This window comes from Mesorhizobium sp. M8A.F.Ca.ET.208.01.1.1, assembly GCF_004791315.1.
Classification (GTDB): Bacteria; Pseudomonadota; Alphaproteobacteria; order Rhizobiales; family Rhizobiaceae; genus Mesorhizobium.
Genome location: NZ_SRUT01000010.1, coordinates 1 through 57,671 on the forward strand (window position 1 = coordinate 1; position 57,671 = coordinate 57,671).

Sequence of the window (57,671 nt, forward strand, 5' to 3'; positions counted from 1 at the left end):
AGACGTATGAAGCTCGTCCGCCGCAGCGCCGCGCCAACCAAACCGCTTGGCGCTGCGGCGGATGCATAGGGGGAGAACTGTTACCTATGTATCCGGTTCAATCTGTTACCCATCTATCGGCTGGACACCGGCAGCGGGATGAGGGGCAGCGCCGGCTTCGGCGATTGAACGCCCTCGGCGCAAGCCCAACCGCGCATCTTATCAATTCAGCATTGGCGCCGCCCCTCACCTGCCTGCCGGCATCCTCTCCCCGTATAGGGACGGGGAGAGGGAAGCTGTCATCGACGGTTTCGCCAATCGCCAACGTTGCAAGATGAAGGACCGCACTTCAGCCCAGGCCTGGCACCACCAGCACCTTGACCTCGCCCGGCGCGGGCGGATTGGCGATCACACCAGGCGCCTCTTCCAGCGACACCTGCCTGGAGATCAGCCGGTCGATCTCGATCGCGCCCGACGCGATGAGCTCGGCGGCGCGGCGATGGGTATAGGGATTGAGGAACGAGCCCAGTACCTTCAGTTCCCGGAACAGGAGGTCGAAGGGCTCGAATTCCGCCTTCATGCCTTGCGGCGTCACGCCGACGATGACGACGGTGCCGCCGGCCCTTGCCAGCCGCATCGACTGCTCGACGGTGTCGCGCACGCCGGCGCATTCGAACACCACGTCGGCGCCGCCGGGCATCAGTCCCGCCCGTCCGGCGATGGCATCGATCACATCGGCGGCTGTGGGATCGACCGTCGCCGTCGCGCCGAGTTCCCTCGCAAGCGCGCGGCGCGAGGCTTGCCTTGTCGACAGGATGATGGTGGTGGCCCCGGCGAGCCGAGCCAGCTGCACCGTTAGCAGGCCGATCACGCCGCCGCCGAGCACGACAACCGAACTGCCAGGCTTGATCTCGGCAAGGTCGGCACCGTGCAGGCAGCAGCCAAGCGGCTCGCAGAACGCGCCATGTGTCGGCGGCAGATCGGCGGGCAGGATGAAAGCCTGTTTTTGCGGCATCACCACATAGTCGGCAAAGCCGCCGTCGCGATGGATGCCGATGGCGTTGAGATTGCGGCACAGATTGACCCGGCCGGCATGGCAATGCGGGCACCGTCCGCAGGCGATGTTGGGATCGCCAGTGACCCGGTCGCCGACGGCAAAGCCGGAGACCGCATTACCGACGGCCTCGATGATGCCGGCGAACTCGTGCCCGGGCGTCACAGGCGGCCTGCAAGGGAATTCGCCGTGGAAAAGATGCCGGTCGGTGCCGCAGACACCGCAGGCCTCGATCCGCACCAGAAGCTCGTCCGGACCGGGAACCGGCTTGGCGACCTCGCGCAGCGCGATGCCGCCCACTCTCTCCAACCGCACGGCTTTCATGGCGTCTTCCCCTCCGAGCTCAGTTGAAATTCGGCGGCTGCGACAGGTCCGGCGTCGGTGTCGTCGGCTTGGCCGGCGGTGCATCGCCAAAGCTCGGCGGCTGCGACAGGTCGGGCGTGCCGGGCGCGGCCGGTGCGCCGCCGCCATTGGCAGGAGCGCCGCCACCTTCCGGCGCGCCGAGCGGCGACAGGCCGGGCGCTGCTGGCACCTGGTAGTCGATCGTGCCGGAATCGACGGCCGTGCCCTTGTAGCGCATCACCATTTGCGGGAAGGCGATGGTCAGGCCGATCATGATGACCTGGATGCAGACGAACGGCACCGCGCCCCAATAGATCTGCCCCGTCGTTACCGGCGCGATCTGCTTACCGGTCAGGCGGTCGAGATAAGGCACGCGGGCGGCGACTGAGCGCAGGTAGAACAGCGCGAAGCCGAAGGGCGGGTGCATGAAACTGGTCTGCATGTTGACGCCCAGGAGCACGCCGAACCAGATCAGGTCGATGCCGAGCTTGTCGGCGGCCGGCGCCAGCAGCGGCACGATGATGAAGGCCAGTTCGAAGAAATCGAGGAAGAAGGCGAGGAAGAAGACGAGGATGTTGACGCCGATCAGGAAGCCGACTTCGCCGCCCGGCAGTGAGGTCAAGAGATGCTCGACCCAGATCTGGCCGTTGACCCCATAGAAGGTCAGCGAGAACACCCGCGCGCCGATCAGGATGAACAGCACGAAGGACGACAGCCGCGTCGTCGAGGCCAGCGCCTGCTTGATCACGTCCATCGACAGCCGGCCCTTCATCGCCGCCATCGCCAGCGCGCCGACCGCGCCCATGGCACCGCCCTCGGTTGGGGTGGCGATGCCGAGGAAGATGGTGCCGAGCACCAGGAAGATCAGCGCCAGTGGCGGGATCAGCACGATCACGACCTGCTGCGCCAGCCGCGACATCATGTTGATGTTCAGGCTGCGGTCGAGAATCGCGACGACGTAGATGAAGATGACGCCGACGGCCGCGCCGAGAATGTCGGCATTGTCGCCATGAGCGGGCACCAGGTAATGGTAGGCGGCATAAGCGATCGCCACGGCCACTACCAACGCGATCAGCAGGGACACCACGCCATGGCCGAGAGTCCGCGCCTCGAGCGGCAGGGCCGGCATCGACTTTGGCCGCACGATCGACATGATCACGATGTAGAGCGTGTAAAGGCCGGTCAGCACCAGGCCGGGGATCAGGGCGCCGGCATACATGTCACCCACCGAGCGGCCGAGCTGGTCGGCGAGGACGATCAGCACCAGCGACGGCGGAATGATCTGCGCGAGCGTACCCGACGCCGCGATGACACCGGACGCCACCCGGCGGTCATAACCATAACGCAGCATGATCGGCAGCGAGATCAGCCCCATGGCGATGACTGACGCCGCCACCACGCCGGTCGTTGCAGCGAGCAGCGCGCCGACGAAGATCACGGCATAGGCGAGGCCGCCGCGGATCGGTCCGAACAGCTGGCCGATCGTGTCGAGCAGGTCCTCGGCCATGCCGGATCGCTCGAGCACGATGCCCATGAAGGTGAAGAACGGGATGGCCAGCAGCGTGTCGTTCGACATCACCCGGCTGCCGTAGAAATTGTCCGGCAGCGCATAGAGCAGGGGCCAGGCGAGATTGATCGCGCCGCCCGAATAGGGCGTCAAAAGCACGCCAATGAAGAAGAACATCAGGCCGTTGGCGGCAAGCGAAAAGGCGACGGGATAGCCGATCAGCATGAACAGGATCAGCGAGGCGAACATGATCGGCGCCATGTTCTGGGCGATGAACTCCATCACGAGCGCACCTCTTCGGCGAGCGCCTTGGCTTCGAGTTCGGCCTGTTCGTGCACGGAAATGAACGGGTTGGGATCATCCATGACGCCGCGCATGATGGCGATCTTCTTGATGATCTCGGAAATGCCCTGCAGCGCGAGCAGGAAAAAGCCGACCAGCAGGATGGCCTTGGCCGGCCACACGATCAGGCCGCCGGCGTTGGTCGACATCTCGCCGCTATGAAACGACAGCCGTACGTAGGGCACGAAATAGAACACCATCAGCGTCACGAACGGCATCAGGAACAGGATGTGGCCGAGAAGATCGATCCAGTGCTGCACGCGGCGCGAAAACAGGCCGTAGACGATGTCGATGCGGATATGCTCGTTCTGCTTCAGCGTATAGGCGGCAGCCAGCATGAACGCCGCGCCGAACAGGTACCATTGCAGCTCCAGCCATGCGTTCGACGAAATGTCGAAGACCTTGCGGATGACGGCGTTGGCGGCGCTCACCAGGATCGCCAGCAGGATCAGCCAGGATACCGATTTGCCGATGAATTCGTTGGCGCGGTCAATGACCCTGGATAGAGCAAGCAGCCCTGCCATGCATTCCTCCCTGATGCGGTGACGCGATCCCCCTTTTTCGTCGCGTCGCGTGGCCCAACGGTATGCAGTGCGTGGTCCGGTTGGTCAACACGAGGAGGACGGATGCAGGCAATCAGCCCTTGCGGCACGGTGGAAAACCGCAGCCTGACGAAACGTCATGCAACCAAAGTCTGATGGGCTCAGACGACCTTGCCGGTGTCGCGGCCGGCGCCGATCAGGATCAGCATGGCCACCAGGAACAGATACATCCACGCATCGCGCCATTCGACCGGGAAATAGCCGGCCCACAGTGATTCGGCCATGCCGAAAGCGGCCGCGCCCAGCGCGGCCCGTGGCGGCGAGAGATAGCCGCCGACAGCGGTCACGAACAGGATCTTCAGGCCATAGACAAGGCCGGAACCGAAGCTGACATTGCCGTAATAGAGGCTGGCCATGACCCCGGCCAGCGCGGCGCAGAAGCCGCCGAACAGCACGGCACGCCGGAACACGCCGCGCACGTCGACGCCGCACAGGGCGGCGGCCCTGGGGTCGTCGGAGACGGCACGCCAGCACCGGCCGAAGTTTGAGCGGGCAAACGCCCATGTAGCGAGTGCGACCGCCGCCAGGACCACGGCGCAGTCGAGCACCTGGATCAGCGTCAGCGTCGCCATGAAGCCGGAGCTTTCGGCGAAAACGATGGGCTCGGCCAACATTGGCGGCAGCCACAGATCGTGCGTGTCGGCGGCGATGCGGCTCGCTTCCGAAAGCACGAGCAGGATGCCGAGCGTCGTCACCACGATGGCGTTGGGCGAGCGGTCGGCCAACGGTTCAAAGACGCTCCGCGACAGGACATGGCTGATGAGCGCGGCATAGAGGAACGCCGCGACGACGCCGAACAGCACCGAGGCCAACAGCGTCAGCCACAGCACCTGGTAGGCGAAGGCGACGCTCAGGATCATTGCCTGGCCGCAGAAGGCAAACAGCGCGCCATAGGCAAGGTTGGTGCGGTGCAGGATGCCGTTGGTCAGCACATAGCCGAAGGCGAGCAGGGCATAGAGCGCGCCCGAATGCAGCCCGTTCAGCACCTGCTGGAAGAAATAGAGCATGCTCGACAACACCAGAAGCATCTCGCCCGGAGCATCTCGCCAAGAGCGGATCGGGCAAAGGCGACGATACCGTGCGCATGTGAGGTTTGCATCGGCGAATCTAACTTGTCAAACGCGATTTATCGGTTAGATTTCCAGGAATGACAGTTGCCTGGACCCCACATCGGTTTACCGGCGGCCTGCTCGCGCTCGACACCGCGAATACCGTCGTGCTGCGCGGCGATCCGGAGCGCACCTTCGACCGCTTCGACGATCCGGGGGAAATCGCCCGCTTCGCCGACGCTGCCAGCGGCTTTCGCGCCGCCGAGCTTGGCGACAGGCGGTTGGCGGTGTCCTCGCCGGTGGCAATCGCGCCCATCGTGCTGTCGATCCGCGAGACGACCGACCGGCTGTTTCGAGGCGCGGTGTCGAAGGGCGCGGTTTCCACCGCCGACCTGCCCGAGTTCCTGCGGGCCTGTGCAGACGGCCTGGCTGCCGGCCGGACCGAGATTGGGGCGCCGGGACGGCCGTTCGGCGATCCGGCGACGCCGATCGCCTTCGAGGCGGCGCTGGCGGTTTCAGCCCTTTCTCTGTTGCGCGATGACACGGTCGCAAGGCTCAGGATCTGCCCCAACTGCACCTGGCTGTTTGTCGACAGAAGCCGCAATTCCAGCCGCCTTTGGTGCGACATGGCGGTGTGCGGCAACAGGCAGAAGGCGAGCCGTCACTATCGCCGCCACATGGCGGCCAATGAGGTCAGGAATGCCTAGAGGATTTTCACGTTCGCTCGCTGCCGGCGCCATGCTGATTGCCGCCGCGGCCCTCGGCGCCTGTCGCGATACCGGCGGCGAAGGCAAGCTGTTCGAGGTTTCCGGCAAGATATTCGTCTTCAACTACCGCCTCGCCCGGGCGACCTATGTCGTGACGCTGCGGCCCCTGCAGCCGATGGGCGAGGGCCAGGTGGCGGTTGCCAGCTTCCAGAACCCCGCCGGAGGTGATCCATTCGTGGTCGAGCAGAAGGTCTGGCCGAAGCTCGACAAGGTGAGCCTGGAGAGCCCGGCGCTGACCTGCGTCGTCAAGAACAAACCCTATGCCATCGCCATCAGCATCAAGGGCGCCGATGGTGCGGTCCTGCAGACCATCGACACCACGCTGATGTCGACGGAAGATCAGTCGATCCTGCCCGACCGGCCGCTGGTCATCGACCAGCTCTATACGGCCAATCCCGATCTCGTCGGCCATCCCGACGGCAAGCTGCCCGGCGAGCCGAAGCCGGACTGCTCGAAAGCCGGCTGACACCTTCCGACGGCATCGATTTCGTCTGGAATTTTCGTGCGCCGTCGCGCTGTCGGCGCACGCTTTCATGCGCGGTCCACCATCCCGCCGGACTGTTTGTTGCGCGTTGGCTGGTCCTTTCGATTTTGTTTGACCTGCCTTGCAAGGGAAGAAAGGATACGTCATCCGATCCCGACGTTGGCCGCTGCCCCGCGCGGCCTTCGCAGAGGAAATGCCTGATGACGCTGCATGATGTCGCGCTCGACGACAAGTTCGATCTCGGGAAGGAGCGCATCTTCCTGTCCGGCGCGCAGGCGGTCATCCGCATGCTCCTGATGCAGCGCGAGCGCGACCGCCGCGCTGGCTTGAACACGGGAGGGTTCGTCTCCGGCTATCGCGGCTCGCCGCTCGGCGGCCTCGACATGCAGCTGTGGAAGGCGAAAAAGCAGCTCGCCGGGGCCGACATCGTCTTCCAGCCCGGCCTCAACGAAGAGCTGGCCGCCACCGCCTGCTGGGGCTCGCAGCAGACGGAGCTGCTGGGCGAGGGCACCCATGATGGGGTCTTTTCGGTCTGGTACGGCAAGGGGCCGGGCGTCGACCGTTCGGGCGACGTGTTCCGCCACGCCAATCTCGCCGGCTCGTCGAAACATGGCGGCGTCCTTGCGCTCATGGGCGATGACCACATGGCCGAATCCTCGACCAATGCGCACGCCACCGAATTCCTCTTCGTCGATACCATGGTGCCGATCCTCAACCCGGCCGGTGTCCAGGAGATCATCGACTACGGCCTCTATGGCTTTGCCATGTCGCGCTTTGCCGGCACCTGGGCGGCGATAAAATGCGTCAAGGACAACATCGAATCGACGGCTTCGGTCGATGCCTCGCTCGAACGGTTGAAGATCGTCGTCCCGGATTTCGACATGCCGCCGGGCGGCCTCAACATCCGCCACGAGATCGACATGCTCGGCCAGGAGGAGCGGCTGCATGAGCATAAGCGTGCCGCGGCTTCCGCCTTCATCCATGCCAATGGGCTGAACAGGATCGTCTATTCGGGCGGCCGCAATCCGAAGCTAGGCATCATCACGCTGGGCAAGAGCTATCTCGACGTCCGCCAGGCGCTGGAGGATATCGGCATCGACGAGGCGGGAGCCAACCGCATCGGCGTGCGGCTGTTCAAGGTCGGCTGCCCCTGGCCGCTAGACCTGCAGCACATTTCCGAGTTCGCCCGCGGTCTCGACACCATCGTCGTCGTCGAGGAGAAGCGCTCGCTGATCGAGGTGCAGCTGCGCGAGAGCCTTTATGGCACGGCCTCGCCGCCGGTCATTGTCGGCAAGAAGGACGAGCGCGGCGACTGGCTGTTCCCGGCCAAGGGCGCGCTGGACCCCAACGAGATCGCCATAGCGCTCGGCGAGAGGATCGTGAAGACCATCGGCCCGTCCGAGGAGATTTCGGCAAGGGTCGCCAAGCTGCGCCAATTCCAGGCGATGCTGGCGGACGCCACCGACATCGGCTCGCGCACGCCCTTCTTCTGTTCGGGTTGTCCGCACAATTCCTCGACCAAGGTACCTGATGGCTCGATCGCCGCCGCCGGTATCGGCTGCCACTTCATGGCGCTGTGGATGGACCGCAACACGCTCGGCTTCACCGCCATGGGCGGCGAGGGCGCGCAATGGGTCGGCCAGGCGCCGTTCTCCAGGCGCGACCACATCTTCCAGAATCTCGGCGACGGCACCTACAACCATTCCGGCACGCTGGCGATCCGCTTCGCCCTGTCGAGCGAAGCCAACATCACCTACAAGATTCTCTACAACGACGCCGTCGCCATGACCGGCGGCCAGCCGCATGAGGGCGGGCTGACCGTGGACATGATCGCCAGGCAGGTGCGGGCAGAGGGCGTCGACCGCATCGCTGTCGTCACCGACGAACCCGACAAATATGCGGGCAAGGCCGAGTTTCCGGCCGGCGCCACCATTCATCATCGCGACGACCTCGACCTCGTCCAGCGCGAGTTGCGCGACGTCAAGGGTGTGTCGATCCTGCTCTACGACCAGACCTGCGCCGCCGAAAAGCGCCGCCGCCGCAAGCGCGGCACCTTTCCCGACCCCGACAAGCGCGTTTTCATCAACGAACTGGTCTGCGAAGGCTGCGGCGATTGCGGCGTGCAGTCGAACTGCGTCTCGATCCAGCCGGTGGAGACCGAATTCGGCCGCAAGCGCAAGATCGACCAGTCGAGCTGCAACAAGGACTTCTCCTGCGTCAACGGCTTCTGCCCGTCCTTCGTCACCGTGCACGGTGCCAAGATCCGCAAGGCCGAAGGCCTGGCCGGCGGGACCGACCCGCTTGAAGGCGTGCCGACACCAGCCGAATTCCCGCTGGGCGTCGAGGGCTGGGCGGCGATCATCGATGGCGTCGGCGGCACCGGCGTCGTCACCATCGGCGCCGTCCTTGGCATGGCGGCGCATCTGGAGGACAAGGGCTGCGGCATGATCGACATGGCCGGCCTCGCCCAGAAGGGCGGCTCGGTCTTCACCCATGTCCGCATCGCCCGCACACCGGAAGACATCAATGCCATCCGCGTTTCGGCGGGGAAGGCCGACCTCGTGCTTGGCTGCGATCTCGTCGTGTCGGGCGCCAAGAAGGTGCTGACCGCGGTGCGCGAGGGTCATACGATCTTCCTTGCCAACACCGCCGAGATCATGCCGGGCGAATTTGCCCGATCGGCCGATTTCTCGCTGCCGGTCGAGCGCCTGAAGAAGGCGATCCGGTCCGCCGCCGGTGACGACAAGGCGCATTTCTTCGACGCCACCCGCACCGCCACCGCACTGTTCGGCAATTCGCTCGGCGCCAATATGTTCATGCTCGGCTTTGCCTTCCAGCACGGCGGTCTGCCCCTCTCGGCCGAAGCTGTTGAAAAGGCTATCGAATTGAACGGCGAAGCGGTGGCGATGAATATCGCCGCCTTCCGCTGGGGCCGCCGCGCGGCGCATCAGCCGGATTTCGTGCGCGGCCTCGTCGCCCAGCCGGGCTTCGCCGACAAGGCCGGACAGGCCGCTTCGGTCGCTGAGACGCTCGACGAGATCATCGCCCGCCGTGTCGCCTTCCTCGCCGCCTATCAGAGTGCTGCTTACGGCAAGCGCTACGCCGACAGGATTTCGACGCTGCGAGCGGCGGAAACGAAGGCCATGCCGGGTTCGACCGATGTGACCGAGGCCGCGGCCAAAAGCCTGTTCAAGCTGATGGCGATCAAGGACGAATACGAGGTGGCGCGGCTTTACACCGACGGCTCCTTCGCCGCCGAGCTTGGCAAGCAGTTCCAGAGCTACGAGAAGCTCGAATTTCATCTCGCGCCGCCGATCATGGGGCGTCGCGGCAATGACGGCAAACCGAGGAAATCGAGCTTCGGCCCCTGGATGATGAAGGGTTTACGCGTGCTGGCGGCGATGAAGGGTCTGCGCGGCACTGCTTTCGATCTGTTCGGCTACACCGCCGAACGGCGCATGGAGCGGCAGTTGCTTGCACAGTACGAAGCCGATCTGCAGCTCGTGGCCAACTCGCTGGCGCCGGGCAAGATCGAGGCCGCGACAGCCCTGGTCTCGGTCCCGGCGCTGATCCGCGGCTACGGCCATGTCCGGCGGGCAAGCGCCGAAAAGGCGGCGGGCGAGCGCCGCAGGTTGCTCCAGCGGCTGACCCAAACGATGCCGATATCGGTTCTCAGTGCCGCTGAGTGATTCCTCCACCAATGTTCAAAGCCTTTTTCGGGCTGTAAGCCCCTCTCGCCTTGGCAGGCGGACCGAAGCCGTTGCTTAACCCCCTGTTCTAAGCCTTTCTTAAGGCGGTTGTGGCATGACAAGGCCTAGCGTTGGGCCGACCATATGGGCAAAACAAAGACCGAAAGCATCCCCGCGGATGTTTATATCCAATTTGTGCGGTCGTTGTTCGACAACGCGCACATGTTGGTGATCGGTGGCGCGTGCTACTGGATCCTCGGATTCATGATTTATCAGCGCACGCAAAATCTGTTGTTTCTGGCCTTTTCTTTTATTCTACTGCCGATCAGCCTTCTCCGTTATTTCGGTATTCGCAGCTTCCTGAAGACCGGCGGCATGATTGCCGATGTCGAACACGCACACCGATTGGAGCGCAGCTACATCTTCAAAGGCTGCTTGCAGGGCCTCGGTTTGGGTGCGCTGTGCTTCGTGTCGATCTATGTGTATCCCGACCCATTCGCCGAACTGGCGGCGATGTCGCTGACGTTGGCAACCCTGGTCACGGTTGTCGCCCGCAACTACGGTTCTCCGCGCATGGTGCGGATTTTTTCCGTAACCTTCATCGGTCCGATGGCAGTTGCGCTCCTGCTGCGTCAGGATGCCCCGTCTGTCGTCCTCGGTCTGATGATCTTCCCGATGACGTTCATTACCATCAACAGCGCCGACCATGTTCGCAATGTGCTTTTTTCCGCGGTCATCGGCCACCAGCAGGCGAAAAGCATAACGCGCAGGTTCGACCGCGCGCTCAACACCATGTCGCACGGCCTAGTCATGCTCGGCCCTGACGGGCGTGTCGCGGTCGCCAATGCCGAGGCCGCTCATCTGATGTCGCTGAAATCGGCCGACGCGCTGCTCGGGCGTTCCATCCACGGCCTTCTGATGCGCGGCGTCGCCGGCGGTATGCTGGCGCCGAAGGACTGCCGCTATGTCGAGGCGCAGCTGACTCGCGCCCTGCGCGAGGGCAGGGACCGCAAGGTGCTTGTTTCGCTCGCCAACGGCCAGCATTACGAATTCTCCGCGCGCGAAGGCAGCCAGGAACTCGGCGTGATCACCTTCGAGGATGTTACGGCGCGCGTCGAAGCGGAGGAAAAGATCCGGTTCATGGCGCGCTACGACAATCTCACCGGCCTTCCCAACCGTGCCTATTTCCACGAACTGGTCGGCGAACTGATGGCCTCCGGCGACCGCGACCGCCTGTGCGGCCTCGCCGTGATCGACCTCGACGATTTCAAGAGCGTCAACGACACGCTCGGACATCCTGTCGGCGACGGGCTGATTTACGCCGTCGCCGATCGCCTGGCGGCCATCGCCGGGCAAGGCCTTACCGTCAGCCGCTTCGGTGGCGATGAGTTCATGCTGTTCTTCGACCGCATCGATGATGAGAGCCACCTGGAGAGCCTGCTCGACCGGATTTTCGCCGAGCTGCAGGGAGAGGTCGACGTCGCGGGCCACGGGTTGCGGATCCAGGCCAGCGCCGGCGCGGTGCTGTCCAAGGTCGGCGGGACCGATGTCGACGCCATGATCGTCAAGGCGGACCTGGCGCTCTACAAGGCCAAGGAGCTCGGCAAGAACGGTTGGCGGCTGTTCGAGGCGGCGATGGACGCCGCGTTCCGCAACCGCCAGCTGATGAAGGCGGATCTGCGCAGTGCCGTGGAAAGCAGGGACCTGCGGGTCGTCTACCAGCCGATCGTGGCGATGAACACCATGCGCATCGCCAGCTGCGAGGCGCTCTGCCGCTGGGACCATCCCGATCTCGGACCGATTTCGCCCAGCATATTCATTCCGCTGGCCGAGGAGATGGGCATCATTTCCGAAATCAGCACCTTCGTGCTGCATGCGGCTTGCACCGAATGCGCCAAATGGCCTGACCAGACCAGCGTCTCGGTCAATCTCTCGGCCAGGGATTTCCGCAGCCGCGACGTCATCCAGAAGGTGCGCGATGCGTTGGCGAACTCCGGCCTCGCCGCCGGCCGCCTAGAAATCGAAGTCACGGAAACCGCGCTGCTCGACGACAAGTCCTTGACCCGCCAATATATCGAGGAACTGAAGCAGCTCGGCGTCCGCATCGCCCTCGACGATTTCGGCACCGGCTATTCAAGCCTGAGCTATCTCCATAAGCTTCCACTCGACAAGATCAAGATCGACCGGTCGTTCGTGATGGACATCACCCACAATCCGCGCTCACTCGAGCTGTTGAAGGGCGTCGTCGATCTGACCCGTATCCTGGGGCTTACCGTCACCATCGAAGGCGTGGAGACATTCGAGCAGCTTAAGGTCTTGATGCATTCGGTGAAGCCGGATCTTGTCCAGGGCTTCCTGTTCGGCGCAGCGCTCAGCGCGTCGGGTATCGAGACGATGTCGAACGTCACCTGGCCATTTGCCGCGGATCTGCGTCTCGCCGCCAAGCGCACAGCCGGCTAGCTTTCGCCGCAAATTCCCGCCCATCGAAGTCAATAATGTGCGTTGCTTGGATCGTGTGGCGGGCTCGTACGAACCAGCATATTTGGCAGTGACTTGGAACAATTCCAAGCAAAGCGCTCAGTAGTTTTCACGCGAACTTGGATCTGGACGCCAAAACTGCTCCTTTAGCCAACACCACTCTGCCGCCAGAATCTCGGGTCGTTAAGGTTAACAAGTGGTAAATTGGTAGGGTCGAATTTTCGGCTTGTGTCTCATTTCAACTCGAATAGCCTGTTCAGAGGCGGATACGAGGACTTGAGAATGGATGCTGCAAGAAACGATGCGCGGGCTGGCGCCGGCGCAAATGCTGGGTCGGCGCTAAACCATTCGATCATGCAATTGCTGGAGCATGTCGACTATCGTCTCATCACTGGAGGCGAGGATCTGGAGGCGATCTACCGCCTTCGCTATCATTCCTACCTGCAATCGGGCATGTGCGGCCCGATCGCCAGCGGGATGTTCGAGGATCGCTGGGACAATCTGCCGAATTCCTATCGGTTCGGCGTCTACTTCGATGGACACCTGGTCAGCACACTACGGCTCCACTACATTTCCCGAGAGCACCCTCATTCGCCGTCCGTCGACGCCTATCCGGAAATATTAACCGAGCGGCTTGCCCGCGGAGAGACATTCATCGACGGGACTCGCTTCGCAACCGATGCCGACAGTGCGCCCGCGCCCGGAGTCCTGCCTTTTCTGACGCTCAGGCTTGGCATGGTGGCCGCCAGTTACTTCAACCTTACGGCAGTGCTTACGCCGATCAAGATCGAGCATTCCGCTTACTATGCTCGCATCTTCCATGCCATTCAGAGGACAGAGGGCAAGGTGTTCCCGGGTGTTCTTGCGCCGATCGCTCTGTTCGAAATCCCCTGCGGCGAGAACTTGCGCCAGACACTCGAACGGTTCCCGTTCTTTAAGTCGACGGCGGTGGAGCAGCGGATGATGTTCGCTAATCCGGCCATCAACCGGCTGACGCCGCTGTCCATCGTACCGACGGCGAAATACTATCGCGACGCTGCCTGAACGGGCGCCTTCCTGGCATCATGAACCTTTCCCGCGGATCTGCCGTTATGAGTAGCGGCATCGCCATCGAGTATCGCCGCAATTCTGCCCAACGGGCGTTCGCCCCGGGCGTGACGCATTGTTCGTGGGAAGGAATACGGTCATGACCATCCACTCGCTGGCCCTCACGCCGCTCATGTCGCTGATTGCCGGCGTGCTGATCCTCATCATGCCACGGCTGCTGAACTACATCGTCGCGCTCTATCTGATTGTCGTTGGACTGCTGGGCCTGTTTCCGCATCTGGCCGGCTGAGACAGCAGGTCAAGCGTGCCGCAAAGCCGCCGATTGCCCGGCATCGGCAGCCAGTTTCAATTTTCCCTTGAGGCAGTTGTCGGCTGCGATGCGGCAATAGCGCCATTGCTCTGCGCCCAGCTTTTCGGTATGTGCCTGAAAGATGTCTTCGAAGGGGTATTCCTATGGCTGAGCACACGCCGACCGGTCCTGTAGAACTGGGCGCGAAGATGGACTATGCCGAGCATGACCGTACCTATGCGGGCTTTCTGGCGCTGGCCAAATATGGCTCGCTCTTCTGCGGCGCTCTGCTTCTGGCGATGGCTTTCGGCTTCTTCGCGGGCGGCTTTTTTTCGGCGACCATCCTGTTCGTGCTGATCATGGCCGTCGGCGCCTTCATTCTGCGATAGACCTTCCAAAACCCTCTTGCGGTTGACGTAGCCGGACATCCCGGTCGACACGTCGCGCAGACAGGTTCCAGCCGAAAGGATCATGCGGTGGGACAGACGGTTTTCATCCCTCGTGAGCTCGATGCGAACGAGCCGCGCGTCGCGGCATCGCCCGATACGGTGAAGCGGCTGGCGGGCCTGGGTTTCGACGTCATCGTCGAAGCCGGCGCCGGCACGAGATCGCGCATCCCCGACGAAGAATTCGCCAAGACAGGTGCCGTTATCGGCAAGGCCTCGGATGTCGCCAAGGCCGATGTCGTGCTGAAGGTTCGCCGGCCAACGGACGCCGAGCTGAAGAGTTACAAAGCTGGCGCCGCGGTGATCGCCATCATGGATCCCTACGGCAACGATGCCGCTGTCGCGGCCTTGGCCAGGGCCGGCGTCACCGCCTTCTCGATGGAGTTCATGCCGCGCATCACCCGCGCGCAATCGATGGACGTGTTGTCGTCGCAGGCCAATCTTGCCGGCTACCAGGCGGTGATCGACGGTGCGTCGGAATATGACCGGGCGCTGCCGATGATGATGACGGCGGCGGGCACCGTGCCTGCAGCAAAAGTGTTCATCATGGGCGTCGGCGTCGCCGGGCTGCAGGCGATCGCCACCGCGCGCCGTCTCGGTGCCGTCGTCACCGCCACCGATGTGCGCCCCGCCGCCAAGGAACAGGTCGCCTCGCTCGGCGCAAAATTCCTGGCGGTCGAGGACGAGGAGTTCAAGGCCGCCGAGACCGCCGGCGGCTACGCCAAGGAAATGTCCAGGGAATACCAGGCCAAGCAGGCGGCACTCACCGCCGAGCACATCGCCAAGCAGGACATCGTCATCACCACGGCGCTGATCCCGGGACGGCCGGCGCCGAAGCTCGTCTCCGCCGCCATGGTCGCCTCGATGAAGCCGGGCTCGGTGCTGGTCGATCTCGCTGTCGAGCGCGGCGGCAATGTCGAGGGTGCCGAGCCAGGCAAGATCGTCACCACCGCCAACAATGTGAAGATCGTCGGCCACCTCAATGTGCCCGGCCGTGTCGCCGCATCCGCCTCGCTGCTCTACGCGAAGAACCTGTTCGCCTTCCTCGAGACGCTGGTCGACAAGACGACCAAGACGCTTGCCATCAACCGCGACGACGACCTGGTCAAGGCGACGATGCTGACCGATGGCGGCAAGGTCGTTCACCCGGCCTTCGCCAAGGCGGACCAGCAGCCCTATGTCGAGCCGGCGGCGATCCGGGCCACGACCTTGGTCGCCGATGCGTCCACGCCTGCGCCGAAAAAGGCGGCGGCGAAGAAACCTGCCGCACCCAAATCGCCCGCGTCTAAGCCGAAAGGGACCGCGTGATGGATCAGACCTTGCAGAAAGCCCTGGATCAACTCGACCAGGCAAGTGCTGCCGTCAGGCTCGCGGTGCAGAACCTGGCCAATGCCCCGGGCGGCACCGAGGCCGCCGGTAATGCCGCGCACGCGCTGTCGGGCGGCGCCATCGATCCCTTCGTCTTCCGCTTCGCCATTTTCGTGCTGGCGATCTTCGTCGGCTACTATGTCGTCTGGTCGGTGACGCCCGCCTTGCACACGCCGCTGATGGCCGTCACCAACGCCATCTCGTCCGTCATCGTCGTCGGTGCGTTGCTCGCCGTCGGTATCGCGGCTTCGGGCGTTGCCGCAGGCTTCGGCTTCGTCGCGCTGATGCTGGTCTCGGTCAACATCTTCGGCGGCTTCCTCGTCACCCAGCGCATGCTGGCCATGTACAAGAAGAAGGACAAGTAGAGCGCCATGAACGCCAACTTCGCGTCCTTCCTCTACCTGGTTTCCGGCGTCCTGTTCATCATGGCGCTGCGCGGCCTGTCGCATCCGACAACCAGCCGCCAGGGCAATCTCTACGGCATGATCGGCATGGGCATCGCCATTGCCACCACGCTGGCGCTGGCAACCCCGTCCGCTGGCCGCTTCGGCCTGATCGTGCTTGGCCTCGCCATTGGCGGCGGCGTGGGCGCCGTCACCGCGCGCCGCATCGCCATGACCTCGATGCCGCAGCTGGTCGCAGCCTTTCACTCGCTGGTCGGCCTCGCCGCCGTCATGGTGGCGGCCGCCGCCATCTACGCACCGGAGAGCTTCGGCATCGGCACCGCTGGCGACATCCATGCCCAGGCCTTGATCGAGATGAGCATCGGCGTCGCCATAGGCGCCATCACCTTCACCGGCTCGGTCATTGCCTTCCTCAAGCTCGATGGCCGCATGTCCGGCAAGCCGATTATGATCGGCGGCCGTCACTTCATCAACGCCGCACTTGGCATCGCCCTGGTCGTGCTGATCGTGCTCCTGGTCGGTACGGAATCGAAGCTGGTGTTCTGGCTGATCGTCGCCGCCTCGCTGGTGCTCGGCATCCTCCTGATCATCCCGATCGGCGGCGCCGACATGCCGGTCGTTGTCTCGATGCTGAATTCGTATTCGGGCTGGGCAGCGGCGGCTCTAGGCTTTACGCTCGGCAATCTGGCGCTGATCATCACCGGCGCACTGGTCGGCTCGTCGGGCGCCATCCTGTCCTACATCATGTGCAAGGGCATGAACCGAAGCTTCATCTCGGTCATTCTCGGCGGCTTCGGCGGCGAGGCGGCCGCCGCGGCTGACGACGGCATCGAGCGCACCGTCAAGCAAGGTTCGGCCGACGATGCCGCTTACCTGATGATGAACGCGCAGAAGGTCATCATCGTGCCGGGTTACGGCATGGCGGTTGCGCAGGCGCAGCACGCGCTGCGCGAAATGGCCGACAAGCTCAAGGCCAATGGCGTCGATGTCAAATACGCCATTCACCCGGTCGCAGGCCGCATGCCTGGCCACATGAACGTGCTGCTGGCGGAGGCCAACGTGCCTTACGACGAAGTGTTCGAGCTCGAGGACATCAACTCCGAATTCGCGCAGGCCGACGTCGCCTATGTCATTGGCGCCAACGACGTCACCAACCCGTCCGCGCGTGATGACAAGAGCAGCCCGATCTACGGCATGCCGATCCTCGACGTCGACAAGGCCCGCACCTGCCTGTTCGTCAAGCGCTCGCTCGGTTCCGGCTATGCCGGCATCGACAACACGCTGTTCTACAAGGACGGCACCATGATGCTGCTCGGCGACGCCAAGAAGATGACCGAAGAGATCGTCAAGGCGATGGATCACTGATCCGGCCGATCTTGACTGTCGAATAGAGAAAGAGCCCGGTCGATGCCGGGCTCTTTGGTGCTGTCCTGATGCTTTGCTTTCATCCGTTGGTCAGGAAAACGGCTTCCTCTTCATCGCGCTGCCTGCCGCCGAGAGCCGCGGCCGCACTGGCGATGAAGGCGCCGATGATCAGCGACAGGGCACCGAGAAGCGCAAAGGTGGCGCTTGCCTTTCTTGCCGTGTCGGCCGCCTGCTTCGCCTTGACCTTCGCGTCCTGCGCCTTCGCCAGCACCGCGTCGACACGTGTCTTGGCGTCAGCCTCGGAAAGGCCGGTGCGCGCGGCGACCAATTGCGCAAGATAGGTCTTGTCTTCCGCGGAGACCTCGCCCGCGACGGTACCGGCGATCAGGATACGTGAGGCCTGCCCGGCTGCCGCGGCTTCATCGCCTGAATTGGCGGCCGCGAGCTTGGCCGGATCGGCCGGCCGGAACAGCGAATCCACCAGATAGGAGGTCGCATTGTCGGCCGATGCGCCGTTGGCATTGGCCGAGGCGCCGGCCGACGCACCCATGGCGGCTCCCGAAGCCACGGTGGACGCGGCCTGTACACCTGATCCAATCGCGGCGGAAAGCGCCGAGCCAAGTACGCCTACAACGAGAAGCGTGGCCAACGCCCAGGCGAGAAAGCCGTGGGCGGTGTCCCGGAAATAGACCTCGTCGGTGTGGATGCCGACCCATTTGGTACGCAACCGTCCTGCCAAATAGCCCCCGACAGCGGAGGAAAGCCATTGCACGATGACCAGCCAGACGGCGGTGGACACCGCGAAGGTGGTGATCGATGCGCTGGAGCCCGACCATGGCGAAACCATAGTGAGCCCGAGGCCCGAGCCGAGCAGCATGAGGATGAATGTCAGCGTCGAGGCCGCGAAGGCGCCGGCAATGATCGGTCCCCAGCTGACCGCGGTGGAGGACGATTCCGTCGAAGCGGATACGTTGACAGCCGATAGGGCGGACTGCATTTCAGGCCCCCTACCGTACGAACAGCATGATGAGGATGATGATCGGAATCGGAATGCCGAGCAACCAGAGCAAGATGCCGCGTCCCATGGATGTCTCCTTGTGAGAAATTGTGATCGATACTGTCACAATGTCTCTCGGGAGCTTCCGTTCCGATGGGCTATGAAATGATTTTGTTTGCCGGCGATGGAACAAACTGGCGCGGCGTAGAACGGTTCATTGTCTCACGAAAACGCGGAACCGCTCTATTCGTTGTCTTGACGAAGTCCCCCAGGGGAAAGCGCTATCGCTTTTCCCCGGAAAACCGTTCCGCACTTTCTGGAATTGCCTGGCGCGCCGATGGGCGGTCGGTCAAATATCCAGGTTGGCGACCGACAGGGCGTTGTCCTGGATGAATTCGCGCCGTGGTTCCACCTCGTCGCCCATCAGCCGCGAGAACAGGCTGTCGGCGTCGGTCGCGTCGTTGACCTTGACCTGCAGCAGCGAGCGCACATTCGGGTCGAGCGTGGTCTCCCACAACTGCTCGGCATTCATCTCGCCGAGCCCCTTGTAGCGTTGCATGGTCAGTCCTTTGCGGCCGGTCGCGAAGACCGCGTTGAGCAGCGCCAGCGGCCCCGAGACAGTTTCGGACACATCCTTGCGGCGCAGCACCGGCGGCATCTCGTAGATCTCGCTGAGGCGCTGGGCGTAGCGGTCGAGCTGGCGTGCATCGGCGGAATTGATCAGCGCCATGTCGAGATGGGCGTATTCCTTCACGCTGCGCACGGTGCGTTCGAAGACATAGCCGCCGATACCCTCGTTCGACGTCGACATGCGGCCGGTCCAGCCGCGCTCGGTGTCCTCGGCAATGATGTCGAGGCGTTGCGCGATCCGCTCCGCCATCGCGTTGGCACGGCCAAGATCGGCGAAGACATCGGGATTGAGCCCGCCGGCGATCGCCGCCTGCTCGACGACGTTGCGGTTGTAGCGCGTGTGCAAGCCGTTGATGAGCTGGCGCACGGCCAGCGCGTCGGCAACGGCGCCGTGCAGATCCTGTCCGGTCCGCACTTCCCCCGAGCCAAGTGTAAGCGAAGCCTCCTCCAACCCTGAATCGATCAGGAATTCCTCGAAGGCGCTCTCATTCTTGATGTATTGCGAGCTCTTGCCGCGCGTCACTTTGTAGAGCGGCGGCTGGGCGATGTAGAGATGGCCGCGCTCGATCAGCTCCGGCATCTGCCGGAAGAAGAAGGTGAGCAGCAGGGTCCTGATATGGGCGCCGTCGACGTCGGCGTCGGTCATCAGGATGATCTTGTGGTAACGCAGCTTGTCGGCGTTGAATTCGTCCTTGCCGATCGAGGTGCCGAGCGCGGTGATCAGTGTGCCGATCATGTCGGACGAGAGCATGCGGTCGAAGCGAGCCCGCTCGACATTGAGGATCTTGCCGCGCAAGGGAAGGATCGCCTGGTTCTGCCGCGAACGGCCGCCCTTGGCGGAGCCGCCTGCCGAGTCACCCTCGACGATGAAAATTTCGGACTTCGCCGGGTCGCGTTCCTGGCAGTCGGCCAGCTTGCCGGGCAGCGAGGTGACCCCAAGCGAGGTCTTGCGGGTGATGTCGCGCGCCTTGCGCGCGGCTTCGCGCGCCGCCGCGGCCTGGATCACCTTGTCGACGACCACCTTGCCCTCGGTCGGATGCTCTTCAAGCCACGTGCCGAGTGCTTCATTGACCAGCCCTTCGACCACGGGACGGACTTCCGACGAGACCAGCTTGTCCTTGGTCTGCGACGAGAATTTCGGATCGGGAACCTTGACCGACAGCACCGCCGTCAGGCCTTCGCGGCAATCGTCGCCGATCAGCGAGACCTTTTCCTTCTTGGTCAGGCCCGAGGATTCGCCATAGCCGGTGATCTGGCGGGTCAGCGCACCGCGAAAACCGGCCAGATGCGTGCCGCCGTCGCGCTGCGGAATGTTGTTGGTGAAGGCCAGCACATTCTCGTGGTAGCTGTCGTTCCACCACATCGCCACTTCGACGGTGATGCCGTCGCGCTCGGCCCTGATGGCGATTGGCTTCTCGATCAGCGGTTTCTTGACGCGGTCGAGATATTTGACGAACTCTTCGAGGCCCCCGTCATAGTGCAGTTCATGCCTCACGACGTCCGCATGACGGGCGTCTGTCAGCACGATGCGCACACCGGAGTTCAGGAAGGCGAGTTCGCGCAGCCGGTGCTCCAGCGTGCCGAAGTCGAACTCGACCATGGTGAAGGTCTCGGCGGACGGAAAGAAGGTGATCTCGCTGCCGCTGCGGCCCTCATTGGTGCCCGGGCGCTTGTCCTGCTCGTAGCTGCCGGTCGCCTTCAGCGGCGCGTCGGCATCGCCATGGGTGAAACTCATTTCGAAGATCTGGCCGTTGCGGCGGATCTTGAGCTTCAGCCAGGCCGACAGCGCGTTGACGACCGAGACGCCGACGCCATGCAGGCCGCCAGAAACCTTGTAGGAGTTCTGGTCGAACTTTCCGCCGGCATGCAGCTGCGTCATGATCACTTCGGCCGCCGAAATGCCCTCGCTGGGGTGAATGTCGGTCGGAATGCCACGGCCATTGTCGATAACCGTCACCGAGCCATCGGGATTAAGCGTCACCGAAACCAGGTCGGCATGGCCGGCCAGCGCCTCGTCGATGGCGTTGTCGACCACCTCGTAGACCATGTGATGCAGGCCCGAGCCGTCATCGGTGTCGCCGATATACATGCCCGGCCGCTTGCGGACAGCATCCAACCCTTTCAAAACCTTGATGGAATCGGCGCCGTATTCGGCTTCAGCGCCGTTGGTGTTCTCGGTCTGGTCGCTCATGAAAACCTGTTGTCTAGATGCCGCTTGTACAGCGCGAAAAATCGGCCCCGAATCGCGCTTCTGATATCGACTAGATATAGGCGCTAAAGGCGGTTTTTCCAAGGTTTGCAGGCATTTCCGGCTCAAATGCCGGGCCGCCAGCCGGCTATTTTTTTCGGGCGTTGAATTTAGCGAGAAGGCCGCGCAAATATTTGATCGTGGATTTGTCCCTCGGCGCCAGCCGGCCCGAGCGGTCTAGCTCCAGCGTCAGGTTCAGCGCCTTGGTCAGCACCGCCTTCGGATCCTTGGCCACATACGCATAGTTGATGTAGGCCTGAACCAGATCAAATTGCCAAAGCGCATTGTTCGGATCGGATTGAGCCAGTTTCTGGCGGATGCCGAGGCTGGCTTCGAAGGCCTTCCTGGAACCCTCGAAATGCCGCTGCTTGGTCTCCAGCATGCCGATTTCCGAGAATGTGATCGACAGGTCGCGTTGCCAGTCGGAATTGCCCGGGTCGAGCTTGGCCAGCCGGTCGGCAATGGCAAGACTGTCCTGGTAGTTTCGCAGTGCGTCGCTGACATTGCCCTGGGCATCAAGCACACCGGCAACCTTTTCCAGACAGACCGAAAGGTCGCGCTGCCAGTCGGTGTTGCCTGGGTCGCTCGCGGCAAGTTCACGCGCTACAGCCAGCGCTTGTTGATAGGAAGCCAGCGCTGCCGGCCAGCTCTCCTGGTCGTTGAGCGCGTTGCCGATCTTGGCGTAGCTGATCGACAGGTCGCGCTTCAAGTCGGTATCGTTAGGGTCGCGGCGCACCAGGTCTTCGGCGATCGCCTGGCTCTTGTTGTAGGCCACGAGCGCATCGGCGGCGGCGCCACGCTCGCGCAGCACGTCACCGATCCTCTCGTGGCTTACGGAGACCGCGCGCTGGCGCTCAAGGTCGTCGGGTTTGTTCTCGGCCAGCGCCTGCCGGATTCTCAGGCTCTCCTCGAACGCCGTCTGGGCGCTGTCCAACTGGCCGGCGGTACGGGCAAGGTCGCCGATTTCGTCATAGGTTATGGTCAGGTCGCGCAGCAGATAGGCGCTGTTCGGCTCGGCGTCGGCCAATTTCTGCTTGATCGACAGGCTTTGTTGATAGGCCTGGGCCGCCGCGGCCACATGGCCTTGTGTCGCCAGGACGTTGCCGATCTTGTCATTGGCCATGGCAAGATCACCGAGCCAGTCTTTCTTGTCCGGCACGCTTGCGGTCAACTCCTGCAGCATGCCCCTGGCCGCCTCATAGTTTTCGAGCGAGCTCGGCAGGTTGCCTTGCGCCACCTCAGTGTTGGCGAGCTTAATATGGCTGATGGCGAGATCGCGCTTGACGCTGGGATCGGTTTCCTGACGCGACCGCTGCTCGAGATCGGCCAACAGCGCGGCGAAGGCCCGGCCGGCCGCGTCGACATTGCCCACCGTCGTATAAAGAATACCGAGTTCCTCCAGCGTGCGGCTCTGACGGTCGGCCTGTTCCAGGCTGAGCGAGGTCTGCCCGGCCTCGCCATACAGCGACAGCACGGTTTCATAGCCCTTGATGGCCGCCGCATAGTTGAGGTCGGCGCGCGCCGCTCCCGCCGACAGGAACAGCGTCGCGGCCTGCGACAGCGTCCGGTCGGCGAAATTCACCTTCAGCGCCTTGCGCGACACCTCGTCGATATCGACCGCCTCGGCCAGCTTCGCCTGTGCCGCGCCGAAGGCGCCCAGGGCCAACTGCTCCTCGGCCTGACGGCGCAGTTCCGTCACACGCGGATCGTCGGCGGCCAGCGTCTTCATCTCGGCGCGTACCTTGACGAAGGCGTCGGCCGCCTCGCGCAGCCGGGCATTCAGGCTCTCGGCCGACAAATGGCTGGTGTCGGCGCTGATCAACGCCCCATAGAGCGGCGCCAACGGCATGTCGGCGTCGCTGGCGATCCGCTCGACCTCGCCGCGCATGTCCGGCGTCACGTCGGCCATGGCCAGCAGCAGCCGTTCGCGCTCCGGCAACTGCCCCTTGGCCGCGGCGGCGAAAAACAGCTTCGGCAGGCCGCTCTCGACATAGGGCAGTTGCCTGCCGCGCGACAGGTCGTAGACCTCCTGTTGCACCAGCGTCAGCACCGATCGGATTTCGAGCCCGTCCGTGCCGAGATATTTGGCCAGCGCCGTGGTGAAGGGCGAGTTCTGGCCGGTGCCATCGGCGGCCGTCTCGCCGGGTGCGGCCGAAAAAGCGAACAGGATGTTTTCCGCCCGCCCGATGCGGCCAAGACCCGGCGTGACCTTGTCGGCGACATCCTTGGCCAGCGAGGTCGCGCCGCGCCCGTCGCCGCCGCTCCCCGAGAACGGATCGCTGCGGCAGGCGTCGAGCACGATCAGCCCGACTTTCGCGGTGGCCGCGACCGCGTCGCGCACCTCTTCCAGCGGCAGGCTGGTCTTGTCCAGCGCATCGAGCGAGGACGCATCGGCATCGACCGGCAGCAGCCGGTTGTCGCCCGATATTTCGACGCCATGGCCTGAGAAATACACCAGCGCAACGTCTGCGCCCTTGGCGTCTTGGCGGAAATCGTCGAGCGCGCGGCGCATGCGCCTGAGATCGCGGTTGGTTTCGAGCACCACGTCGAAACCAAGTTTCTTCAGCGCCGCTTCCATCGCTTCGCCGTCATGGATGGGGTTGGCCAGCGGCCGGACCAGCCGGTAGTCGTCATCGGCCATGACCAATGCCACGCGCCGCTCCGCCACCGCGATAGCGGTGGTCGCAAGCACCAGCAGCAAGGCAAACAGCAACCGCAAGTCGAACCGCCCCCCGGCTCAGTCATTTGGCGACCATTCCATCTCTTTATGGCACGAGCAAGCCGGGTTGAGAGCGGCTCTTTCAGGCTGCGCGCATTGGTTTCAACGCCTCGCTCCAGCGCGACAGTTCGTCCAGCATGGTCTTGCTCCCGCCCCGCACCTGCTCGCTGGCATCGAAGGCGCCGTTCTCGTCGAGCAGTTTCTGGTACAGCGGCAGCGCGACGCCTTCCGGGATCGGCATGATCCCGACAGCGGTCAGCAGCGGCTTCAGCGCCTGCGCCGCGCGCAGGCCGCCGGAGACGCCGCCATAGCTGAAGATGGCGGCGGGCTTGTATTTCCATTCGCGGGCGAGATAGTCGATCGCGTTGACGATCGCGGGTGCCGCGAAATAGTTGTATTCCGGCGCCACGAAGACAAAGGCGTCGGCGGCGTGGATCGCCTTCGACCAGGCCTTGGTGTGGTCGTTCTGATAGTTGCCGAGCCTTGGATGATGCGGTTCGTCCAGCACCGGCAGGTTGAAGGCGGCGATGTCGGTCAGCACTGGCTCGAATTTTCCGTGCTCGCGCGCGAACGTCTCCAGCCACTCGGCAAAAACCGGACCGGCGCGGCCGGGCCGCGTGCTGCCGATGATGATATTCAACTGGTGCTTCAAGGCAGGCTCCTTTGTCGGGCGGTATCCGTTGGTGACCGTCACTACGGCAGAGCGTTCCAGCGGACAAGATGGAACCCTGGCGGAACGGTCACGATCGGATGAACAGACCGTCCGCCCTGGTGTTCCTTCCGCCACGGTCCGGTCTGCCGTTCGGTCACATGGACGCCTGGTGTGCCAGCCACTACATTGATGGGAGCAGCGGAGCACTTCATGGATACTCAGCCCGCCCCCTTCGTTCCTCCCGCCCCGAAGCCGCGCACATCGCCGCCTTCGACGCTGGAGATGATCCGCATCGTCTATCGCAATCCGCTCGAACTCTGGGGCGAGCCGACCTACAACGAACCCTGGATTTCGGCCAAGGGCGCCGGTGGGCCGCTGGTCATCGCCAATGATCCCGGACTGATCCGCCATGTGCTGGTCGACAACGCCAAGAACTACAAGATGGCGACGGTGCGCCAGAAGATCCTGAGGCCAATCCTGCGCGACGGCTTGCTGACCGCCGAGGGCGAGGTGTGGAAGCGGTCGCGCAAGGCAATGGCGCCGGTGTTCACGCCGCGCCACATTTTCGGCTTCGCACAGCCGATGCTGAAACGCACGCTGGAGTTTGTCACCCGTTACGAGGCGGGCGGCACGTCCGATATCGCCCAAGACATGACGCTGCTCACCTACGACATCCTGGCCGAGACGCTGTTTTCCGGTGAGATCGCGGGCGAGCCGGGCAGTTTCGAAAACGAGATCGATCGCCTGTTCGAAACCATGGGCCGCGTCGATCCGCTCGACCTGTTGCGCGCCCCCGACTGGCTGCCGCGGCTGACCCGCATCCGCGGCCGCAAGACGATGGCCTATTTCCGCAAGATCGTGACCGACACGGTCAGGATGCGCGAAGAAAAGTTCAGGCGCGATCCCGATGCCGTGCCCCAGGATTTCCTGACGCTGCTGCTCAAGGCCGAAGGCCCCGACGGACTGACGCGCTCGGAAGTCGAGGACAACATCATCACCTTCATCGGCGCCGGCCACGAGACGACGGCGCGCGCGCTCGGCTGGACGCTGTATTGCCTGGCCGAATCGCCCTGGGAGCGTGACCGGATCGAACGGGAGATCGACCAGGTGCTGGCGCGCGAGCCCGATCCGACGAAGTGGCTCGACGCCATGCCGCTGACCCGCGCCGCCTTCGACGAGGCGCTGCGGCTCTATCCGCCGGCGCCGTCGATCAATCGCGAGCCAATCGAGCCCGAAATGTGGAAGGATCTCTACATCCCCAAGTACGCCGCCGTGCTGGTGATGCCGTGGGTCGTCCACCGCCACAGGAAGCTGTGGGACAGGCCTGACGCCTTCCTGCCCGAACGCTTCCACCCGGGGAACCGTGAAAAGATCGATCGTTTCCAGTATCTGCCCTTCGGCGCGGGTCCGCGCGTCTGCATCGGCGCCAGCTTCGCCATGCAGGAGGCGATCATCGCGCTCGCCGTACTTTTGTCCCGCTTCCGCTTCGACACGACGGCCGACACAAAACCCTGGCCGGTGCAGAAATTGACCACGCAGCCGCAAGGCGGTCTGCCGATGCAGGTCACGCCTCGCTAGGTGTGCCGATATTCAGGTGATGCCCGCCTGCGTTCTCGACTCGGCCTGACCTGAATCCCAACACGCCTTTGGCCTACTGCACTCACTTATACGGCTGGTTTGCGCTGCTGGAACTGGCCGGCGGCGCGGAAGCGCCAGAGGTAGCTGGGCAGGATCGTCGCGATCGATTGCGGCTGGATGCCGAGCCCCGCCAGTGTCCGGTTCGCCTTGGCGGCTTCGTCCGAAACGATGTTGTGCTCGCGCAACTGCATCACCTGGTCCTTGGTCAGCAGCGGATTGGGCAGGAGCCCGAGGATCGAGGCCTGGATGTTTGCCACCCACCACGGCACCGGCACCAGCATGCGCTTGCGCTCGATCACGGTGAGCAGTTCCTGCATGCACTCCTTGAAAGTGAGCACGTTGGGGCCGCCAAGCTCGTAGACTTGGCCGCCATCGATCTTGCCGTCGACCGAGCGCGCCACCGCCTCGGCGACGTCGCCGACATAGACCGGCTGGAACTTGGTGTGGCCGCCGCCGATCAGCGGCAGCACCGGAGAATAACGCGCCATATTGGCGAAACGGTTGAAGAAGCTGTCTTCCGGCCCGAAATTGATCGACGGCCGGAAAATCACGGCATCGGCGATCGTCTCCAGCACCGCCTTCTCGCCCAGCGCCTTGGTGCGCGCATAATCCGATTCGGAGTCCAGATCGGCGCCGAGCGCCGAAATATGGGTAAGCCCGGCGCCGACGGAGCGGGCGGCTTCGGCGATCGCGCGAGCACCGAATTCATGTACGGCGGAGAATTTCTGCCGGCCGCTCTCATGCAGGATGGCGACGAGATTGACGACGTGGTCGGCACCTTGCACGGCGCGGTCGACCGACCAGCGCACGCGCACATTGGCCTGCACCGGCTGGATCTGGCCGACATTGCCGAGCGGCTGCAGATGGCCGGCAAGATCGGGCCTCCGGCAGGCGACCCGGATGCGATAGCCGCGCTTGGCCAGCGCCCGCACGACATGGCGGCCGACAAAGCCTGACCCGCCAAAGACGACGACAAGCTTTGGGGTCTGCAGGATTTCGGTCATGACGGGCTCCGGCGCGCGTTCCAGATGGCTTGGCTGAGCCGTTTCATAGTCCGTTTTGCGCCAAAGGCAAAGGGTGACGCGTCGTCGCTGCCGCCCTTCTTTCGGGCGTGTCAGAACGCCTTGCCGAGGCGCAGGATCGAACGACAAACGCAGAAAACCCCGCCGAAGCGGGGTTTTCCGGGTGAGTTTCGTGTCGAAACCAGGGCCAACGAGGCGGCCTGACCTGAGACGGTATCAGCATGGGCGTGAAGCAAGTACGCCCGCCTCGGCCCTGGACGCATCCGACAGAAGACACCGACCGGGCAAACCCGACCCGGATAGCTATTCGTCGTCGGGACGCGCGGGAAGGTTCACCGAGGCGCGGGAAAAAATTCGCCGATTTCTTCAGGCCGAATAGCGCTCGGCGAATTCGGAGATGCGCTGGATCACTGCCTTGGGCGCGGTGATGCCGCGCGCCTGCGCCTTCTCCGCCGCTTCGGCCCGGGCACGGCCGGGCACATGCACGCCATAGCGCCGGCGCAGCCGGTCGAGCTGGCCTTTCATGCGCTGCTCGAAATCCGGATCGAGCAGCTTGGGCTCGACCGCGAGCACGAACAGGCCGGTTCCCGGACTGTCGGAGCCGCCGCTGAACCACGGCGCGTCGAGCGACCAGTTGGCGCCCGACAGGCCCGCCGCCAGCACCTCGACCATCAGGGCGATGTTGGCGCCGCGCTGGCCGCCAAAGGCAAGCATGGCACCCTTCATGGCGGCGGCTGGATCGGTCGTCGAATTGCCGCTGGCGTCCAGCGCCCAGCCTTCGGGGATCTTCTTGCCGTCTTCCGCGGCCTTGCGGATGTTGACGAAAGCGGTCGCGCTCGACGACTGGTCGATGACCAGCGGCGCGCCGTCGGCGGCGGGCGCGGCGAACGACATCGGATTGGTGCAGTAGACCGGCTTGACCGAGCCCGAGCCGGCCAGGACGGCCGGTCCATTGGTGGCGGCAAAGGACACCAGCCCCTGCGCCGCCAGCCGGCCGGTAAAGTAGCCGAGCGCCCCACACGTATAGGCGTTCTTCTGCGAGAAGATGGCGACGCCGAACAGTCTTGCCGCCTTGGCGAGGTCGTCGATGGTGCGGTCGAAGCCGGTATGCGCCAGCCCGCCGCGTGCGTCCGAGAGATAGACGGCCAGTGCCGGCCGGGTGATCACCGGATCGGCATTGCCGTCGATGCGCCCGGCCTCGAGCGCTTCGAGGTAATCGATGAAATGCGACAGCCCGACGGCTGCAAGTCCTTCCGCTTCGGCGGCGATGATCGAGGCGGCGAGCGATTGCGCCGCTTCCTCATTGGCGCCGGCGCCAAGTGCCGCCATCCGGCACAGTCCTTTTGCCTGGTCGAGACTGAGTTGCATCGTGACGGTCCTAAAGGAGTAAGTGAGTAGGGAATTGTGCGCCGTGAATAGCGAACGGGGGTGGAAATGTGAATGCGGAAGTGGCTGGCTACTCCCCTACTCCCCTACTCCCCTACTCCCCTACTCCCCTAACCTATCTTGACCGGGATCCGCGCCTCGATCCGGCTGAAGGCGAAGACCAGAATGCCGGTGATCGCCATATAGATCAACGCCAAGAGCAGCAGGGGCTCGTAGGTGAGGTAGGTGTCCTGCCGCACCTTGGACGAGACCGCGAAGATGTCGATCACGCTGATCGTCGCCACCAGCGGCGTCGATTTCAGCTGCAGCACGGTCTCGCCGGTCAGCGTCGGCAGCGCCCGGTAGAAGGCTTGTGGCAGCCAGATTCGGCGGAAAATCTTCCAGCGGCTCATGCCGAAGGCGCGGGCCGCTTCCAGCTGCCCCTTGGGCACGCCGGCAAAGGCGCCGCGCATCACCTCGCCCTCGTAACCGGCGAAGGACAAGGTCAGCGCCAGCACGCCGTATGGCCATGCCTGCCTGAGATAGGGCCACATCCAGGATTCGCGGATCCATGGATATTGCGGGAACAGCGAGCCCAGCCCGTAATAAAGCAACCATAGCTGCAGAAGCAGCGGCGTGCCGCGAATGATGGTGCAGAAGACTTTCGCCGGTGCCGCGACCCAGATCGAGCCGGCCGCCTGCGCCAGCCCGACCGGCACGGCGATCATGAAGCCGAGCGCGCAGGTGACGGCCAGGATCCACAGGGCACGCCAGATGCCCATCAGGCCCATTTCCCAATATTGCGGCAGCCAGTCCCAGCGCATGAAGAAGGCAGCCGACGCCACCAGCCCCACCGCGATGAGAATCAGCACGATGCGATGCGGCTGCAGCCAGAGCGAAGCGCGCGCCGCCGTATCGATGATGACTGTTTCACCGGTCATCAACGGGCCTCCTTGATCGAAGGCATGCCGCGCCGCGCCCATTTCTCGGCGCGGCCAAGCAGGAAGTTCGAAACCAGCGTCACGCAGAGATAGAGTACGCCGGCGGCGAGGAAGAAAATCAGATAGGCCTTGGTGACGCCCGCCGCCTGTCGTGTCGCCAGCGTCAGTTCGAAGAAGCCGACGACGGCCAGCAGAGCAGTGTCCTTGGTGGCGATCAGCCACAGATTGGCGAGGCCCGGAATGGCGAAAGGCAACATCGCCGGCAGCGTGATGCGCCGCAACAGAAGGCCGGGAGACATGCCGAAGGCGCGGGCGGCTTCGATCTGGCCCTGCGGAATGGCGAGGATCGCGCCGCGGATGACTTCCGTCGAATAGGCGCCTTGGACGAAGCCGAGCACGGCGATGCCAGCCACCAGCCCGCTTATGTCGACACGCTGGTAGCCCATGGCGGCCAGCACCTGGTTTATCAGGTCGGTGCCGGCATAGTAGAGCAGCAGGATCAGCACCAGTTCCGGCACGGCGCGCACCACGGTCGTGTAGACCGCGAACAGGTCGCGCACCACCGGTCCGCCGTAGAGCTTGCCATAGGCGCCCCAGGTTCCAATCAGCAGGCCGACGATGGTGGCGCCGACGGCGATCTCCAGCGAATGCAGGAGCCCGACCAGGAGCGTCCCGCCCCAGCCGACGGGCGCGGGCGAGAGAAGTTCGACGATGCCGGCCGCGGAGGCCGGAAGAAAGGATTCGATCAGCGTCGCCCCCGGATTGCTGGCTCGATCCGCCGGCACCTGCGGCCGGCGGCGAGCATGCGTGGACAGGCCGGCTGGAGGACGGGAGCGTCAGCGCCCTGTCCTCCAGCCATGCGAGGGTCGTCAGTTCGACTGCGTGGCGCCGCCGTAAATGTCGAAATCGAAGTATTTCTTCGAGATTTCGTCATATTTGCCGTTGGCGCGGATCGCCTTGATGCCGGCGTTGATCTTCTCTTTCAGATCGGTGTCTTCCTTGCGCACGCCGGCGCCGACGCCCGGTCCGAGCACCTCGTCGTCAGGGGCCACCATGCCCTTGAGATCGCAGCAGGCCTTGCCCTGATCGGTCTTGAGGAACTCCTTGAGCGCGATGGAATCGGCCTGCACCGCGTCGAGGCGGCCGGCGGCAAGGTCATTGTTGGCTTCGTCCTGCGTCTGGTATTCCTTGATCTCGGATGCGGTCGGGCCGAAGTGCTTCTTGGCGTAGACGGCATGCACCGTCGACACCTGGACGCCGAGGACCTTGCCCTTGAGATCGTCGGGCGTGGCGCCGAATTTCTGGTCCTTGGGGCCGATGATCGCGGTCGGCGTGTTGTAGTACTTGTCGGAGAAGTCGATGGTCTTCTTGCGTTCGTCGGTGATCGACATCGACGAGACGATAAGGTCGATCTTCTTGGTGGTCAGCGCAGGGATGATGCCGTCCCAGGCGACAGGGGTGATGACGCAGTCGAGCTTTTCCTCGGCGCACACGGCGTCGATGAAGTCGATTTCCCAGCCGACCCATTTGCCCGAAGCATCGGGCGAGGTGAAGGGCGCGTAGGGTTCGGCGGCGACGCCGATCTTGACCGGATCGGCCTTGGCCACGCCCATGGCGGCGACGCCGAGCAGCAGTGCCGCGGCCAATGTATTCAGAACAGTCTTCATTTCAGAACTCCCAGTTTGTTGTTGGTTCCCGGTTTTTCTTCCGTCCCGGCCTGTCCCTAGCCGATGTTGCGGATGAACTGCTTCAGCCTTTCGGATTTTGGCGCCCCGAAGATCTGCTCCGGCGGGCCCTCTTCCTCGACCAGCCCGTTGTAGAGATAGACGACGTGCGTCGCGACCTCGCGGGCGAATTTCATTTCATGGGTGACCAGCACCATGGTGCGGCCTTCGCGCGCCAGATCGCCGATCACCTTCAGCACTTCGCCGACCAGTTCGGGGTCGAGGGCCGAGGTCGGTTCGTCGAACAGCATGACGCGCGGATTGATGGCCAAGGCGCGAGCGATCGCGGCGCGCTGCTGCTGGCCACCGGAGAGATATGCCGGATAGACATCGCGTTTCTCGGCGAGCCCGACGCGCGCCAACAGCTTTTCGGCCTGGGCGATTGCCTGGTCGCGCTTGACGCCCAGCACGTGCACGGGAACCTCGATGACATTTTCGATCAGCGTCATATGGCTCCACAGGTTGAAGTTCTGGAACACCATGCCGAGCTTGGAGCGGATGCGTTCGATCTGCCTGCGGTCGGCCGGAATGGTGTGGCCGTGGCTGTCCGCCTTGAGCTTGATCTCCTCGCCATTGACCCGGATGATGCCGCTGGTCGGATTTTCCAGGCAGTTGATGCAGCGCAGCAGCGTCGATTTACCCGAGCCCGAGCCGCCGATGATGGCGATGACCTCGCCGTCGCGCGCCGACAGCGATACGCCCTTCAGCACATGCAGTTGACCGAATTTCTTGTGCAGGTTCTCGACATGGATGGCTTCTGCGGCGCTGTCCTGCACCTCGCCTGATGGGACTTTGGCAGCTGCCACAGCGCTCACCAAAAGACCTCCATATGGCCGCAGGCGGTTCGTCGAACGTCTATCCGGCTAATCAACATACGCTGTACTGCCCCGCTCCAGACTTCAAGCATGGACCCAACAGAGCGAGCCCGTCAATCCCGCTCATTACGGCACTTGCGGCCTTGTTGTGCAAGTGTATAAATAACCTCTCATGAAATTTTCCCGATTTTTTTCAGCTTAAAAAGGGCATCGATGAGCGCTTTCGGATCACAGTCCATGGCGGCGCCGCTGCGGCGCGTGCTGATGCGGTCGGCGGCCAACGCCATGCGTGACGCCGACAGGGCCGCCTGGCACTATGGCCCGGGATTCAACCCGGCGAAAGCAGCCTCGCAGCACGCGGTCCTTGCTGAACTGGTGGCGGCCTCCGGCGCCGAGATCGAATGGATCGAGGACAGGGCCGACGGACTTTCGGATTCGGTGTTCACGCACGACCCCTCGCTGATGACCGACCGCGGCGCGCTGATCCTGTCCATGGGCAAGCCGTTGCGCGCCAGCGAGCCCTCGCTGCATGAGGAAACCTATAGAAGACTGGGCATTCCGATCCTTGGCCGCGTCGAGGCTCCCGGCCAGGTCGAAGGTGGCGACTGTGTATGGGTGGATGCCCGCACGCTGGCGATCGGGCGCGGTGTCCGCTCCAACCAGGAAGGCATCCAGCAGGTTTCCAACCTGCTGACGCCGTTGGGCATTTCCGTCTACGGCTTTGATCTGCCGCTGTGGCAGGGCGAAGAAGCGTGCCTGCATCTGATGTCGGTGATCAGCCCGCTGGCCGACGACCTCGCCTTGGTCTATTCGCCGCTTTTGCCGGCCCCGTTCTACCAGACGCTGAAGGCGCGCGGCATCCGGCTGGTCGAAGGCGACGCCGAAGAATTCGCCGCTTCCAACGGCCTCAGCCTGAACGTACTGCCGACCAGCCCGCTCAAGGTCATCGCGGTCGCGGGCTTTCCCAGGACCAAGGCCGCGATGGAAGCCGCCGGCTGCACGGTTGAAATCTTCGAGGCGGATGCGCTCTGCATCGCCTGCGAAGGCGGGCCGACATGCCTGACGCGACCGATTCTGCGCCAATGAATGCGCGCCGTAAGTTCCGTCGCGAGGGCGAGGGGCGGCGGCGGCAGGATCTGATTGAAGCGACTTTGGACAGCGTGGCCGAATATGGCCTGCAGGGCGCCACCTTGCGCACCATCGCATTGCGTGCCGGCGTCACCGCCGGGCTGATCCGGCATTATTTCCCGGGCAAGGAAGAATTGCTGCAGGAAGCCTATACGGCGCTGGTCGGCCGCATGACCGAGCAGGCGAAAGCGGCACTGGTCATGGATGATGCCTCGCCGCGCCAACGCCTCGCGGCCTTCGTCACCGCCAACCTCAATGCGCCGATCATCGACGCGCGGGTGTTTTCGCTCTGGGCAACCTTCCTCGGCCGCGCCGGTGCCGATCCTGCCTTGGCCCGCGCCCACCGCGACGGCTACCTTGGCTTTCGCAACGAGGTGGAAGCGGTCGTGGCCGAAGTGCTCGCCGCCGAACAGCACAAGCCGGACGCAGGCGAGCTGCGCCACCATGCCATCGCGATCAATGCGATCATCGACGGGCTCTGGATCGAAGGCTGCCTGGCCGGCGAGATGTTCTCGCCCGGCGAATTGGCGGCGATTGGCATCAAGGCTGTCGAGGCCGAGCTCGGCCTCGCGCCGCTCAAGCAATTCCAGGAAAAATGAGAAGCGGTTTTCCCGGGAAAAGCGCGTAGCGCTTTCGCTTGGGAATTGCGTAAGAAACAAATAGACAGGGGAGTTAAGCAATGACCACCATCGGCGAAGCGCTCATTTCGCTACTCGAGGCTCATGGCGTCGACACCGTCTTCGGCATCCCCGGCGTCCATACGGTCGAGCTCTATCGCGGCCTGGCGAGGTCTAGGATCCGCCATGTCACGCCGCGCCACGAACAGGGCGCCGGCTTCATGGCCGACGGCTACGCCCGCGCCAGCGGCAGGCCGGGCGTCGCCTTCGTCATCACCGGGCCGGGGTTGACCAACACCATCACCGCCATGGGCCAGGCGCGCGCCGATTCGGTGCCGATGCTGGTGATCTCTGGCGTCAACGCCACCGACACGCTCGGCAAGGGGCTCGGCTTCCTGCATGAATTGCCCGACCAGCGCGGCATGATGGAGAAGGTGGCGCTGTTCTCGGAGCGCATCACCGAGGCCGCCGAACTGCCGGGTGCGCTCGCCCGTGCCTTCGCCTTGTTTTCGTCCGCGCGTCCAGGACCGGTGCACATCGAAATTCCGACCGACGTCATGGTGAAGCCCGCCGACGGTCTTGCGGCTGCGTTGAGCAATGCCGCCCCGCCCGCTCCGGACGCCAGGGCAATTGCCGAGGCGGCGAAGCTAATCAAGGTAGCGCGCCGTCCGATGATCCTTGCCGGCGGCGGCGCCAGGAAGGCGGAAGCTCCACTGCGGCGGCTTGCCGAAAGACTGGGCGCGCCGGTTGTCGAGACCACCAACGCACGCGGCCTGATGCATGGTCATCCGCTTTGCGTGCCGGCAAGCCCGAGCCTGAAGGCGGTTCGCGCGCTGATGGCCGAGGCCGATCTGGTGATCGGCGCCGGCACCGAATTCGGCCCGACCGACTATGACGGCTATGGCGACGGCGGCTTTGTGTTGCCTTCGAACCTGATCCGTATCGACATCGGCGCCGACCAGCTTGCGCGGCGCCCGGTGACGGTCGCCATCCAGGCCGATTGCGCCGTGGCGATCGAGGCCCTGCTTGCGGCGATCGATCCCGCCCACAGCGCCGGCGAAGACGGCCATGGCCGCGCCGCGGCGGGGCGAAAGGCCGCCTTTGCCGAGTTGAGTCCGGCCTATGCGGCGCAGGTACGTGCCGTGGAAATGATCCGCGATGCCTTGCCTGGTGCCATCATCGTCGGCGACTCCACCCAGCCGATTTACGCCGCCAACCTCTATTACGACCACGACCGGCCCGGCGGCTGGTTCAACGCCGCGACCGGCTTCGGCGCGCTGGGCTATGGCCCTCCGGCGGCGATCGGCGCGGCACTCGCCGTGCCCGATGCCCCGGTTGTCTGTCTGACCGGCGACGGCGGCTTCCAGTTCACCTTGCCGGAGATAGCCGTAGCGCTGGATTCCGAAGCGCCCGTCATCTTCGTCGTCTGGAACAACAGGGGCTATCGCGAGATCGAGACCTCGATGCTCGATGTCGGCGTGGAACCTGTCGGCGTGTCGCCGGCGCCGCCGGATTTCTGCAAGCTTGCCGAAGCCTATGGCATATCAGCCGAAAGGCTGGCCGACATCGACGCCTTGCCACAGGCGTTGAGGCACGCCCGGGCAACGGGACTGCCACGTGTCATCGAAATCACGGTCGTTTGAACCATCCAGGCCGGCCTTGGTCCCCGACCGGAAGCGGACCATTTGCCGGCTTGGTCTTGGAAGGCATGAGGCGCTTCCGGGCGGCTTCGCTATTCGACGGTGCGCTGACGCATGCAAAGACGTGACGGCTGCCATGTCGAGATATCGGTTGAGTGATCGACTGAAAGGCGCGACGCTTCGCGTCGGCGCGGCTAACCAACGACAAAAGTCATAAAAATGACAGGAGCGGTCCAGGATGACGGAAACACTTGAAGGCAGGCATATCGTTGTGACCGGTGGAACCGGCGCGCTCGGTGGGGCGGTGGTCGGCAGGCTGCTGGAGCAGGGCGCGATCTGTCATGTGCCGAACGCGCACGCTGCGGCACCTCAGCACTTCCCCTTCACCGCGCACGACAATGTGAAGCTGGCGCACAATGTCGACCTGTCGGACTCCGCCAAGGTCGAAGCCTTCTATTCTCAGGTCCCTGCCTTGTGGGGATCGATCCATCTGGCGGGCGGCTTTGCCATGGCACCGGTGGAAAAGATCGAATCGGCATCCTTCGCCGAGATGATGGACACCAACGCCCGCACCACCTTCCTGTGCAGCCGTGCGGCTATCCGCTCGATGCTGGCGTCGGGCTCTGCCGGCCGCATCGTCAATGTCACCGCGCGCGCCGGGCTCGACCCCCGGCGCGGCGCCGGGATGGTCGCCTACACCGCCAGCAAGGCGGCGGTCGCTGCCATGACCGTGGCCATGGCGGAAGAGCTCAAAGCCAATGGCATCCTGGTCAATGCCGTGGCCCCCTCGACGCTCGACACGCCGGCGAACCGCGCCGACATGCCGGATGCCGATTTCACCAAATGGGTCAGCCTCGAAGCTGCGGCCGAATCAATCGCCTATCTCGTCTCGCCCACCAACCGGGCAATGAGCGGAACGCTGGTGCCGCTCTACGGCAGGGCCTGAACTTCAAGAGCATTTCGCCGAGAGCAATTCCAGGAAAAGTGCGTAACGGTTTTCCCGGGAAGAACGCGTAGCGGTTTCCCTTGGGAATTGCGTGAAAACAAAGAGTTGGAGCGGGTCGGCGAATCTATCAAGCGCTGAACCGCTCCAAAGAAAAACCCCGCCGGAGCGATCCGGCGGGGTTTTGTTTTTGGGCTCTGGAAGAGCTTCGCGTTGCGAAGGACTTAGTTGCCCTGCTTCTTCAGCGCGGCGCCCAGGATGTCGCCCAGCGAAGCGCCGGAGTCGGTCGAGCCGTACTGTGCGACCGCTTCCTTCTCTTCGGCGATTTCCAGCGCCTTGATCGAGACCTGCAGCTTGCGGGTCTTCTTGTCGAAGGCGATGACGCGGGCGTCGACCTTCTGGCCGACGGTGAAGCGCTCGGGGCGCTGCTCGTCGCGATCACGGCTGAGGTCGGAGCGCTTGATGAATGTCTCGATGCCGCTGTCGACCAGCCGCACTTCCAGACCGCCATCCTTGACGCCGATGACTTCGCAGGTGACGACCGCGTTCTTGCGCAGTTCGCCTGAGGTCGCTGCTTCGCCGACCGTGTCCTTGGCCAGCTGCTTGATGCCGAGCGAGATGCGCTCCTTGTCGATGTCGACGTCGAGCACCTGCGCCTTGACCATGTCGCCGCGATTGTACTCTTCGATGACCTGCTCGCCCGGACGGGTCCAGTCGAGGTCGGAGAGGTGGACCATGCCGTCCACGTCGCCTTCGAGGCCGATGAACAGGCCGAACTCGGTCTTGTTCTTGACCTCGCCCTCGACCTGGCTGCCGACCGGATGGCTCGAGGCGAAAGCCTGCCACGGATTCTCCAGCGTCTGCTTGAGGCCGAGCGAGATGCGGCGCTTGGCCGGATCGACCTCGAGCACCACCACGTCGACTTCCTGCGTCGTCGACAGGATCTTGCCGGGGTGCACGTTCTTCTTGGTCCACGACATTTCCGAAACGTGGATGAGACCCTCGATGCCCGGCTCCAGCTCGACGAATGCGCCGTAGTCGGTGATGTTGGTGACGGTACCCTTGATCTTCTTGCCGATCGGGAACTTGGTGCCGATCTCGGACCACGGATCGCTCTCGAGCTGCTTCATGCCGAGCGAGATGCGGTGGGTTTCCTGGTTGATGCGGATGATCTGCACCTTGACCGTCTGACCGATGTTGAGGATTTCGGTCGGATGGTTGACGCGACGCCATGCCATGTCGGTGACGTGCAGCAGGCCGTCGATGCCGCCGAGGTCGACGAACGCACCGTAGTCGGTGATGTTCTTGACGACGCCTTCGACCACCTGGCCTTCTTCAAGGTTCTGCACGATTTCCGAACGCTGTTCGGCGCGGCTCTCCTCGAGCACGGTGCGGCGCGAAACCACGATGTTGCCGCGGCGACGATCCATCTTGAGGATCTCGAAGGGCTGCGGGTTGTGCATCAGCGGGGAAACGTCGCGGATCGGGCGGATATCGACCTGGCTGCGCGGCAGGAAGGCCACGGCGCCGTCGAGGTCGACGGTGAAGCCGCCCTTGACCTGGTTGAAGATGACGCCTTCGACGCGCTCACCCTTGGTGAACTTCTCTTCGAGGCGGACCCAGCTCTCTTCGCGGCGGGCCTTCTCACGGGAAAGCATCGCTTCGCCAAGCGCGTTCTCGATGCGCTCGACATAGACTTCGACGGTGTCACCGACCTTGAGGGTGGTGTCCTTGCCCTTGACGCCGAATTCCTTCAGCGGCACGCGGCCTTCGACCTTCAGGCCGACGTCGATGATGGCCATGTCCTTTTCGATCGCCGTGATCGTACCCTTGACGACCTGACCTTCGCCGGAATGGCCGGTAGTGAATGATTCTTCGAGCAGGCTCGCGAAATCATCGCGAGTGGGATTTGCAGCTGACATTGTTTCTCCTGGAGTGCCCCGCATCTCGAGCGGGACGGGCGCCGTGGGTTAGCGTTGCGTTGGCCTGCCGGCGTTCCGGGCTAAAAAGCCCTGGGCCGCTTTTCGAGCGGCAATTCCGGCGCATGAAGAATGCTGGCAGGCTGGTTCGTGCCCGATATGGGTATTTTCTTCGCCTCCGGCAACGGAAACGCGGGAGAAAACCCGGATCAGGCCTTGTTTCTCTTGGCCAGCACGTCGTCGATAACAGACATGGCCGCGAGAAACGCGGCTTCTATAGCCATTTCGCTGGTATCAAGCAAGTGCGCGTCGGCGGCCGGCTTCAGCGGCGAGTCGGCCCGGCCCATGTCGCGCTCGTCGCGGCGTTGGATATCGGCAAGGATTTCGGCGAAATTGGCGGTGCCGCCGATGCTTTCGATCTCGGCCAGCCGGCGGCGTGCCCGCACCTCGGCACTCGCCGTCACATAGAGTTTGATGTCGGCGTCGGGGCAGACGACGGTGCCGATGTCGCGCCCGTCGAGCACCGCGCCTGGCGGCGTCCTGGCGAAGTCTCGCTGCTTTTCGACCAGGATGCGGCGCACGGTCGGGAAAACCGCGACCTTCGAAGCCGCTTCGCCAACCGCATGCGCCGACAGCACCGCGCGGTCGAGCTTTGCCAGGTCGACCTGGCGCGCCGCGGTCTCTGCCGCTGAGACATTGTCGAGCGGCAGGCCAAGCCGCAGCAGCGCATGGGCGACGGCGCGATAGGTAAGCCCGGTGTCGAGCAGATTCAGGCGATAGTGATCGGCGAGCCGGCGGGCGAGCGTGCCCTTGCCGGCGCCGGCCGGTCCGTCGATGGCGATGGTGAAGGGGTGGGTCATTGGCAGGCCGTCGATCCCAACGCGTTCGTCATCCTAGGGCGGAGCAGGAGCGAAGCTCCGTCGCGGAGACCCTGGGATCCATGCCGTGTCCTCAACCGAAGGATGCCGCGGACCAGAATATTGCACCGTTGCGGAGCGTTGAAGTCACGGCATGGATCCTGGGGTCTGCGCGGCGTCGCTCCGCTCCTTGCTTCGCCCCAGGATGACGAAGGGAGGGATGTCGGCATCCAATCTCCGAGGTTTGCAATTGCCATCGACAATCACCCGATCTCCGCGCCCAGCCCCGCCATCAGCCCCATGAACTCCGGAAAGCTCGTCGCGATCATCGCCTGGTCGTCGATGGTGACCGGCTTTTCCGTCGCCAACCCCATGACCAGGAAGCTCATGGCGATGCGGTGGTCGAGATGCGTCTGCACGGTCGTATCCAGGCCGTTGGGATGGCCTCCCAGGCCCTTGCCGCCGGGTTTGCCGCGCACGGCGAGCGAAGCCTCGCCCTCGGTGCAGTCGACGCCGTTGAGCTTGAGCCCGTTGGCCACCGCCGACAGCCGGTCGGATTCCTTCACCCGCAGTTCCTCCAGCCCCTGCATCAGCGTTTCGCCTTCGGCGAAGGTGGCCGCGACAGCCAGCACCGGGTACTCGTCGATCATCGACGGCGCCCGCTCCGGCGGCACGGTGACTCCCTTGAGCTCGGAATAGCGCACGCGCAGATCGGCGACATCCTCGCCGCCGGCACTGCGTGGGTTCAAAATGTCGATCTGGCCGCCCATTTCCTGCAGCGTCAGCAGCAGGCCGGTGCGGGTCGGGTTCATCAGCACGTTCTCGATCGTGATGTCCGAGCCCGGCACGATCAGCGCCGCCACCAGCGGGAAACCGGCCGAGGAAGGGTCGCCCGGCACCGCGATGGTCTGGCCGGTGAGCTTGCCCTGGCCTTCGATGAAGATGTGGCGCACGCCGCGCTCGTCGGTCTCGACCGACAGATTGGCGCCAAAGCCTTTCAGCATCTTTTCGGTGTGGTCGCGCGTCATCACCGGCTCGATCACGGTGGTGATGCCCGGCGTGTTGAGGCCGGCCAGCAGCACCGCCGACTTCACCTGCGCCGAGGCCATCGGCACGCGGTAGGTGATCGGGGCTGCGTGCTTTGGGCCATGCAGCGTGATCGGCATGCGGTCGCCGGGCGTCGCCTTCAGCACCTGCACGCCCATCTGGCGCAGGGGTTCCAGCACGCGGCCCATCGGCCGGCCGGACAGCGAGGCATCGCCGATGAAGGTCGTTTCCATGTCGTAGGTGCCGACAAGCCCCATGGTCAGCCGCGAACCGGTGCCGGCATTGCCGAAATCGAGCGGGCCTTCCGGCTGCAGCAGCGCGCCATTGCCGGTGCCGCGGATCACCCATTCGGCGCCGTGCTTCTCTATATGCGCGCCCATCGCCTTCATGGCCGCGCCCGTGCGCATCACGTCCTCGCCCTCGAGCAGGCCGGTGATGCGCGTTTCGCCGGAGGCAAGCCCCCCGAACATGAAGGAGCGGTGCGAGATCGATTTGTCGCCCGGCACACGGGCCGTGCCGGAAAGGGCGGATGATTTGCGGGCGGTGGCCGGCTTGGCAGCGGCGGCGTGTGACATGGAATTTCCCTGGACGGAATGCCGGCGGTCCGGCGCTTTTCATTTGTTGCGGCGGTCTCCTATCACGGCGAGGCGAAATGGTCATCCCCATGGTCGTCACTTGGCGCGAGGCCTTTGAATGCTTGGTTTTGTGACGCCGGCTTTTCGCTTTGACAGCGCTGCAAACTGTGGTTAAGGGGACCACTCTTTTATTGACGAGGCTTGCCGTGGCAAAAACCGAACTTGGCACAAAACGCATCGACCCTGAAACGGGCCGGAAATTCTACGACCTGAACAAAGACCCGATCGTCTCGCCCTATACCGGCAAGAGCTATCCGCGTTCCTATTTCGACGAAGGCAAGATCGCCGCCGTCGAGGAGGAGGAGGAAGTGGCCGAGAAGGAAGTGGACGCCGAGGACGAAGAGGGCGCCGAAGTCGTTTCGCTGGAAGAGGCCGATGACGAGGCCAAGGGCGGCGACGATCTTCCCGATCTCGGCGACGACGAGGATGATGTCGATCTCGGCGACGACGAGGATGACACCTTCCTTGCCGACGAAGAGGAAGAAGACGACGACGTTGCCGACATGATCGGCGTCGGCGACGACGACGACGAGGTCTGACAAGGTCTCGAACGCAAGCGTTTGCCGGCTTTCACGGCCTGTGAAGAAAAAGCCGCCGATGAAGGCTTGATATCTGGGAAAGGCGGGGTTAGAAGCCGCCTGCACTAACGGCGCGGTCTTCCAACCCTCGCCGATCTCTCGCCGGAAACGGCGCCGGCAGACTGCCGGGAGTGGGGCCATAGCTCAGTTGGGAGAGCGCTTGAATGGCATTCAAGAGGTCGTCGGTTCGATCCCGATTGGCTCCACCAAGTTCTATAGAGTTTCAGCTTTTTTGTCAGCGCGCATGCTAACTGGTCCGTCTCCGTTTCAGCGGGGTGGGATAGGTCAATGCGGAACGGCAGTCTGATTACACTCGCTCTTGCTGGGTTGGCGCTGGCACTTACCGTATGCGACCCTCCGCCGGGCATCGTCAGGATGCGCCGCGATAGCGACAACAAACAGGCTCTATGCTTCATCGGGGCGGATAACTCTGGACGCAACTCGCTTGGGAACAACGCATCGATTTCCGTCGTTCGATGCGTTGCCGCTTGTGAGAAGCTGGGTTTCGTTATCGAAAAGAGTTCCCGTCTGATCTCATCGTGAACACGGACGGCGTTGGTGACGTGTCAGAAGACCGTTGCTCGATAATGCTGAGAAAAAAATGTGGTAGCTTGGCTGCTGACCTCGCTGCTCACCACTCGGCGAAGGAGCCGTCCTTGTGGCGCCAGATCGGGTTGCGCCAGCGGTGGCCTTCCTTGGCCCGCTCCTTGACATAGTCCTCGTCGATCTCGACTCCGAGCCCCGGGCCGTCGGGGATGGCGACATAGCCATCCTCGTAGCGGAAGACGTCCTTGTTGGCGGCGTAGTCGAGCAGGTCGTTGGCGGCGTTGTAGTGGATGCCCAGGCTCTGCTCCTGGATGAAACAGTTGTAGCTCACGGCATCGAGCTGCAGGCAGGCGGCGAGCGCGATCGGTCCGAGCGGGCAGTGCGGCGCCACCGCCACGTCATACGCCTCCGCCATAGCCGCGATCTTGCGGCACTCGGTGATGCCGCCGGCATGCGACAGATCGGGCTGGATGATGTCGACGACGCCTTCCTCGAACACGGATTTGAAGTCCCAGCGGCTGTAGAGCCGCTCGCCGAGCGCGATCGGCGTCGAGCCAAGGGCGGCGATCTCCTTCAGCGCCTCGCGGTTTTCGCTGAGCACCGGCTCCTCGATGAACATCAGGCGGTAGGGCTCCAATTCCTTGACGAGGATGCGGGCCATCGGCCGGTGGACGCGGCCATGGAAATCGACGGCGATGCCGATATTGGGCCCGACCGCCTCGCGCACCATCGCGACGCGTTCGACGGCGGCATCTATTCTGTCGTGGCTGTCGACAATCTGCAGTTCCTCCGTACCGTTCATCTTGAGCGCCAGGAAGCCGCGGGCCACGACTTCCTTGGCGCCAGCCGCCACTTCCGCCGGCCGGTCGCCGCCGATCCAGGAATAGACCTTGATGGTGTCGCGCAGTCTGCCGCCGAGCAGTTCATGCACGGGCACGCCGAGCGCCTTGCCCTTGATGTCCCACAGCGCCTGGTCGATGCCTGCAATGGCGCTCATCAGGATCGGCCCGCCGCGGTAGAAGCCGCCGCGATGCATCACCGTCCAATGATCCTCGATCAGGCGAGGATCCTTGCCGATGAGATAATCGCCAAGCTCCTTGACCGCCGCTTCGACGGTCAACGCGCGGCCTTCGACCACCGGCTCGCCCCAGCCGGTGACGCCGGCATCTGTCTCGATCTTCAGGAACAGCCAGCGTGGCGGAACGATGTAGGTGGTGAGCGAGATGATTTTCATGCGCGGTCTCAGTTGTTCTTGAGTTTCTTGGCGCTGACGAGGTCGCGCGCCGCAAGGTCGAGAATCCGGTTGGCGGCACCACGCGCCGCCCCGGCGTCGCGCATGCGCAGCGCCTCCACCACTTCGCGGTGCGCCGCCACGGCTTTCATGCGGCGGTCGAGCGAGATGGTTGCCGTCGCTTCCAGCGAGAATTTCAGCCCGGTGTCGATCAGGTTGCCGATCTGGCGGAAGATCGGGTTGTGGCTGGCGGCATAGACGATCTGGTGGAAAGCAATGTCGCTGCGCGAGAAGGCGGCGAGGTCCTCGCCGGCATCAGCCATGCCGCGCCACGCGGCCTCCAGATCGGCGATCTCCTGCAGCGTCGCGCGCGTGGCGGCCAACTCGGCGACCAGCGGCTCGATGGCCCGGCGTGTCTCCAGGATGGCATCGAACAGCTTGTCGTCAAGCGCATGCGGCGCGTGCCAGGCCAGCACTTGCGGGTCGATGATGTTCCAGTCGTCCTCGTTGCACACGATGGTGCCGACGCGCGGCCGCGATAGCACCAGCCCCTTGGCGGCCAGCACCTTCAGGGCTTCGCGGATGACGGTGCGGCTGACGCCATACTCGACGCCGAGTTCGTTTTCGGTGGGCAGGGAAGAGCCGGCCGGATAGCGCCCGGAAAAGATGTCGGAGGCGATCGCCTTCGTCACATCGGGCATGACGCGCGGGCGGCGCGTGGTCGTGTCGGCTGAAGCCTTCTTAGACGTTTCGGTCACCTCAGCCCTCCTCCAAGGCGGCGAACCCACTGGTTTCGCACAACCGGCCCGGCCTTACCGGATGCGGATGATTTGCGCCAGCGATCCCTGGTCAGAGCATGTATCTTAATTATCATACCAGATCAATTGACGAGTATGATAAAAACAATTAGAGACTCCTGCATCCGGGCTGAGCGCCCGGCCATCGCTGGGAGGTAATCATGCGACTTCTGAAGACCGCGCTCGTCGCGGGCGCGCTTGCCGTGCTGTCCGTCACGACCATCGCTGCATATGCTCAGGACACCAAGATCGGCTTCATCGTCAAACAGCCCGAGGAGCCGTGGTTCCAGGACGAATGGAAGTTCGCCGACCAGGCCGCCAAGGAAAAGGGTTTTACCCTCGTCAAGATCGGCGCCGAGGACGGTGAGAAGCTGATGTCGGCGATCGACAATCTCGGCGCGCAAGGCGCCCAGGGCTTCATCGTCTGCACGCCGGACGTAAAGCTTGGCCCCGGCATCGTCGCCAAGGCCACCGCCAACAATCTCAAGCTGATGACCGTCGACGACCGTCTGGTCGGCGCCGACGGCAAGGCGCTCGAAGACGTGCCGCATATGGGCATCTCGGCCACCAAGATCGGTGAGGCCGTCGGCCAGGCGATCGTCGATGAGATGAAGGCGCGCGGCTGGAAGGCCGACGAAGTCGGTGCGATCCGCGTTTCCTATGACCAGTTGCCGACCGCCGTCGACCGTGTCGAAGGCGCCATCTCGGTGCTGAAGGCCAACGGCTTCAAGGCCGAGAACATTTTCGACGCTCCCCAGGCCAAGACCGACACCGAAGCAGCCCTCAATGCCGCGACGGTGGTGCTCAACGCCCATGCCGACATCAAGAAGTGGGTCTCTTTCGGCCTCAACGACGAAGCGGTGCTCGGTGCAGTGCGCGCATCCGAAAGCGTCGGCATTGCTGCTGACGGCATGATCGGCGTCGGCATCGGCGGCGCGGATTCGGCGATCAACGAATTCAAGAAGCCGACCGCCACTGGCTTTGTCGGCACCGTGATCATCTCGCCGAAGCGCCATGGCTACGAGACGGCGCTCAACATGTATGACTGGGTCGCCAACAACAAGGAACCGGAGAAGCTGATCCTGACCTCCGGCGCGCTGGCCAAACGCGACGACTACCAGAAGGTCCGCCAGGGCCTCGGCATCGAATAATCCTCCCTGTACAAACAGGCGGCGGCTCATGCCGCCGCCTGTTTGCCGTGGCACAAGAAGGATCGACGCCCGTGTCCTTTCTCGACTTCTCGCACATCACCAAGACCTATCCGGGTGTCAAGGCGCTGTCGGACGTCTCGTTCGGCGTCGACAGGGGCGCAGTGCATGGCCTGATGGGCGAAAACGGCGCCGGTAAATCGACCCTGATCAAGATCCTGTCGGGCGACCAGCATGCGGACGAAGGCGAGATCCGCATCGACGGCAAGGTCCACGCCTATGCCTCGACAAGGGATGCCTTCGACAATGGGGTCATCGTCATTCATCAGGAATTGCAGCTCGTGCCGGAACTCACCGTCGCCGAGAACCTCAGCCTCGGCCGCTTTCCCGCCAGCGCCGGCGTCATCGCGCGCGGCAAGATGCTGGAGGACGTCGGCGCCAAGCTGAAATCGGCCGGCATCGACATCGATATCAGCCGCAAGGTCAAGACGCTGTCGATCGGCGAGCGCCAGATGATCGAGATCGCCAAGGCAATCATGCTCGACGCGCGCGTCATCGCGCTGGACGAGCCGACCTCGTCGCTGTCGTCGCGCGAGAGCGAAATCCTGTTTGCCCTGATCGACCGCCTGCGCGGCGAGGGCAAGGTCATCATCTATGTCTCGCACCGGCTCGACGAGGTGTTCCGCCTCTGCGACAGCCTGACCGTGCTGCGCGACGGCAAGCTCGCGGCGCACCACGCATCGCTGAAAGGCGTCACCCGCGACCAGGTTGTCGCCGAAATGGTCGGCCGCGAAATCTCCGACATCTGGGGTTTTCGGCCACGCAAGGCCGGCGACATGAGGCTGGAGGTCGAAGCCATCTCCGGAGCAAAACTGAAGATACCGGCCAGTTTCGAGGCAAGGGCCGGCGAGATCGTCGGCTTCTTCGGCCTCATCGGTGCAGGCCGCTCGGAACTGATGCGGCTGGTCTTCGGCGCCGACCCGCGCTCGGGCGGCACCATCACGGTGGATGGCAAGGCGATCCATGCCGCCGACCCGCATGGCGCGATCCGGGCCGGCATCGTGCTGTGTTCGGAAGACCGCAAGCATGACGGCATCATCCAGGGCCGCTCGATCGAGGAGAACATCAACATCTCCTCGCGGCGCCATCACGCGCGCTTCGGCATCCTGAACCGCGCCAGCGAGATCGCCACGGCCGAAACCTTCATCAAGAAGCTCAAGGTGCGCACGCCATCGCGCAAGCAAGACATCATCAATCTCTCCGGCGGCAACCAGCAGAAGGTCATCCTTGGCCGCTGGCTGTCGGAGCAGGGCGTACGCGTCCTCATCGTCGATGAGCCGACACGCGGCATCGACGTCGGCGCCAAGTCGGAAATCTACGAACTGCTCTACCAGCTTGCCGAGGATGGCATGGCGATCGTCGTCGTCTCGTCCGACCTGCCGGAGGTGATGGGCATTTGCGACCGTATCCTGGTGATGTGCGGCGGGCGCATCAATGCCGAGCTTGCACGCAACCAGTTCGCCGAGAAGGCGATCCTGGCGGCGGCACTTCCCGACACCAAAACCCCCGACGCCATCGCATCCTGAGGACCTGACATGACCGATCAGTTGAAGAAGATCCTGCTCGGCGAACAGGGCCTCGTCGTCATCTTCGTCGTTGCCTTCGCGCTGGTCTCGCTGCTGGTTCCCAATTTCCTCACCGACCGCAATATGCTCGGCCTGCTACAGTCGGTGGTTACCGTCGGCATCGTTGCCTGCACCATGATGTTCTGTCTCGCGGCGCGCGACTTCGACCTGTCGGTTGGCTCCATCGTTGCCTTCGCCGGCATGGTCGCGGTGATGGCGTCGAACTACACAGGCTCGATCCTGCTCGGGCTGCTGGCAGCGATCGCCTGCGGTGCCTTTGTCGGCTTCATCAACGGTATCGTCATCGCCAAATTCCGCATCAACGCGCTGATCACGACGCTGGCGACCATGCAGATCGTGCGCGGCCTTGCACTCATCGCATCCGACGGGCGCGCCGTCGGCATCAACAGCCCGGACTTCTATCAGCTCGCGCTGTCGAAATTCCTCGGCATACCGACACCCGTCTGGGTGCTGGCGGTTCTGTTCGGCATTTTTGGCTTCGTGCTCAACCGCACCGTCTTCGGCAAGAACACGCTGGCCATTGGCGGCAATCCTGAAGCGTCACGGCTGGCCGGCGTCAATGTCGACCGCACGCGCATCTGGATTTTCGCCCTGCAAGGCGTCGTCTGCGGCATCGCCGGCATCCTGCTGGCGTCACGCATCACCTCCGGACAGCCCAACGCGGCGGTGGGGCTTGAACTCTCGGTCATCTCGGCCTGCGTGCTCGGCGGCGTGTCGCTTGCCGGCGGCCGCGCCACAATGTCGGGCGTCATCGTCGGCGTGCTGATCATGGGCATCGCCGAGAACGCCATGAACCTGCTCAATATCCCGGCCTTTTATCAGTACATCGTGCGAGGCGTGATCCTGCTGCTCGCCGTGCTGCTCGACAATCTGCGTTCGTCGGCCTTGGGCCGGCGTTGACCGTGTTCGACTGGAGTGACACCCATGGCTGAGCGCCTGTCCGGCAAACGCATCTTCCTGACGGGCGCCGCGCAAGGCATCGGGCTGGCCATCGCCGAGGCCTGTCTTGCCGAGGGTGCGAAATTGTTCCTCGTCGACCAGGACGGCGCGTTGCTGGAGAAGACCGTCGCGGGCCTCGTGGCACCCAAGGGGCAGGTCGGGCATGCGACAGCCGACATCAGCGACGGGGCCGCGATAAAAGCAGCCGTTGCCCGCGCGAACGCCGAGATAGGTCCGGTTAACGCATTGATCAACAATGCCGGAATGAACGTTTTCTCGACGCCGCTGGAGGCCACCGAAGAAGAGTGGACCCGCAATTTCGACGTCAACGTCAAGGGCGCCTGGAACTGCAGCAAGGCGGTGCTGCCGGGCATGCTGGCGAATGGCGGCGGGGCGATCCTCAACATCGCCTCGACCCACGGCTTCACCATCATCCCACACACTTTTCCCTATCCTGTCGCCAAGCACGCCCTGCTTGGGCTGACCAAATCGCTGGCGCTCGAATATGCCGGGCAGGGCGTGCGCGTGAACGCGCTGGCGCCGGGCTATGTCGAGACGCAGAAGGCCATCGACTACTGGAACAGTTTTCCTGATACGGCGGCAGCGCGCGCCAATACCATGGCGCTGCATCCCGGTGGCCGCATTGCCTCGGCGGGCGAGATCGCCCTTGCCGCCGTGTTCATGATTTCCGACGAGTGCCCGTTCATGAACGCGGCGACCCTCGTCGTCGATGGCGGGCTGAGCCAGCTTCAGCATCCCGCCTGAGCACCGGGAAAAGACCATGACCAGGAGACGATCGCAGCATTGGTTCGGTGGCCAAGGCAAGGATGCCTTCATCCACCGCAGCTGGATGAAGAACAACGGCCTGCCCGACGATGCTTTCGACGGTCGCCCGGTGATTGGCATCTGCAACACCTTCTCCGAATTCACCCCGTGTCATGTGCATTTTCGCGGCCTGGTCGAGCACATCAAGGCCGGCGTGCTGGAGGCCGGCGGCCTGCCTCTGGAATTCCCCGTGTTCTCCTGCGGCGAATCCAATCTGCGGCCGACGGCGATGCTGTTCCGCAACCTCGCCTCGATGGATGTCGAGGAGGCGATCCGCGGCAATCCGATGGATGGCGTCGTGCTGATGGCCGGATGCGACAAGACCACGCCGTCACTGGTCATGGGGGCTGCCTCCTGCGACCTGCCATCGATCGTCATTTCCGGTGGGCCGATGCTCAATGGCCGCTTCCAGGGTCGTCAGATCGGCTCCGGCACCGATGTGTGGAAATTCTCCGAGGATGTGCGAGCCGGCATCATGAGCGAGCAGGATTTCGCCAATGCCGAGAGCGCCATGTCGCGCTCGCCTGGGCACTGCATGACCATGGGCACGGCCTCGACCATGGCCTCGATGGTCGAAGCGCTCGGGCTGGCGTTGCCCGGCAACGCCGCCTATCCCGCCGTCGACGCGCGACGCAACCGCATCGCCCGCATGACCGGGCGGCGTATCGTCGAGATGGTCAATGACGATCTGCGCCCCTCGGCCATTCTTACCAAGCAGGCTTTCGCCAACGCCATCCGCGTCAACGGCGCCATCGGCGGCTCGACCAATGCGGTCGTGCATCTGCTGGCGATTGCAGGCCGCGTCGGCACCGAACTCAGCCTCGATGACTGGGATGCCTTCGGTCGCGACGTGCCGACCATCCTCGACCTGATGCCATCAGGCCGTTTCCTGATGGAGGATTTCTGCTACGCCGGCGGCATTCCGGCGGTCATGAAAGAGATCGCCGACATGCTCGATCTCGACGCGCTGACGGTCACCGGCAAGAGCGTACGCGACAACATCGCCGACGCCCGGAATGACAATCCCGAGGTCATCCGTCCGCGCAACAGGGCGCTGACGCCGCATGGCGGTATCGCGGTGCTGCGTGGCAATCTGGCACCCGATGGCGCCATCATCAAACCGTCGGCCGCTTCACCATCCCTGATGAAGCATCGCGGCCGCGCCGTCGTCTTCGATGACATAGACGACTACAAGGCGCGCATCGACGATCCCGCACTCGACATCGACGAGACCTCGATCATGGTGCTCAGGAATTGCGGCCCCAAGGGCTATCCGGGCATGGCCGAGGTCGGCAACATGGCGCTGCCGCAAAAGCTCCTGAAAAAGGGCGTCCGCGACATGATCCGCATTTCCGACGCCCGCATGTCCGGCACCGCCTTCGGCACGGTCGTGCTGCATGCCGCACCCGAAGCCGCCGTCGGCGGTCCGCTGGCGCTGGTCAGGAGCGGCGACATGATCGAACTCGATGTCGAGGCGCGGAAGCTGCATCTCGACGTGTCGGAACAGGAGCTGGCGCGGCGGCGCCAATCCTGGCAGCCGCCCGAGCCGGCGATGCGCGGCGGCTATCAGGGCCTCTATGTCGACCATGTCCTGCAGGCCGACCGTGGCGCCGATCTCGACTTTCTGGTCGGCAACCGTGGCCACGCCATTCCGCGCGAAAGCCATTGAGGGCGCGTGGGATGCCAAAATTCCAGCCCGATGATTTCCACGGCATTCACGCCATCCTCTACGCCCTGTTCGACGCCCAGGAAAAACTCGACCGCGCGGCGATGCGCAGGCAGGTCGAGATCTGCCTGGCGAGCGGCGTGCATGGGATGGCGGCGCTTGGCCTCGCGACAGAAGTCGCCAAGCTGACCGAGGCGGAGCGCCGCACGATCATGGAGTGGACGGCGCAGGACACCGCCGGCAAGGTACCGCTCGCCTTCACCATCTTCGGGTCTTCCGTTGCCGAGCAGATATCCCAGGTCCGGCATGCGGAAAGCCTCGGCGCAGATTGGGTCATCCTGCAGCCGCCGCCAGTTGGATCCTATGGAGCGCCCGAATACATCCGCTTTTTTGGCCGCGTCGCCGAGGCAACCGACCTGCCGGTGGCGATCCAGAACGCGCCGGCCTTTTTCGGCCGTGGCCTGACATCGGACGAGATTCGCGAGCTCGTCACGCTCCACCCCAACATCAGGCTGATCAAGGGCGAAGGCCCGGTCACCGACATTGCCGGCCTGATCGAGCGCACCGAAGGCCGCATCCCCGTCTTCAACGGGCGGGGCGGGCTGGAATTGACCGACAATTTCCGCATCGGTTGCCGTGGCATGATCCTGGCGCCTGATGGCATCGACCACGCCGTGCGCGCCTATCAGGCGTTCCGCGCCGAAGACGAAGCAGCGGCCGAGGCGGCCTACGAAAGAATGTTGCCGGCGGCGGTCTTCGTCATGCAAGGCATCGAGAACCTGATCTGCTACGGCAAGCGGCTGTTCGGCGCCCGCGCCGGTATCCAGATTCACGACCGTGCGCCAGCGATGCGGCCAAACGAGACCGGGCTTGCGATGGTGCAGCGCTTCGCCGCCAGCCTTGGTCGGCTGCCCGCCTGAACAGCGTCTTTTCGTCAGTAGGTCGTTCGCCCACCCGACAGGTCGAAGGTGGAAGCGGTTGTAAAACTGTTTTCCTTGGAGACGAGCCAGGCGACCATGGCGGCGGCCTCGTCGACCTCCAGCAGGCGGCCGCGCGGGATGCGCGAGCGCATGTATTCGATGTGCTCGGCCGTCAGCTGTTCGAGGATGCGCGTCTGCGCAGTGGCCGGCGAGATGCAGTTGACGGCGATGTCGTACTGCGCCAGCTCCTTGCCGAGCGACTTGGTCATGCCGATGACGGCGGCCTTCGAGGCCGAATAGGCGGCGGCGTTGGGGTTGCCCTCCTTGCCTGCGACCGAGGCGATGTTGACGATGCGCCCGTAATTGCGCTCCTTCATCCCCGGCACCACGGCGCGGTTGACGTAGAAGGTGCCGTTGACGTTGACGTCGATGATTTTCTTCCACACATCGACGTCGTAGGTATCGAGCGGGGCGGCGGGGCCGGCAATGCCCGCCGAATTGACGAGGATGGAGATCTTGTTCGCGATCTCCTCCGTCCTGGCACGCGCGGCGTCCACCGAACCCCAGTCGGCTATGTCCACGACCAGCGTCGTGGCTGCCTTGCCGAGTTCCCGCTTGGCCGTATCGAGGCGCGCCTCGTCGAGGTCCCACAAGGTGACCGTCGCGCCCGAGGCGACAAAACGCTTTGCCATCGCGAAGCCGAGGCCTTGCGCGCCTCCGGTAACCACGGCGTGTTGGCCGTCAAGGTCTATCCTGTTCATGCCGAGCGGTTCTTTCCGTCTGAGATACTGGGGGTACGTGTTGAAAGTGAGCGGTACTGCTACATCGTCGCGCCGAGGCTCCAGGGCACGAACTCATTGTCGCCATAGCCGAGCGCTTCCGACTTGGTGCGCCCGCCCGATGCCACGCGCAGGATCTCGGCGAAGATCTCCTCGCCCTTGTCCGCCAGCGTCACGCCGTCGAGGATGTCGCCGCAATTGATGTCCATGTCGTCGGGCATCTGCTCGAAGATGAAGGAGTTGGAGGCGAGTTTGATCGACGGCGTCGGCTTGCAGCCGAAGGCCGAACCGCGCCCGGTGGTGAAGCACAATATGTTGGCACCGCCCGCCACCTGACCGGTCGCCGAGACCGGGTCGTAGCCTGGCGTGTCCATGAAGACGAGGCCGCGCTCGTTGATAGGCTCGGCATATTCCAGCACCGCGCGCAGATTGGTCGTGCCTCCCTTGGCGGAGGCGCCCAGCGACTTCTCCAGGATGGTGGTCAGCCCGCCGAGCTTGTTGCCGGGAGACGGATTGTTGTTCATCTCCATGTCGTGCCTGGCGGTATAGTCCTCCCACCAGCGGATACGCTCGACCAGCTTTTCGCCGACAGCCCGGCTTTCGGCTCGCCGCGTCAAGAGATGCTCCGCGCCGTAGATTTCGGGTGTTTCAGAAAGGATGGCGGTCCCTCCCTGGGCGACCAGCAGATCCACTGCCGCGCCCAGTGCCGGATTGGCGCTGATACCGGAATAGCCGTCCGAGCCGCCGCATTGTAGCGCCAGCACCAGCTCGGAAGCCGGCTGCGGCGTCCGCTCCGCGGCATTGACGATCGGCAGCATCTCGACGATGGCCTTCACCCCGGCATCGACGGTCTTGCGGGTGCCGCCGGTTTCCTGGATCGTCATTGTGCGGAACGTGGTGCTTTCTTCGATGTTATAAGATTGCATCCAACGCGGGATCTGGAAAGCTTCGCAGCCAAGTCCGACCATCAGCACGCCGCCGACATTGGGATTGGTGGCAAAACCCCACTGCGTGCGCTTCAGCAGATCGTAGGCCGGGCCCTTGGTGTCGATGCCGCATCCGGTGCCGTGCACGAGCGCAATGGCGCCGTCGACATTGGGATGGTCGCGCAGCATGCCTGAACGGTTGACCTCTTCCACGATGAAGCGGGCGACGCTGGCCGAGCAGTTTACCGAGGTCAGGACGGCGATGAAATTGCGCGTGCCGACTTTGCCGTTGGACCTGCGGTAGCCCATGAAAGTCGCCCGTTCGCCATCGGGAAGGACCGGCGTTTCCCTGACGTCGGTGCCATGCTCGTAGTCGCGCTCGAAATCGCGCAGGTAGACATTGTGCTCGTGCACCCAATCTCCGGCCGCGATCGGCCCACGCGCGAAGCCGATGGTTTGGCCATACTTTACGATCGGTTCATCCGCCCCGATGTCGAGCATGGCCATCTTGTGGCCGCGGGGGATGCGAGCCCTCGCAGCCACGTCGCCGGCCTTTTCGCCGGCCGCCAATGGATCGACCGCCAGTAGGATGTTGTCGGCGTGCGATAGCTTGATGAAGCGCGTCATTACCCAAACTCTGAAAAGGCCACCCCGAACAAAGCCGGGGGGCGAAAGGCATAAGGAATACTAATATAATAGAATGTTAGTGGTCAAGCGTCGCCTGGATAAGATGCGTTCGCCGGGCGTTAAGGAAGAGAGTTGGTGGCGGAACGGATGACGGCCAGCACCTCCGGCCAGACCGCGGCGTGCGCGCTGGTATTCCGCGATCGCCTATGCCTTCAGGCCGATACAAAGTCCCATTCTTCGCATGTGCCAATCATGTCCCGGTTGCGGTGCCGTCCGGCTTCAGCCGAGAAGCTCGGCGGCGACTTCGAGCGTGTTGCGGAAGGACGTTTCGAGGTGGTGCTCCATCGCCCGCGCGGCGCCTTCGGCATCGTGACGCTTCAGCGCGTCGAGGATGGCTTCGTGCTGCTCGATCGTCTGTTCGCCGTAGCCGGGCTTTGGAATGGCGAGGTAGCGGCCGCGATCCATCTGCGCCTTGGAAATATCGACGGCGCGCCAAATCATCGGCAGGCCGCAAATCTCGGCAATGGTGCGATGAAAGACGTCGTCGAGCTGGATCGCGGTGGCGTATCGGCCGCGCGATATGGCAAGCCGATGTGCCGCCATATTGTCCTCCAGCAGTTCCGCCGACGCCGGTGTGAGCTTGACGGCCGCGCGCCGTGCGCTCTCCATCTCCAGTGCCCGCCGGATGACATAGGCTTCTTCCAGATCGGCACGACTGATCGGCGCGACATAGGTGCCGGTCTGCGCCAGGATCTTCACCAGGCCTTCGTCGCTGATGCGCTTGACGGCTTCCCGCACCGGCGTGCGCGAGACGCCGAGCGCTTCGGCGATCGCCACCTCGTTGATCACTTCCCCCGGCTTCATCTGCCCGACGACGATCAGGTTGCGGATCTTGTGATAGATCTGATCGCGGAGCGGCAGAGCCCGATTGAGGGTCGAAGGGTCAAGGTCCATGGCAAATCCGTAGCTTCGTTCACCGGAAATGATCAGATTATATTAGAATGTAAATCGGAATGCACCCGATGCGAGGGGTGGTCTCTATCGACAATGGGATGGTCGCGCAGGTCATCGGAATCCAGCTTGCCAGAACTGTTATATTAGTGCAATAGATCCTCGATAGTGATGAATTTCACCGCGAAGTGAAGGCCTGAACCAAGCTGCACGCCGAGAGGCATGCCTTCTGGCCGCATTGGTTCGCGCTCTAAAATGGAAATTATACTAAAATAACACAACAGCTCGATGCCAGGGACAACGGGCCGGCCTGCCGGGAGGAACCTAGCCAGACATGACTGTCGCCGCCGACTGCGCCTTGGACATGAGAGGCATCAGCAAGACGTTTCCGGGCGTGAAGGCTCTGTCAAACGTCAATTTTGCCGTCAGGTTCGGCACCGTGCATGCGGTCGTGGGCGAGAACGGCGCCGGCAAATCGACGCTGATGAAAGTGCTCAACGGCTCCTACGCGCCGACCAGCGGCACCATCAAGGTCGGTGGCGCCGAGGTGCGCATGCGCCGTCCCGCCGACGCCCAGGCTCTCGGCATCCGCATGGTGCACCAGGAAATCAATCTGGTGCCGGACCTGACTGTCGCGGAAAACGTCTATCTCGGCCGCATGCCCGGCAAATGGACCTTTCTGCGCAAGGGCGAGATGGTCAGGAAGGCCGGCGCCGTCCTTGCCGAACTCGGAGCGGCCATCAATCCGCGCGAGCGGTTGGGCAATCTGTCGATCAGCCAGCAGCAGCTCGTCGAGATCGCCAAGGCCTATGCCGCGCAACCCCGGATCATCGTGCTGGATGAGCCGACATCGAGCCTCAGCGAGCATGAAACAACAGCGCTGTTCAGGATCCTGCGCAAGATGCGCGATGACGGCATCGCCATCATCTACATCAGTCATCGCTTGAAGGACGTGCTCGAGATCGCCGACGAGGTGACCGTGCTGCGCGACGGCTCCATGATCGAGACGCGCCCGATCGAAGGCATCACCGCCGCGCAGATGATCAGCCTGATGGTCGGCCGCGAGGTCAGCAACGTCTTTCCCAAAAGCCAGGCCGAGATCGGCAAGTCGGTGCTGCGCGTCGAGCGCATCAGCGACGGCACGCGCTTCCGCAATGTCAGCTTCGAGGTGCGAGCCGGCGAGATACTGGGCCTGACCGGCCTGGTCGGTGCCGGCCGCACCGAGGTTGCGCGCGCAATCTTCGGCCTGTCGCGCCTCGTCGAGGGCACGGTCAGCGTCAACGGCCGCGAGGTCTCGATCAATTCCCCATCGCAGGCCGTTAAGGCCGGGATTGCGTACGTTCCGGAGGACCGCAAGGGCGATGGCATCGTGCCTGGCATGTCGATCCGGGAGAACATCAGCCTGCCCATCCTGCGGCGCCTGAGCCGTTTCGGGCGCATCAGGCGAAGTGCCGACCGGGCATTGGCGGCGGACTACGTGAAGCAGTTTTCGATTTCGCCGCCCGATGGCGAACGGCGCATCAATCTCCTTTCCGGCGGCAATCAGCAGAAGGCGGTCATCGCCAAATGGCTTGCCGCCAGGCCGTCGGCGCTGATCCTCGACGAGCCGACGCGCGGCGTCGACGTCGGCGCCAAGGCCGAGATCCACAACATCATCGGCCAGCTCGTCGCAAGCGGCATGGCGGTGGTGATGATCTCGTCCGAACTGCCCGAGATCCTGGGCGTCTGCGACCGTGTAGTGGTCATGCGCGACGGACATGCCTGCGAGCCGCTGGAGCGCGCCGAACTCAGCGAGGAGCGCATCATGGCCCTGGCGACCGGGGAGGAAGTGGCGTGACCGACGCGGCCGTGAAGATCGTCACCCCCGACCGTTTTACGCGCGGCAGCAAGCTTGTCGATGCCCTGTCTAAGGCGGGCCTCGCTTTCGCCATCCTGGCCGTCATGCTCTACGGCTCCTCTGTCAGTCCCGCTTTTTTCACGTCAGGCAATTTGCTCAATGTACTGACGTCGATGTCCATCGTCGGCATCGTCGTCATTGGCATGACCTTCGTGCTGGTGGTCGGTGGCCTGGCTGACCTGTCGGTGCCGGCCACGATAGCCTGCGGCGCCATCCTGTCGCTCGGCCTGCAGCCGATGATCGGGCCTCTGCCCGCCTTTGTCCTTGCGGTCGGCCTCGCCGGTCTGATCGGCCTGCTCAACGGCGTGCTGGTCGGCTATGTCGGCATCAACCCCATCATCGCCACACTCGGCATCGGCACCATCGGGCTGGGCATCGTCCAGGCTGCCGTTGGCGGCGTCATCGTCTATGGCAGCAATCCCGCCTCGGCCGAATTCGCCAAGGGCCGCCTGTTCGGCATTCCGGTCGTGGTGCTGATCTTCCTGGTCATTGCCCTCATCGGCCATTTCGTCCTGTCGCGCTCCTTCTGGGGCCGATGGACGCTCGCCACCGGCGGCAATTACAGCGCCGCCGAGGCAAGTGCCGTCCCCGTGCAGGCCGTGAAGGCCGGCGCCTTTGTGATCACGGCACTCGCCTCTGGCATTTCAGGCGGGCTGCTCGGCCTGACCTTGCAAAGCGCACGACCGCTCATCGGCGCCGGCTATGAATTCAGCGCCATCACCGCGGTGGTGGTCGGCGGCGTCTCGATCATCGGCGGCTTCGGCTCCGTGCCGCGGGCGATCGCCGGGCTGATCTTCGTGCAGCTTCTGACCAACGTCATGGTGCTCGACGGCGTGCGCACGCCGATCCAGGGTTTCGTGCTCGGCATCCTGATTGTCGGGGCTGTCGGCATGGATGCCGCGTTGCGCAAGCGGGGAGTGGCTTGATGCGTCTTCTCGTCCTCGCCTCGCGATACCGGGTCGTGATCATCCTCGGCCTTACCCTGGTCGCTTCCGCGCTGCTCGTTCCGGGTTATCTGTCGGCTTCGACGCTCAGCCTCGGCCTCGACAGGGCGGCCACGATCGGCCTGATCGCCATTGGGCTTACCGTGCTTCTGATATCGGGCCAGATCGACCTATCCGGTGGCGCGGTGTTCGCGCTGGCCGGGATCGTATCCGTCATCCTGCAGCGAGAGATCGGCATCCTGCCCGCCGCGATCGTCGCCATCCTTGCCGGCACGCTGGCGGGCGCCATCAACGGCGCCCTGGTCGTCGGGCTGAAGGTGAATTCGCTCGTCCTGACACTGGCCACGATGCTGATCTTCCGCTCGCTGGCGCACTGGATCACCAACAGCCAGCCGGTGTCGGGCACTGACATCATGCTTTCGCTGGCTCTGGCCAAGATCTACCTCGATGTCTTCACCATTCGCAGCGCACTGTTCATCATCCTGATCGTACTGCTGCATTT

At 63.8% G+C, this 57,671-nt stretch carries 47 protein-coding genes and 1 tRNA gene (1 of these 48 running past the window's edge); 26 read left to right on the top strand and 22 right to left on the bottom strand.

The window, feature by feature from the left end; all coding sequences use genetic code 11:
* Nucleotides 1-328: 328 nt before the first annotated feature.
* The 4 genes from EN851_RS29155 to EN851_RS29170 all read right to left on the bottom strand — a co-directional run bounded on the left by EN851_RS29155 (nt 329) and on the right by EN851_RS29170 (nt 4,833).
* Nucleotides 329-1,357 (bottom strand): zinc-dependent alcohol dehydrogenase family protein, encoded by a 1,029-nt coding sequence (locus EN851_RS29155; RefSeq protein ID WP_127278184.1) that lies wholly within the window; start codon nt 1,355-1,357, stop codon nt 329-331.
* Nucleotides 1,358-1,376: 19 nt separating this feature from the next.
* On the bottom strand, nt 1,377-3,164 hold the full coding sequence (locus EN851_RS29160) for a TRAP transporter large permease subunit (RefSeq protein ID WP_135930622.1): 1,788 nt from the start codon (nt 3,162-3,164) through the stop codon (nt 1,377-1,379).
* On the bottom strand, nt 3,164-3,748 hold the full coding sequence (locus EN851_RS29165; protein WP_135883735.1) for a TRAP transporter small permease subunit: 585 nt from the start codon (nt 3,746-3,748) through the stop codon (nt 3,164-3,166). Before EN851_RS29165 ends, EN851_RS29160 begins: the two co-directional genes overlap by 1 nt.
* Before the next feature lie 179 nt (nt 3,749-3,927).
* Nucleotides 3,928-4,833, bottom strand: coding sequence for a branched-chain amino acid ABC transporter permease (locus EN851_RS29170; protein ID WP_135930623.1), 906 nt, complete (start codon nt 4,831-4,833; stop codon nt 3,928-3,930).
* A gap of 140 nt (nt 4,834-4,973) precedes the next feature.
* On the opposite strand from EN851_RS29170, the gene EN851_RS29175 reads away from it, so the two are divergent.
* From EN851_RS29175 to EN851_RS29220, 10 genes are all read left to right on the top strand, one after another.
* A complete protein-coding gene (locus EN851_RS29175; protein WP_135930562.1) occupies nt 4,974-5,582 on the top strand; it encodes a CGNR zinc finger domain-containing protein in 609 nt (202 codons plus the stop codon).
* Nucleotides 5,575-6,108 carry a hypothetical protein gene (locus EN851_RS29180; RefSeq protein ID WP_127278188.1) on the top strand — a complete coding sequence of 178 codons (534 nt, stop codon included), beginning with the start codon at nt 5,575-5,577 and terminating at the stop codon, nt 6,106-6,108. Before EN851_RS29175 ends, EN851_RS29180 begins: the two co-directional genes overlap by 8 nt.
* A 218-nt stretch (nt 6,109-6,326) precedes the next feature.
* Complete coding sequence (locus tag EN851_RS29185) at nt 6,327-9,815, top strand: indolepyruvate ferredoxin oxidoreductase family protein (protein WP_135930563.1); 3,489 nt, start codon at nt 6,327-6,329, stop codon at nt 9,813-9,815.
* 144 nt (nt 9,816-9,959) lie between these two features.
* Nucleotides 9,960-12,275, top strand: a complete 2,316-nt coding sequence (locus EN851_RS29190) for an EAL domain-containing protein (protein WP_127277792.1) — start codon at nt 9,960-9,962, stop codon at nt 12,273-12,275.
* 372 nt (nt 12,276-12,647) lie between these two features.
* Nucleotides 12,648-13,337, top strand: coding sequence for an acyl-homoserine-lactone synthase (locus EN851_RS29195; protein WP_245464326.1), 690 nt, complete (start codon nt 12,648-12,650; stop codon nt 13,335-13,337).
* Between the two features lie 142 nt (nt 13,338-13,479).
* Nucleotides 13,480-13,629: a DUF3096 domain-containing protein gene (locus EN851_RS29200; protein WP_135930564.1), complete on the top strand. Its 150-nt coding sequence runs from the start codon at nt 13,480-13,482 to the stop codon at nt 13,627-13,629.
* A 164-nt stretch (nt 13,630-13,793) separates the two neighbouring features.
* Nucleotides 13,794-14,018: an aa3-type cytochrome c oxidase subunit IV gene (locus EN851_RS29205; RefSeq protein ID WP_127277793.1), complete on the top strand. Its 225-nt coding sequence runs from the start codon at nt 13,794-13,796 to the stop codon at nt 14,016-14,018.
* Between the two features lie 87 nt (nt 14,019-14,105).
* On the top strand, nt 14,106-15,383 hold the full coding sequence (locus tag EN851_RS29210) for a Re/Si-specific NAD(P)(+) transhydrogenase subunit alpha (protein WP_135930565.1): 1,278 nt from the start codon (nt 14,106-14,108) through the stop codon (nt 15,381-15,383).
* The gene (locus EN851_RS29215) at nt 15,380-15,808 is read left to right on the top strand and encodes an NAD(P) transhydrogenase subunit alpha (protein WP_189343545.1); all 429 of its coding nucleotides are present in this window, start codon (nt 15,380-15,382) and stop codon (nt 15,806-15,808) included. The genes EN851_RS29210 and EN851_RS29215 overlap by 4 nt, the downstream gene beginning before the upstream one ends.
* Nucleotides 15,809-15,814: 6 nt before the next feature.
* Complete coding sequence (locus EN851_RS29220; RefSeq protein ID WP_135930566.1) at nt 15,815-17,212, top strand: NAD(P)(+) transhydrogenase (Re/Si-specific) subunit beta; 1,398 nt, start codon at nt 15,815-15,817, stop codon at nt 17,210-17,212.
* A gap of 79 nt (nt 17,213-17,291) precedes the next feature.
* Here EN851_RS29220 and EN851_RS29225 read toward each other — a convergent pair whose 3' ends face one another.
* The 4 genes from EN851_RS29225 to EN851_RS29240 all read right to left on the bottom strand — a co-directional run bounded on the left by EN851_RS29225 (nt 17,292) and on the right by EN851_RS29240 (nt 24,458).
* Nucleotides 17,292-18,209: a hypothetical protein gene (locus EN851_RS29225; RefSeq protein WP_135930567.1), complete on the bottom strand. Its 918-nt coding sequence runs from the start codon at nt 18,207-18,209 to the stop codon at nt 17,292-17,294.
* 349 nt (nt 18,210-18,558) lie between these two features.
* Complete coding sequence (gene gyrB, locus EN851_RS29230; protein WP_135862417.1) at nt 18,559-21,030, bottom strand: DNA topoisomerase (ATP-hydrolyzing) subunit B; 2,472 nt, start codon at nt 21,028-21,030, stop codon at nt 18,559-18,561.
* Between the two features lie 145 nt (nt 21,031-21,175).
* A complete protein-coding gene (locus tag EN851_RS29235; RefSeq protein WP_189521953.1) occupies nt 21,176-23,806 on the bottom strand; it encodes a caspase family protein in 2,631 nt (876 codons plus the stop codon).
* Nucleotides 23,807-23,888: 82 nt separating this feature from the next.
* A complete protein-coding gene (locus EN851_RS29240; protein WP_135930568.1) occupies nt 23,889-24,458 on the bottom strand; it encodes an NADPH-dependent FMN reductase in 570 nt (189 codons plus the stop codon).
* A gap of 210 nt (nt 24,459-24,668) precedes the next feature.
* Here EN851_RS29240 and EN851_RS29245 point away from each other — a divergent pair, with 210 nt between their 5' ends.
* Nucleotides 24,669-26,036: a cytochrome P450 gene (locus tag EN851_RS29245; RefSeq protein ID WP_127872945.1), complete on the top strand. Its 1,368-nt coding sequence runs from the start codon at nt 24,669-24,671 to the stop codon at nt 26,034-26,036.
* Between the two features lie 86 nt (nt 26,037-26,122).
* Here EN851_RS29245 and EN851_RS29250 read toward each other — a convergent pair whose 3' ends face one another.
* The 6 genes from EN851_RS29250 to EN851_RS29275 form a co-directional block, all read right to left on the bottom strand.
* The gene (locus EN851_RS29250; RefSeq protein WP_135930569.1) at nt 26,123-27,100 is read right to left on the bottom strand and encodes a complex I NDUFA9 subunit family protein; all 978 of its coding nucleotides are present in this window, start codon (nt 27,098-27,100) and stop codon (nt 26,123-26,125) included.
* 384 nt (nt 27,101-27,484) lie between these two features.
* Nucleotides 27,485-28,486, bottom strand: coding sequence for an Ldh family oxidoreductase (locus tag EN851_RS29255; protein WP_135930570.1), 1,002 nt, complete (start codon nt 28,484-28,486; stop codon nt 27,485-27,487).
* A 128-nt stretch (nt 28,487-28,614) separates the two neighbouring features.
* Complete coding sequence (locus EN851_RS29260) at nt 28,615-29,424, bottom strand: ABC transporter permease (RefSeq protein ID WP_127275824.1); 810 nt, start codon at nt 29,422-29,424, stop codon at nt 28,615-28,617.
* Nucleotides 29,424-30,089, bottom strand: coding sequence for an ABC transporter permease (locus EN851_RS29265; RefSeq protein ID WP_127275827.1), 666 nt, complete (start codon nt 30,087-30,089; stop codon nt 29,424-29,426). Before EN851_RS29265 ends, EN851_RS29260 begins: the two co-directional genes overlap by 1 nt.
* Nucleotides 30,090-30,293: 204 nt before the next feature.
* A complete protein-coding gene (locus EN851_RS29270) occupies nt 30,294-31,091 on the bottom strand; it encodes a transporter substrate-binding domain-containing protein (RefSeq protein ID WP_127275823.1) in 798 nt (265 codons plus the stop codon).
* A gap of 56 nt (nt 31,092-31,147) precedes the next feature.
* Nucleotides 31,148-31,963, bottom strand: coding sequence for an ABC transporter ATP-binding protein (locus EN851_RS29275; RefSeq protein ID WP_135862403.1), 816 nt, complete (start codon nt 31,961-31,963; stop codon nt 31,148-31,150).
* Between the two features lie 213 nt (nt 31,964-32,176).
* Between EN851_RS29275 and EN851_RS29280 the strand changes: the two genes are divergently transcribed.
* The 4 genes from EN851_RS29280 (at nt 32,177) to EN851_RS29295 (ending at nt 36,294) form a co-directional block, all read left to right on the top strand.
* Nucleotides 32,177-33,049 (top strand): dimethylarginine dimethylaminohydrolase family protein, encoded by an 873-nt coding sequence (locus EN851_RS29280; RefSeq protein ID WP_135883720.1) that lies wholly within the window; start codon nt 32,177-32,179, stop codon nt 33,047-33,049.
* A complete protein-coding gene (locus EN851_RS29285) occupies nt 33,046-33,690 on the top strand; it encodes a TetR family transcriptional regulator C-terminal domain-containing protein (RefSeq protein WP_167531483.1) in 645 nt (214 codons plus the stop codon). The genes EN851_RS29280 and EN851_RS29285 overlap by 4 nt, the downstream gene beginning before the upstream one ends.
* Nucleotides 33,691-33,770: 80 nt before the next feature.
* On the top strand, nt 33,771-35,351 hold the full coding sequence (locus tag EN851_RS29290) for a 5-guanidino-2-oxopentanoate decarboxylase (RefSeq protein ID WP_135930571.1): 1,581 nt from the start codon (nt 33,771-33,773) through the stop codon (nt 35,349-35,351).
* Between the two features lie 235 nt (nt 35,352-35,586).
* Nucleotides 35,587-36,294: an SDR family NAD(P)-dependent oxidoreductase gene (locus tag EN851_RS29295; protein ID WP_127275818.1), complete on the top strand. Its 708-nt coding sequence runs from the start codon at nt 35,587-35,589 to the stop codon at nt 36,292-36,294.
* Between the two features lie 221 nt (nt 36,295-36,515).
* Here the strand turns inward: EN851_RS29295 and rpsA are convergent, their stop codons facing one another.
* From rpsA to aroA, 3 genes are all read right to left on the bottom strand, one after another.
* On the bottom strand, nt 36,516-38,213 hold the full coding sequence (rpsA, locus tag EN851_RS29300; RefSeq protein ID WP_127275816.1) for a 30S ribosomal protein S1: 1,698 nt from the start codon (nt 38,211-38,213) through the stop codon (nt 36,516-36,518).
* 206 nt (nt 38,214-38,419) lie between these two features.
* Complete coding sequence (cmk, locus tag EN851_RS29305; RefSeq protein ID WP_127275815.1) at nt 38,420-39,070, bottom strand: (d)CMP kinase; 651 nt, start codon at nt 39,068-39,070, stop codon at nt 38,420-38,422.
* A gap of 260 nt (nt 39,071-39,330) precedes the next feature.
* Nucleotides 39,331-40,689, bottom strand: coding sequence for a 3-phosphoshikimate 1-carboxyvinyltransferase (aroA, locus tag EN851_RS29310; RefSeq protein ID WP_135930572.1), 1,359 nt, complete (start codon nt 40,687-40,689; stop codon nt 39,331-39,333).
* A 206-nt stretch (nt 40,690-40,895) separates the two neighbouring features.
* On the opposite strand from aroA, the gene EN851_RS29315 reads away from it, so the two are divergent.
* Both EN851_RS29315 and EN851_RS29320 read left to right on the top strand, forming a co-directional pair.
* Nucleotides 40,896-41,288: a TIGR02300 family protein gene (locus EN851_RS29315; protein ID WP_127275813.1), complete on the top strand. Its 393-nt coding sequence runs from the start codon at nt 40,896-40,898 to the stop codon at nt 41,286-41,288.
* A gap of 172 nt (nt 41,289-41,460) precedes the next feature.
* Nucleotides 41,461-41,536: transfer RNA gene (locus EN851_RS29320), tRNA-Ala, on the top strand.
* A gap of 422 nt (nt 41,537-41,958) precedes the next feature.
* On the opposite strand, the gene dgoD is transcribed toward EN851_RS29320, so the two are convergent.
* Complete coding sequence (gene dgoD, locus EN851_RS29325) at nt 41,959-43,107, bottom strand: galactonate dehydratase (protein ID WP_135930573.1); 1,149 nt, start codon at nt 43,105-43,107, stop codon at nt 41,959-41,961.
* An 8-nt stretch (nt 43,108-43,115) separates the two neighbouring features.
* The gene (locus EN851_RS29330; RefSeq protein ID WP_245520832.1) at nt 43,116-43,805 is read right to left on the bottom strand and encodes a FadR/GntR family transcriptional regulator; all 690 of its coding nucleotides are present in this window, start codon (nt 43,803-43,805) and stop codon (nt 43,116-43,118) included.
* Nucleotides 43,806-44,062: 257 nt separating this feature from the next.
* Between EN851_RS29330 and EN851_RS29335 the strand changes: the two genes are divergently transcribed.
* From EN851_RS29335 to EN851_RS29360, 6 genes are all read left to right on the top strand, one after another.
* Nucleotides 44,063-45,052, top strand: a complete 990-nt coding sequence (locus EN851_RS29335) for an arabinose ABC transporter substrate-binding protein (RefSeq protein ID WP_127275810.1) — start codon at nt 44,063-44,065, stop codon at nt 45,050-45,052.
* Nucleotides 45,053-45,123: 71 nt separating this feature from the next.
* A complete protein-coding gene (gene araG / locus EN851_RS29340; protein WP_127275809.1) occupies nt 45,124-46,635 on the top strand; it encodes an L-arabinose ABC transporter ATP-binding protein AraG in 1,512 nt (503 codons plus the stop codon).
* 9 nt (nt 46,636-46,644) lie between these two features.
* Nucleotides 46,645-47,595 (top strand): L-arabinose ABC transporter permease AraH, encoded by a 951-nt coding sequence (gene araH, locus EN851_RS29345; RefSeq protein WP_127872955.1) that lies wholly within the window; start codon nt 46,645-46,647, stop codon nt 47,593-47,595.
* A 24-nt stretch (nt 47,596-47,619) separates the two neighbouring features.
* On the top strand, nt 47,620-48,399 hold the full coding sequence (locus EN851_RS29350; protein ID WP_135930574.1) for an SDR family oxidoreductase: 780 nt from the start codon (nt 47,620-47,622) through the stop codon (nt 48,397-48,399).
* Between the two features lie 16 nt (nt 48,400-48,415).
* The gene (gene araD, locus EN851_RS29355; RefSeq protein WP_127872957.1) at nt 48,416-50,128 is read left to right on the top strand and encodes an L-arabinonate dehydratase; all 1,713 of its coding nucleotides are present in this window, start codon (nt 48,416-48,418) and stop codon (nt 50,126-50,128) included.
* Between the two features lie 11 nt (nt 50,129-50,139).
* Nucleotides 50,140-51,045, top strand: coding sequence for a dihydrodipicolinate synthase family protein (locus tag EN851_RS29360; RefSeq protein WP_127278174.1), 906 nt, complete (start codon nt 50,140-50,142; stop codon nt 51,043-51,045).
* A gap of 14 nt (nt 51,046-51,059) precedes the next feature.
* Here the strand turns inward: EN851_RS29360 and EN851_RS29365 are convergent, their stop codons facing one another.
* From EN851_RS29365 to EN851_RS29380, 3 genes are all read right to left on the bottom strand, one after another.
* A complete protein-coding gene (locus EN851_RS29365) occupies nt 51,060-51,806 on the bottom strand; it encodes an SDR family NAD(P)-dependent oxidoreductase (protein ID WP_127278175.1) in 747 nt (248 codons plus the stop codon).
* A 59-nt stretch (nt 51,807-51,865) separates the two neighbouring features.
* The gene (locus EN851_RS29370; RefSeq protein ID WP_135930575.1) at nt 51,866-53,377 is read right to left on the bottom strand and encodes an altronate dehydratase family protein; all 1,512 of its coding nucleotides are present in this window, start codon (nt 53,375-53,377) and stop codon (nt 51,866-51,868) included.
* Nucleotides 53,378-53,656: 279 nt separating this feature from the next.
* Nucleotides 53,657-54,331: a GntR family transcriptional regulator gene (locus tag EN851_RS29380; protein ID WP_127278177.1), complete on the bottom strand. Its 675-nt coding sequence runs from the start codon at nt 54,329-54,331 to the stop codon at nt 53,657-53,659.
* A gap of 331 nt (nt 54,332-54,662) precedes the next feature.
* Between EN851_RS29380 and EN851_RS29385 the strand changes: the two genes are divergently transcribed.
* The 3 genes in view from EN851_RS29385 to EN851_RS29395 are tightly spaced (each overlapping or abutting the next) and all read left to right on the top strand, a layout consistent with a single transcriptional unit that may run on beyond the window.
* Complete coding sequence (locus EN851_RS29385; RefSeq protein WP_135930576.1) at nt 54,663-56,165, top strand: sugar ABC transporter ATP-binding protein; 1,503 nt, start codon at nt 54,663-54,665, stop codon at nt 56,163-56,165.
* Nucleotides 56,162-57,151: an ABC transporter permease gene (locus tag EN851_RS29390; RefSeq protein ID WP_189521954.1), complete on the top strand. Its 990-nt coding sequence runs from the start codon at nt 56,162-56,164 to the stop codon at nt 57,149-57,151. Before EN851_RS29385 ends, EN851_RS29390 begins: the two co-directional genes overlap by 4 nt.
* On the top strand, nt 57,151-57,671 hold the 5' portion of the coding sequence (locus tag EN851_RS29395) for an ABC transporter permease (RefSeq protein ID WP_135930577.1). 475 nt of this gene lie beyond the right edge of the window; 521 of the gene's 996 nt are visible here — the first part of the coding sequence; the start codon lies at nt 57,151-57,153; its stop codon lies off the right edge, out of view. The genes EN851_RS29390 and EN851_RS29395 overlap by 1 nt, the downstream gene beginning before the upstream one ends.

Bases quoted from the DNA above. Each gene is read 5' to 3' on its own strand.
- EN851_RS29155 (WP_127278184.1), bottom strand. From the start codon at position 1,357: ATGAAAGCCGTGCGGTTGGAGAGAGTGGGCGGCATCGCGCTGCGCGAG.
- EN851_RS29160 (WP_135930622.1), bottom strand. From the start codon at position 3,164: ATGGAGTTCATCGCCCAGAACATGGCGCCGATCATGTTCGCCTCGCTG.
- EN851_RS29165 (WP_135883735.1), bottom strand. From the start codon at position 3,748: ATGGCAGGGCTGCTTGCTCTATCCAGGGTCATTGACCGCGCCAACGAA.
- EN851_RS29170 (WP_135930623.1), bottom strand. From the start codon at position 4,833: ATGCTCTATTTCTTCCAGCAGGTGCTGAACGGGCTGCATTCGGGCGCG.
- EN851_RS29175 (WP_135930562.1), top strand. From the start codon at position 4,974: ATGACAGTTGCCTGGACCCCACATCGGTTTACCGGCGGCCTGCTCGCG.
- EN851_RS29180 (WP_127278188.1), top strand. From the start codon at position 5,575: ATGCCTAGAGGATTTTCACGTTCGCTCGCTGCCGGCGCCATGCTGATT.
- EN851_RS29185 (WP_135930563.1), top strand. From the start codon at position 6,327: ATGACGCTGCATGATGTCGCGCTCGACGACAAGTTCGATCTCGGGAAG.
- EN851_RS29190 (WP_127277792.1), top strand. From the start codon at position 9,960: ATGGGCAAAACAAAGACCGAAAGCATCCCCGCGGATGTTTATATCCAA.
- EN851_RS29195 (WP_245464326.1), top strand. From the start codon at position 12,648: ATGCAATTGCTGGAGCATGTCGACTATCGTCTCATCACTGGAGGCGAG.
- EN851_RS29200 (WP_135930564.1), top strand. From the start codon at position 13,480: ATGACCATCCACTCGCTGGCCCTCACGCCGCTCATGTCGCTGATTGCC.
- EN851_RS29205 (WP_127277793.1), top strand. From the start codon at position 13,794: ATGGCTGAGCACACGCCGACCGGTCCTGTAGAACTGGGCGCGAAGATG.
- EN851_RS29220 (WP_135930566.1), top strand. From the start codon at position 15,815: ATGAACGCCAACTTCGCGTCCTTCCTCTACCTGGTTTCCGGCGTCCTG.
- EN851_RS29225 (WP_135930567.1), bottom strand. From the start codon at position 18,209: ATGCAGTCCGCCCTATCGGCTGTCAACGTATCCGCTTCGACGGAATCG.
- gyrB (WP_135862417.1), bottom strand. From the start codon at position 21,030: ATGAGCGACCAGACCGAGAACACCAACGGCGCTGAAGCCGAATACGGC.
- EN851_RS29245 (WP_127872945.1), top strand. From the start codon at position 24,669: ATGGATACTCAGCCCGCCCCCTTCGTTCCTCCCGCCCCGAAGCCGCGC.
- EN851_RS29250 (WP_135930569.1), bottom strand. From the start codon at position 27,100: ATGACCGAAATCCTGCAGACCCCAAAGCTTGTCGTCGTCTTTGGCGGG.
- EN851_RS29255 (WP_135930570.1), bottom strand. From the start codon at position 28,486: ATGCAACTCAGTCTCGACCAGGCAAAAGGACTGTGCCGGATGGCGGCA.
- EN851_RS29260 (WP_127275824.1), bottom strand. From the start codon at position 29,424: ATGACCGGTGAAACAGTCATCATCGATACGGCGGCGCGCGCTTCGCTC.
- EN851_RS29270 (WP_127275823.1), bottom strand. From the start codon at position 31,091: ATGAAGACTGTTCTGAATACATTGGCCGCGGCACTGCTGCTCGGCGTC.
- EN851_RS29280 (WP_135883720.1), top strand. From the start codon at position 32,177: ATGAGCGCTTTCGGATCACAGTCCATGGCGGCGCCGCTGCGGCGCGTG.
- EN851_RS29285 (WP_167531483.1), top strand. From the start codon at position 33,046: ATGAATGCGCGCCGTAAGTTCCGTCGCGAGGGCGAGGGGCGGCGGCGG.
- EN851_RS29290 (WP_135930571.1), top strand. From the start codon at position 33,771: ATGACCACCATCGGCGAAGCGCTCATTTCGCTACTCGAGGCTCATGGC.
- EN851_RS29295 (WP_127275818.1), top strand. From the start codon at position 35,587: ATGACGGAAACACTTGAAGGCAGGCATATCGTTGTGACCGGTGGAACC.
- rpsA (WP_127275816.1), bottom strand. From the start codon at position 38,213: ATGTCAGCTGCAAATCCCACTCGCGATGATTTCGCGAGCCTGCTCGAA.
- cmk (WP_127275815.1), bottom strand. From the start codon at position 39,070: ATGACCCACCCCTTCACCATCGCCATCGACGGACCGGCCGGCGCCGGC.
- aroA (WP_135930572.1), bottom strand. From the start codon at position 40,689: ATGTCACACGCCGCCGCTGCCAAGCCGGCCACCGCCCGCAAATCATCC.
- dgoD (WP_135930573.1), bottom strand. From the start codon at position 43,107: ATGAAAATCATCTCGCTCACCACCTACATCGTTCCGCCACGCTGGCTG.
- EN851_RS29330 (WP_245520832.1), bottom strand. From the start codon at position 43,805: ATGCCCGATGTGACGAAGGCGATCGCCTCCGACATCTTTTCCGGGCGC.
- EN851_RS29335 (WP_127275810.1), top strand. From the start codon at position 44,063: ATGCGACTTCTGAAGACCGCGCTCGTCGCGGGCGCGCTTGCCGTGCTG.
- araH (WP_127872955.1), top strand. From the start codon at position 46,645: ATGACCGATCAGTTGAAGAAGATCCTGCTCGGCGAACAGGGCCTCGTC.
- EN851_RS29350 (WP_135930574.1), top strand. From the start codon at position 47,620: ATGGCTGAGCGCCTGTCCGGCAAACGCATCTTCCTGACGGGCGCCGCG.
- araD (WP_127872957.1), top strand. From the start codon at position 48,416: ATGACCAGGAGACGATCGCAGCATTGGTTCGGTGGCCAAGGCAAGGAT.
- EN851_RS29360 (WP_127278174.1), top strand. From the start codon at position 50,140: ATGCCAAAATTCCAGCCCGATGATTTCCACGGCATTCACGCCATCCTC.
- EN851_RS29365 (WP_127278175.1), bottom strand. From the start codon at position 51,806: ATGAACAGGATAGACCTTGACGGCCAACACGCCGTGGTTACCGGAGGC.
- EN851_RS29370 (WP_135930575.1), bottom strand. From the start codon at position 53,377: ATGACGCGCTTCATCAAGCTATCGCACGCCGACAACATCCTACTGGCG.
- EN851_RS29380 (WP_127278177.1), bottom strand. From the start codon at position 54,331: ATGGACCTTGACCCTTCGACCCTCAATCGGGCTCTGCCGCTCCGCGAT.
- EN851_RS29385 (WP_135930576.1), top strand. From the start codon at position 54,663: ATGACTGTCGCCGCCGACTGCGCCTTGGACATGAGAGGCATCAGCAAG.